Origin of the sequence: Ensifer sp. ENS02 (genome assembly GCF_014851885.1) — a bacterium.
GTDB lineage: Bacteria > Pseudomonadota > Alphaproteobacteria > Rhizobiales > Rhizobiaceae > Ensifer > Ensifer adhaerens.
Genome location: NZ_JACVAO010000003.1, coordinates 442,405 through 492,568 on the forward strand (window position 1 = coordinate 442,405; position 50,164 = coordinate 492,568).

The window sequence follows — 50,164 nt, forward strand, 5'->3', positions numbered from 1 at the left end:
GAAGCAGGCGCTGAACGCTCAGCAGTTTGCCGCCACGGATACCAACAGTGACGGCAAGATCAGCCGGAACGAGTTTCTTGATCGGGTGATGGCGGATTTCAAGACCGCGGATCGAAGCGGCGACGGCAGCCTGAAATGATGCTCGGAGCCGATGCCGACCGCCCTTGATCCGGGACGTTCGCGGCTGGCGGGCACGGGCTTCGGCCCGGCTCTCGCGCAAGCAAAGACGGCGTGCGCGCACGAACGTCCTCATTTTCCGGTTGCAATTGCCGGGCGTTCTGTTTCTCATGTCTAAAATTCACCGGCAGCTGGCCAGCTGGCTGCCGGTGCTCATGCCGCTCTTCCTGATTGTCCCATTCGGCTTTCTGACAAGCGACCAGGTTCTCCACGCAAGCGTCCGTCTTGCGGAAGGGGAAGTCGATGACAGCGAATGGGAATTCTCGCGATTGCCCCGCCGGCCGCGTATGGCCGGCGCCGTGACGTCCAAGCCGGGGGATCTCCCGGGCTCGTTTGTTGATCGTTGTGCCTGGATAGGAGAGACCATGTTCGACCGACCTCGTTCTTTGCGTGCGCCAACGGTGGCGTTGCTTGCCTTGCTGACGGGTTCGTTTGCGGTGGGCACTGCGCTGGCGCAGGAGCAGGCCGCCGCCCAGGCGGCGACCGAAGAGGCGCCGCAACCGCTCAGCGAAGATGAGCTCGAGGTCCTCGTCGCGCGCATTGCGCTCTATCCCGACGAACTCGTCGCACTCGTGACCTCTGCCTCGCTCTACCCGCTGCAGATCGTCGAGGCCGAGCGCTTCCTCGAGGTTTCGCAGACCAAGAAGGACATGAAGCCGAAGGACAGCTGGGACGGCAGCATCGTCTCGCTTCTGAACTATCCTCAGATCGTAAAGATGATGAGCGACGACCTCGACTGGACCCAGTCGCTCAGCGACGCGCTCGCCTATCAGCAGAAGGACGTGCTCGTCGCCATCCAGCAATTGCGCGACAAGGCCGTCGCCGACGGCGTCATCAAGTCGGACGACAAGGTGGTGGTGAAGCAGGAAAACGACAACGTCGTGATCCAGGCCGCCAATCCGGAGAAAATCTACGTCCCCCAATACGAGCCGCAGATGCTCTATGATCCAGGCTATCAGCCGGCCCCGATCGCCTATTATCCCGAGCCCTATCCGAACTACTACTATCCGACGGCGACCTTCTTTGCCGGCGTGGTCACGGGGGCTGCCTTTGCCGCGGTCGTCGACTGGGACGACTGGGGCGTCTGGGGCGGGCGCTGGAACGGCGGCGATGTCGATATCGACTGCGACAATTGCTTCAACAACATCAACGGCAAGGTGAAATTCAACGACGTCGACTGGAAAAATGTCGACCGCAGCAAGATCAGCTTCGACAAGAACCAGTTCGCCAAGATCGATCGCACCTCCATGGAGCGGGACTTCAAGTCCGCGAAAGGCAACAACATCGCCAACCGGGCGAAGGTGGCCCGCACCAACGAGATCGGCGCGGCGGCAAATAGATCCGGTAGCCGGATATCGGTCGACGATGTCCGCAAGAGCAAGGTCGAGGCGCGCCAGCGGGAAAATCTCGGGCGAACCAACGCAGCTCCTGGCGACCGCAAACCGGGCAACCAGGTCAAGCAGAGACCTCAGGGCGACAAGATCGGCAATGCCAAGCCGGCGGCCCGGGCCGATCGCCAGGTCGCCAAGCCGAAGCCGGGCGGCAAGATCGATCGTGGCGGTGGCGGAAAACCATCCGCCCTTGGTCAGGTCCAGAGCGGACGGGTGACCAAGATGCAGTCGGACCGCGGCCGCCAGGCGCTTGGTGGCGGCCAGCGCGGCGGTGGCCAGCCGCACCGTGAGATCAGGCGTGGTGGTGGCGGCGGCGGCGGACGGCACCGGTAACTCAAGGGAGGAGAACGAAAATGACCAAGCGCGTACATAATCTGCTCCTGTCTTCCTTTGCAGCCGCCGTGCTCGCCAGCGGCTCGGCGACGGTCGCTTCTGCGCAGGATCCCGCGGCGCACACGCCGCTCTCCGACTATGCGGCCGCAAGCGATCCGCCGGCGTTCGACACACCGGAACAGGCAATCGATGCGTTCAAGGCCGCCGTTGGTTCGGGCGATTTCGACAAGCTCGCGAACCTGGTGGGGCTGGATGCGGCCAAGGCCAAGACCAGCGACGGGGTGATGGACGCCTACGCCGATATCCAGGCGGGCGTAAAGAAGAAGGTGGCCGTACAGGACGTCGAAAACCGAAAGGTACTGGAGATCGGCGAGGTGCTCTGGCCCTTCCCGTTCCCGATTGCCAAGGGCGACGACGGAAAATGGGCCTTCGACACCTATACCGGTCTCGAGGAGATCGCCAATCGCCTGGTCGGCCGCAACGAACTCGACACGATCGCGACGGTCCGCGCCTATGTCGAGGCGCAGGAGGAATATGCGCAGGAAGATCATGACGGCGACGGCGTGCTCGAATACGCGCAGAAGCTGATCAGCAGCGAGGGCAAGACCGACGGGCTCTACTGGCCCGCGGGCGAGGGCCAGCCACAGAGCCCTGCGGGTGAAGCGCTCGCCGATGGCGCAGTGCTTGCCAGGGCCCAGGCCGGCAAGGGCTATTTCGGCTATCGCTACCGCGTGCTGACGAGCCAGGGCGACAACATCGCCGGCGGCAAGTTCGACTACATCATCAACGGCAACATGATTGCGGGCTTCGCTCTGGTCGCCTGGCCGGTGAAATATGGCGCAACGGGCGTCCACACCTTCGTCGTCAACCGCAACGGCACCGTCTACCAGGCCGATCTGGGCGACAAGACCGAGAGCGTTGCTGAAGGGATCCGGCAGTTCAATCCCAACGACAACTGGCAGGTCGTGGAGGATTGAGCGCCATGAGCGGAGCGGACCCAGGCGCCAAGGCATCCGGCGGCGACGCGGCGGATGCCGCGCCGGCAGCTCGGCAGGGAAGGATCGCCGAGTACCTCGCGTCCCATGGCGGCCCGTTCTTCGAGCTGCAGGCAAGGCTGAAGCTGTTGCGTGCGAACGCGCTGCAGTCGGGAAAGCGGGCTTTGCTTTTCGTCGCGCTTGCCTGGGGCGTTCCCTTTCTGCTTGGCCTGCCCGGCAGCCTGTCGCTCGACCATAGCCAGGGCGCCTATCTGACCGATCCGGGCGTGTGGGCAAAGTTCTTCGTCGCGATTGCCGCTTTTGTGCTGGCCGAACAGCAGGTCGAGCGGGGCCTTCGCATCAAGCTCGGACAGTTTTCGCGCGCGCCGCTCATCGCTCCGACCTCGATGCCATCAGCCGCGCGCGCGATTTCCAACGCGCTGAAACAACGCGATTCCGGGCTGGCGGAAACCGTCTGCCTGGCACTCGCCGCGGTCGCGGCGCTGCTTTCCTTCCTGAACTTCCATACGACAGACGTCTCGTTCTGGGCCGTCGAGCACTCGGCCGAGGGCAACAGGATTACCGCTGCCGGATGGTGGTCGATCTGCGTCAGCCTACCGCTCTTCGTCTTCCTGTTCCTGCGCGGCGTATGGCGGCACCTCGTCTGGGCGCGACTTTTGCGCAAGATCGCTCAACTGGAGCTTCGTCTCGTCGCCGCCCATCCCGATGGCAAGGGTGGCCTCGGCTTTCTGTCGCAATATCCGAACGCCTACATGTTCTTCGTCTTCGGCATGAGCGCGGCGATCGCGGCAGCGGTCATGAAGCACCTGCTGCAGGAGACGCTGTCGATGACGACGTTCAGCATGATCATGAGCGGGTGGCTGGCGATCGTGATCGCCTTCTTCGCCTATCCGTTGTCGGCCTTTTCCAAGCCGCTGGCACGGCTGAAGGAAACCGGGCTGCTGATGTTCGGCGTGCAGGCGACCCGCTTCCAGCGCGCAGCAGAGCGCAAGGTGCTCGGCCGCAACGTGGCAGCCGACGCGACCGAGGAACCCGACGACGACGTGGCCGACCCCGGCAAACTGTTCGACGCGACCAAGAAGCTTTCGACCATGCTCATCAGCCGCGACGCCGTCGTGCCGGTCGCCGCCGCCGCTCTCATTCCCTTCGCCGTCGCCGGCGCGACAAGGCTGCCTTACAAGGAAGTGTTTTCGGTGCTGAAGAAGCTGTTGCTGCTGTGACGAGCGTCGCTTCGTCGGGGAGGCCGTACCCCGATCAGGCTCGGCCTGTCTGTTTGGGCCCGTTGTGGTGAGGTTCGAAACAGAAAATCCGGCTTTCCGTGGTCCAGGATGGGGAAGCGTCTTGACCTCAACTTAAGTTGAGGTCTTATGAACTTGTCCGATAGAGCCAATTGCCATGTGACGGATCGGACTTCATGCACATCTCCAGATTAATTCTGCCGGCATCGGACGTCGCCAATAGTGCTGCCTTCTTTCGCGATGTCCTCGAACTGCCGACGGCCGGGAACTCCATCCAGGTGGGCTGGAGCGAAATCCAGCTGATCCCGGCCGCTGAGGGAGCGCCACACGGCGTGCACCTGGCCTTCAACGTCCCCTTTGCGCGTTTTGACATGGCCGTCGCTTGGCTGGAGGGGCGGACATTGCTCCAAAAGGAGCCGGGTGGAGACGCGTGCTTTGCCCTTGAAGGAGATTGGCAATCGAAGTCGATCTACTTCGACGGCCCCGACAATGCCGTGCTCGAATTGATCGGCCGCCGCAGGCTGATCCATCCTGCGGACAAGCGACCGTTCAGCGGCGCTGACCTGTCCTGCCTGAGCGAGGTCGGCGTTCCCTCCGATGATGTCGAGGGCATGGTGGCCGAGGCGGCTTGGACGTTCGGTGTCGGAACGGTGGGGCCAGCCTCGTCCAGCTTTGCCGCGATCGGCAATGATGAAGGCATGCTGATTGCCGTCGACCCGAACCGGCCGTGGTTTCCGCAAAAGCGTCAACGACCGGGTGCCAATGGACTGGAGATTTGGGTGACCGACGTGAAGTCACCTGGAACCGTGTCTGATGCCCAGCACGGCTGGAGCGTCCGAGCGAGATAGGGCAATCTCGGCAATCGATTGTCCGACGACAGAGTGGTACTTTCGCCGTTGGCGATCGTGCTTTTCTTTTCAAGGAGGAATGGTGCCGCTTACGTGACTCGAACACGTGACCCCATCATTACGAATGATGTGCTCTACCGACTGAGCTAAAGCGGCCCGGAGGCAGTTCCGCGGAAGCCCGCGGAACGAATGTGAGGCGCTGATAAACGCAAAGCGCCGAGATTTCAAGCCATCAGTTGCGAGAACTTGAAAATTCCTTGTTGGCTGTCGCTGCGGGTGCGGAGTGCAGGCCGAGGCGGGTGCGCGCTACATCGTATTCGCGCTCGAGCCGGTCGACCATGCGGGCGACGGATGTCACTTCCTTGACCGCGCCGATGCCCTGGCCGCATCCCCAGATGTCCTTCCAGGCCTTGGCGCCGTCGGTCGCCGCGCCGAAGTCCATTTTCGACGGGTCGGCTTCGGGCAGATTGTCCGGATCCATGCCAGCGGCCGAGATCGAGGGCTTCAGGTAGTTGCCGTGGATGCCGGTGAAGTAATTGGAGTAGACGATGTCTGCGGCGTTGCTGTCGACGATCATCTGCTTGTAGGCGTCGCTGGCGCGCGCTTCCTCCGTTGCGATGAAGGGCGAGCCGATATAGGCCATGTCAGCGCCCATCGCCTGGGCCGCCAGAATGGCGCCGCCGGTAGCGATCGCGCCCGAGAGAAGCAGCGGCCCGTCGAACCAGGAGCGGATTTCCTGGACAAGCGCAAACGGGGAAAGGGTGCCAGCATGGCCGCCGGCGCCGGCGGCCACCGCGATCAGGCCGTCGGCGCCCTTGCGGATCGCCGAATTGGCGTGACGGTTGTTGATGACGTCGTGAAGCACGATGCCGCCATAGGAATGGATGGCCGCATTAACCTCGGGCACGGCGCCGAGCGAGGAGATGACGACCGGCACTTTGTACTTGATGCAGAGCATCAGGTCCTGCTCGAGCCGCGCATTGGATTTGTGCACGATCTGGTTGACGGCAAAGGGGGCGGCCCGCCGGCCGGGATTCTTGGCGTCGTGGTCGGCAAGCGTCTCGGTGATCTCGGCCAGCCATTCGTCGAGCTGCGATTGCGGGCGGGCGTTCAGCGCCGGGAAGGCGCCGATCACGCCAGCCTTGCACTGCGCGATCGTCAGCTTCGGGTTGGAGATGATGAACAGGGGGGCGCCGACAACCGGCAGTCTCGTCGTTCCGGAAAGAATTGGCGGAAGCGGCATCGGTTTCTCCATCCCTCGGTAAGGCGCGCCAAATTTTTGACGTTTGCGTAAACGTCAAAATAGATAGCAGCAAGTTTGCCGCTTGCAAAGGGTGGTTTGGCCGCGATGTCGCCGCCTCTTTTTTCGCACAGGCGCCGTGAAGGAAAGCGTTTTCCCCGGCCTTGGCCGGTCGCGCCCGTCGCCGGACTTGCGGATTCTGGCAGCAGCGGTTACGCAATTGTTAACAAAACCAACGGCGTGCCTCCAGATTTAACCCTTATGCCCTTGCGGTTGGATCGAGAGCGGTGGTCAACCGCGGCGCGCCGGCAGGTCCAAAGCCCTGCCTACACAGAAGGACTTGATGTGAGCGGACTTGAGACTGCAATCAGAAATGCCCTTGAGCGCTCCGATCGCGCCAATGCGGAAACGCGGGCGCGCATCTATCAATCTGCCCGTCAGGCGCTCGAAACCGGGTTGCAGAAACAGGGGATCGAGGACGGCAACGTCATCGCCCAGCAGCGCCATCGGCTCGAAGCCGTCATCCATGCGATCGAAACGGAAGAGAGAGCGGCACTGAGGACGCGACAACCGGCACCTCCGGTGGTCAGTCTCGACGATGCCGCGCGGGCACGCGGGCCGGCACAGCCACGGGTCGAGCCGCAAGTCCGGTCACCGACGCAGGCCCAACCCCAACCTCAAGCCCAGACTCCGCCCCAGAGCCAGCCACAGGCCCCGGCGGCCGGTCGTCGGGAACCCGGTTTTGCCGGCGACGCGCCGCGCCAGGCGGCGAGCGATGGCGGTCTCGGTGGTCTGCGTGCCGATCGCGACGGTCCGGTGGTATCGACGCGTGCAGCCGCCGAGAGCGCGGCAGATGCTGGCGAAACTGCGAGCATCGCGCCCACGGTCCGCGGAGATACGCGCAAACGCCGGCGCAAGCGCAGCCGCTTTCTGTCCTTCACCATGGTCGTCGTCACGCTTGCCGCCGCAGCAGGGGCCGCGGCCTGGTGGGTGCAGACCAATGACCTGCTGAAATCTGCCGCCGAGCGCGACACGAATGTTGCCAATCCCCCGGCATCGGTTGCGTCGGAAGACTTCGATGGCGCGGCGGGATTGCGGACGCTCGGCGCGCAGCAGGGCTTTACCGGCGATTGGGTCGAGGTCTTCACGCCCAAGGAAACCGGCGCGATCGCACCCGGAGCGCAGGCAAAGGTCGAGCCGGTGGACGATGAAGGTGGGCGACGCGTGCAGCTGACATCGGCGGTCGCCGACGCGGAAGGGGATATCACCATCGAAATCCCGGCCTCGGTCCTGGCGGAACTCTCCGGCAAGACGTCGACGCTGGCGTTGACCGTGCAGGCCGAGCCCGGCAAGACCACGGAGTTCGCGGTCGAGTGCAATTTCTCCTCGCTCGGCGAATGCGGGCGCCATCGCTTCACCGTGCATGACGAGCGGCTCGACATGCTGTTCAAGATCACCTTCGACCGTAGCCTGGCGCCGAGCTCGCCAGGCCAGATCGTGATCAACAGCGATATCAGCGGTGAGGGCAAGAGCCTCAGCCTCTACGCCATCCGCGTCCTGCCGGGGCAATAAGACCGGTCGCCAAGGCTTTCCGGAGTGGGGCGGCGGGAAAACCTGCCGGCCCCATCGGCGTCATCGGTTTTGACAGGGCCGGCGACTATTTCAGGAAACCGGGGCCGGATCCGATGATCTTGTCATCGACCTCGCCGATCGCGCCCTTGTCCTTGCCCTCGTAATCGAGCGAGGAAAGGATGTGGCGGATCAGGTTGAGCCGGGCTCGCCGCTTGTCGTTGCCGCGTACCACCGTCCAGGGTGCATGATCCGTGTGGGTCTCCTTCAGCATCTCGTCGCGCTTGGCGGTATAATCGTCCCATTTGTTGAGCGCCGCGATGTCCATCGGCGACAGCTTCCAGATCTTCAGTGGGTCGTGGCGGCGATCGTGGAAGCGTTTCAGCTGCATCTCGCGGCCGATGTTGATCCAGAATTTGAAGAACTGGATGCCCTCATGCACGATCATCTTCTCGAAGCGGGGAGCCTGCTTCAGGAACTGCTTGTGCTCTTCGGGTGTGCAGAAGCCCATGACCGGTTCGACGCCGGCGCGGTTGTACCAGGAGCGGTCGAACAGCACGAATTCGCCGGCCGTCGGCATGGTCGCGACATAACGTTGGAAATACCATTGCCCGCGTTCGGTTTCGGTCGGTTTGGTCAGAGCGACGACACGCGCCCAGCGAGGGTTGAGGTTGTCCATAGTCGCATGGATCGCACCGCCCTTGCCGGCGGCGTCCCGGCCCTCGAACAACGCCATCATGCGCTTGCCGGTCTTCTGCTGCCAGAGCTGAACCTTGACCAGTTCGACCTGCAGCTTTTCCAGCGTTTCCAGATATTCGTCGTCGTCGAGCTTCTTCTTGTAGGGGTAGTCGTCGGAGGAAAATGCCGCGTCGTCGATCCACTTCGGCAACTCGGGATTGTCGATGTCGAAAACGCGACTCTTGCCGCCGATTTCGAGTTCCACCGCGCGGTTCTCCGCCTTGTCCGCCGTATCCGTCGCTGCCATCGGTTCGCCCTTTCGGCTTGGCGCACGGGCCCGAAAACCGGCTTCGATCATCGGAAGGATCATGCGCGTTTTCAAACTTTCGGGCCTGCGCCTGTCATCGGATAAACAAGGCGCTCGCGACCCGATTTCGTTGGAGGAGGCCATAATTGCGTTGCGGATTCAAGCCGGTCGTGAAAATCATGTCATGAAGGATCGCTATTCCTCGACCATTTTGGTCCGGGAGGAAAAGAAAGTGATTCATGAGGATGTCGAGGTGGACGGTTCGAAGGCGTTCTGGCGGAACCTGGTTCCGCGGCTGAAAGCAGAGCGCTGGCTGCTGGGGCTCACCGTGCTCCTGGCGATCCTTGCGACCGTCGCGGGTATTCATTTCCTCATTGTCCTGCCCTTCTGGATCGTTCTCGTCGCCGCGTTGCTCAACCGTAGCGCGCCAACCTCGGTTATTCTGAGCCCGGCCAAGGCGGTGGTCGCTGCCGGCCCGGCGAGCGACCCGCTGGTGCCCGCGCTGAACGCGCTCGACATGCCGGTTCTGGTGATTGCCGCCGACGAGACGGTGGTGTTCCAGAACATCGCTGCCGAGAAGGCCTTTGGCACCATCCCGCCAAACACCTATCTTGCAGCAAGGGTGCGTTCGCCCGGCATCCTCGACATGGTCCGCGAGACGATGGCGACCGGCAAGGCGAACCAGATCGAGCATAACGAGCAGTTGCCGTCCGACGCCGTTTATGTGGTGCGGGTCGCTCCGGCTGAAATTCCGGGCGACGGGCCGGTCAAGCGGATCTTCCTGTTGACCTATCGCGACATCTCTCAGGCGCGCCGCATCGACCGCATGCGCTCGGACTTCGTCGCCAATGCCAGCCACGAGCTGCGCACGCCGCTAGCCTCCTTGCGCGGCTTCATCGAGACGCTCCAGGGTCCGGCGCGCAACGATCTGAAGGCGCAGGAAAAGTTCTTCGGCATCATGCACGAGCAGGCGACGCGCATGAGCCGGCTTGTCGACGATCTGCTGTCGCTGTCGCGGCTGGAGTTGCGCTCGCATATCGCCCCCGATGACCCCGTCGATCTGGCGCCGCTGCTCGGGCATGTCCGCGACAGCCTGCTGCCGCTGGCGAAGGATCTGGATGTCACCGTCTCGCTCGTGGTGCCGGACAAGCCCGTGGTCGTCCGCGGCGAACGCGACGAACTCATCGAGGTCTTCGAGAACCTGATCGAGAATGCGTGCAAGTACGGCCAGGAAGGCAAGAAGGTGGACGTAATCCTGCATGGCGGCGAGGGAGGCGAGGCCGAAGTCGTCGTGAAGGACTATGGCCCGGGCATTCCGGCCGAGCATGTGCCGCGCATCACCGAGCGGTTTTACCGGGTCAATGTCGAGGCCAGCCGCTCGAAGAAGGGCACCGGCCTGGGCCTTGCCATCGCCAAGCACATTCTCACGCGGCATCGTGCCCGGCTCCTCATCCATTCAGAGGTCGGCAAAGGCACGACCTTTACGGTCCGCTTCTGACATATTGGCGCGGGAAAACCCGGGGGTGTTCATTTTTCATTAGCATTTTCAATGACATGAGCTGTCATAAATGTTTCGTCGAACTGACATAAAAGGTGTGGCCATCGGCAGCTAGTTAGGGGCAGCCGATAAGACGGCGAAGAGCGCTGCAACGCTTGGCGCACACCAACACAAGCCCATTCCGGGAGAACTTTTATGAAAGCTCTTAAACTCACTGTCGCGGCGCTGGTCGCTTCGGCCGCATTTGCCGGCGCAGCCGCCGCTCGCGATCAGGTTCAGGTCGCTGGCTCCTCGACCGTTCTTCCCTACGCCAAAATCGTCGCCGAGACGTTCGGCGAGACGTTCCCCGACTTCAAGACCCCGGTGGTCGAATCCGGCGGCTCCTCCGCTGGCCTGAAGGAATTCTGCAAGGGCGTCGGCCCTGATACCATCGACATCGCCAACTCCTCGCGCAAGATCAAGGACAGCGAAGTCGAGGCCTGCAAGGCCGCTGGCGTCACCGAAATCCAGGAAGTGAAGATCGGTTATGACGGCATCGTCTTTGCGACCGACGCCGGCAATGCCGACCTCGCCCTGAAGCCGGAAGACCTCTACAAGGCGCTCGCTGCTGAAGTCGTCGTCGACGGCAAGATCGTCGCCAACCCCTACAAGAAGTGGTCCGAAGTCAACGCCGCCCTGCCGGCCGTCGAAATCGCCGCTTACATCCCGGGCGAAAAGCACGGCACCCGCGAAGTCTTCGAAGAGAAGATCCTCGCTGCAGGCTGCAAGAACGCTGGCGCCGTTGACGTGATCAAGGCTGCCGTTGCCGATGAAAAGCAGCAGCACAGCAAGTGCGTCGCAGTCCGCAAGGACGGCCTGGCTGTCGACATCGACGGCGACTACACCGAAACGCTCGCCCGTATCGCTGCCAACAAGAACGGCATCGGCGTGTTCGGCCTGTCATTCTACGAAAACAACGCCGACAAGCTGAAGGTCGCGACCGTCAACGGCATCGTACCGTCGACCGAAACGATCGCTTCCGGCGAGTACCCGGTTTCCCGCCCGCTGTACTTCTACGTCAAGAAGGCACATCTCGGCGTTATCCCGGGCCTCAAGGAATATGTTGAGTTCTTCCTCGACGACCAGATGATCGGCCCGGAAAGCCCGCTCGCCGAATACGGCCTCGTTGCCGCTCCGGACGCTGAGCGCGAAGAAATCCGCAAGGCTTTCTCTGCCGGCAACATGCTCTGATAATGACAAGCCCCGGCGCGATGTCTTCGCGCCGGGGCATGCCTTCATTCGATTTGCCGGCACCCATGACGGGCGATGCCGGGGAGACGTGCGGATGAGTACTTCGCTCCTTCTTTTGCTCATTATTGTTATTGGTTTCATTGCTTATTTTGCAGGCCGCGCCCGTTCGCTGGCGCAGTCCGGCGGCAAGCTCTCCAACCTGCATTCACTGCCGGGCTATCACGGTAGCTACGTCGCCATCTGGGCGATGCTTCCGGCCGCACTCGTTCTCGGCACCTGGCTGTTCGCCGCTCCCGTCTATATCGACGGAAGCACGCGCGCGGCCCTGCCGGATACCGTCCAGAGCCAGGGCCCTGCCGCCGTGCAGCTCGCGCTCGGTCAGGTCAAATCCGTTGCCGGTGGCCTTCTGCGCCTGAGCGGCGAGGAACTCGCAGCCCTTGAGAGCGGCTCCGCCAATCTTCGCGCGACGCTCGCGTCCAAGGGCGTTGCCCTTGCTGGCGAAGGCGATCCCTACATGGTCACCGTCGCCAAGCACTTCAACGCGATGACCGCGACCAACCGCTGGCTGATGACGGTCGCCGTTCTGCTGATCGCGATTGCCGGCGGCGTCTACGCCATCCGCAACGTCGCGACCCGCTTCCGCGCCCGCAACCAGGTCGAGCGGGTCATTCTCGGCTCACTGATCGTCGCGTCCTCCATCGCCATCCTGACGACGGTCGGCATCGTCGCCTCGATGCTGTCGGAAGCCGGACGCTTCTTCACCATGGTCTCGCCGTTCGAGTTCTTCTTCGGCACGGTCTGGGATCCGCGGTTTGCCGCTGCCGGCAGCGGCGGCGCTTCGGGCCAGTTCGGCCTCATCCCGCTTCTTGCCGGCACGCTCTACATCGCCTTCGTCGCCATGCTGTTTGCGGTGCCGATCGGCCTCTTCGCGGCGATCTACATGGCGGAATATGCAAGCCCGCGCCTGCGTTCGACCGCAAAGCCGCTGCTCGAAGTGCTCGCCGGCATCCCGACCATCGTCTACGGTTTCTTTGCGCTGGTGACCGTTGGCCCGTTCCTGCGTGACATCTCCGCCCAGATGAACGGTCTCATGACCGGCAACTACCAGAACTTCATCCAGGCACAGAGCGTTCTGACGGCGGGCATCGTCATGGGCATCATGCTGATCCCATTCGTGTCGTCGCTGTCGGACGACATCATCACCCAGGTGCCGCGGGCACTGCGTGACGGCTCGCTCGGCCTTGGCGCCACCCGCTCGGAGACGGTCAAGAAGGTCATCCTCCCGGCAGCCCTCCCGGGCATCGTCGGCGCGCTGCTGCTCACCGCCTCGCGCGCCGTCGGCGAGACCATGATCGTGGTGCTGGCAGCCGGTGTGGCGGCCCGCATGCAGATCAATCCCTTCGAGCCGATGACGACGGTGACCGTTAAGATCGTCAACCAGCTGACAGGTGACCTCGAGTTCACCTCGCCGCAGACGCTGGTGGCCTTCGCACTGGGCATCACGCTCTTCGTCATCACGCTCGGCCTCAACATTTACGCGCTCTACATCGTGCGCAAATACCGGGAACAGTACGAATGACCGACATCGCTTCCCCGACCGTCCGGATCTCCGCCCGTCCCGCATCCGCCAAGCGCGATATCGGCATCAAGCGTCGCTATGCTGCCGAACGCCGGTTCCGCTTCTACGGCATGGCCGCGATCAGCACCGGTCTCTTCTTCCTGGCATTGCTGTTGTGGACCGTCTTTTCCAACGGCTACACCGCATTCCAGCAGACGACGATTACGCTGCCGATCGAATTCACCGAAAAGGTCATCGACCCCAAAGGCGAACGCGCGACCGACGGCAAGGTGCTGATGACCGCCAACTATCCGCTGTTGGTGCGCGACGCGCTCGTCAAGCAGCTCGGCATCGACGCCACCAAGCGGCCGCAGGTCAAGCAGGCGACCGACATGGTTTCCGCGAGCTCCCGCACGCTATTGCGCGACATGGTCGCCGCGGACCCGTCGATCATCGGCAAGACGGTTCCCGTCACGCTGCTGGCCGAGGCCAACATCGACTCCGCCTTCAAGGGCCAGATCGATCTCTCGGTCGATGAGGGCAAGCGCAAGGTCAAGGACCAGCAGGTCACCTGGATGAACGAGCTGGCGAGCGCCGGCATCCTGAAGAAGAGCTTCAACACCGGCATCTTCACCTTTGGCGCCTCCAGCCGTCCCGAAGCGGCAGGCGTCGGCGTCGCGGCCCTCGGTTCGCTCTACATGATGCTGATCGTGCTGGTGCTGTCGCTTCCGATCGGCGTCGCCGCCTCGATCTACCTCGAGGAGTTTGCGCCGAAGAACCGGCTGACCGACCTGATCGAGGTCAACATCAACAACCTCGCGGCCGTTCCGTCGATCGTCTACGGCCTCCTGGGTCTCGCCGTCTTCATCAACTTCGCCGGCATGCCGCGCTCGGCAGCCGTCGTCGGTGGCTTCGTGCTGACGTTGATGACCCTGCCGACGATCATCATCGCCACCCGTGCGGCGTTGAAGGCGGTCCCGCCGTCGATCCGCTCGGCGGCCCTCGGTCTCGGTGCGTCGAAGATGCAGACCATCTTCCACCACGTGCTGCCGCTGGCGATGCCGGGCATCCTGACCGGCACCATCATCGGTCTTGCCCACGCGCTTGGTGAAACCGCGCCGCTGCTCCTGATCGGCATGGTCGCCTTCGTCGTCGATTTTCCCGGTTCGCCGATGGAACCGTCGACGGCACTGCCGGTGCAGATCTACATGTGGGCCAACGAGGCGGAACGCGCCTTCGTCGAGCGCACCTCCGGCGCAATCATCATTCTTCTCATCTTCCTGGTCGTCATGAACCTTGGAGCCATTCTGTTGCGACGTCGCTTTGAGCGCCGCTGGTAGTGAGGTAATTACTATGAACATCATGTCAGAAGCAGCAGTCGAGAAGGCTCTGGATCAGAAAATGAACACCGTGCCCTACAAGATGATCGGCAAGGATGTGTCGGTCTATTACGGCGAGAAGCGTGCGCTTTTCGACGTCAACCTCAACATCCGCGAGAACACGGTCACGGCGCTGATCGGTCCTTCGGGTTGCGGCAAGTCGACCTTCCTGCGCACGCTGAACCGCATGAACGACACGATCGAGAACTGCCGCGTCACCGGCAAGATCACGCTCGACGAGGACGACATCTACGACCCGACGATCGACGTCGTCGAGCTTCGCGCCCGCGTCGGCATGGTCTTCCAGAAGCCGAACCCGTTCCCGAAGTCGATCTACGACAACGTCGCCTACGGTCCGCGGATTCACGGACTTGCGCGCACCAAGGCCGACTTTGACGAAGTGGTCGAGACCAGCCTGCAGAAGGCCGGTCTGTGGAACGAGGTAAAGGACCGTCTGCAGGAGCCCGGCACCGGCCTTTCCGGTGGTCAGCAGCAGCGCCTCTGCATCGCACGCGCCGTCGCCGTGAGCCCGGAAGTCATCCTCATGGACGAGCCGTGCTCGGCTCTCGATCCGATCGCGACGGCCAAGGTCGAAGAGCTCATCCACGAGCTGCGCACGAACTTCACGATCGTCATCGTGACCCACTCGATGCAGCAGGCCGCCCGCGTTTCGCAGCGCACCGCCATGTTCCACCTCGGCAATCTCGTCGAGGAGAACGACACCGACAAGATGTTCACCAATCCGGATGACCAGCGCACCCAGGATTACATCATGGGCCGCTTCGGCTGAGGCCGCATAAGGCTGCAACAGTAACTGCAAAGCGCCCGTAAGGATCGACGATCATGTCCATGCATATCATGTCCGCCTATGACGAAGAACTGAAGTACCTGACGCGCCGCATCTCGGAGATGGGCGGCCTCGCCGAACAGATGGTCGCCGAGTCCGTTCGCGCGCTGGTCAACTCCGACCTGGCTCTCGCACAGAAGGTGATCTCGGACGACACCGTCCTCGACGACGCCGAGCGCCAGATCGGTGAGAAGGCGATCGTCACGATCGCCAAGCGTCAGCCGGTCGCCGCCGACCTGCGTGAGATCATGGGGTCGATCCGCATCGCCTCCGATCTGGAGCGCGTCGGCGACCTCGGCAAGAACACCGCCAAGCGCGTGATCGCGGTCGCCGGCTCCGGCATTCCGCGCAAGCTCGCCCGTGGCCTCGAGCATCTGGCAGAGCTCGCTCTCGTCCAGCTCAAGGAAGTGCTCGACGTCTACGCCTCGCGCTCGCCGGAAAAGGCCAACAGCATCCGCGAGCGTGACGAGGAGATCGACGCGATCTACACCTCGCTGTTCCGCGAGCTCTTGACCTACATGATGGAAGATCCGCGCAACATCACGCCCTGCACGCATCTTCTGTTCTGCGCCAAGAACATCGAGCGCATCGGCGACCACGCGACCAATATCGCTGAGACGATCTATTACATGGCGACGGGTGCTCAGCCGGAAGGCGAGCGTCCGAAGGATGACACCACGTCGACGCTGGGCTCGGTCAACGACTGAGCGCCAAGCGCGCCGTAAGCATGCATGCCCCTTGAAATCTGATCCGGTCGCGGCTTCGGTCGCGGCCCCGAATTCCTGTATCTGAAGCATGCGGTTTTCGCCCCGCCTTTGAAAACGGCGGATGTGCTCCAGATTTAGAGTGTCTGAGCGCCGGCCGGGCCGATGAGCCCAAAGGCCGCCCGCGGTAAGGAGACGTTACCTGATGTTGCCAAAAATCGCCGTAGTCGAAGACGAAGAGGCGCTGAGCGTTCTGCTGCGTTACAATCTGGAAGCCGAGGGCTTCGACGTCGATACGATCCTGCGGGGCGACGAGGCGGAGATCCGGCTTCAGGAGCGGCTGCCCGACCTGCTTATCCTCGACTGGATGCTGCCCGGTGTTTCCGGCATTGAACTTTGCCGTCGGCTGCGCCAGCGTCCGGAGACCGAACGTCTGCCGATCATCATGCTGACGGCGCGAGGCGAGGAAAGCGAGCGCGTCCGGGGTCTGGCGACGGGTGCCGACGACTACGTGGTCAAGCCCTTCTCGACGCCGGAGCTGATGGCGCGCGTCAAGGCGATGCTGCGCCGGGCAAAGCCCGAGGTGCTCTCGACGCTGCTTCGCTGCGGCGACATCGAACTCGACCGCGAGACCCACCGCGTTCATCGCCGCAGCCGCGAAGTGCGCCTCGGCCCGACCGAGTTCCGTCTTCTGGAGTTCCTCATGTCCTCGCCGGGCCGCGTCTTCTCTCGCTCGCAGCTTCTGGATGGCGTCTGGGGGCATGACATCTATGTCGACGAGCGCACCGTCGACGTGCATGTCGGTCGTCTGCGCAAGGCTCTGAACTTCTCGAACATGCCCGACGTCATCCGCACCGTTCGCGGCGCCGGCTATTCGCTCGAAAGCTGAGCGGTCTGAAAGTCGCCAACAAAAAAAGGGGCCGATCGGCCCCTTCCTTTATCAATGCGGTCCAGCTTCTTAGCGAGCCCTGCGGCGCTCCCCCGACGGCTGGTAGGCCAGCCGAGCATGGAAGGTGCAGTAAGGCGAGGCTTCCGGGGAATCGTTGCCGCAGAAGTGAAACTCTTCCTTCAGCGGGTCGCCGATCGGCCACTTGCAGGTGCGCTCGGTGAGCTGGGTCAGCTCGAGGCGGCGCGACATCGGCACGACAACGTCGGTGCGGGTGCTGAAATCCTGCTCGGCAACGAGATCGACTTCGATTTCTTCCTTGAGAACGACAGCGCCGGCCGCGCGTGCAACCGGGCGGGTCGAAACGCGCGAAGCGTAGTTCGGTGCGCGCGGTGCCGAAGTCGGGCGCTTCGGACGGGCTGCCGTCGTGGTGCTGCCGCCGGCCTTGGCGCGACCTGGCAGGCTCAGGCGGTGAACCTTGCCGATGACAGCGTTACGGCTGACGCCGCCGAGCTGTGCCGCGATCTGGCTTGCGCTCAGGCCCTCGGACCAAAGCTTCTTCAGTTTCTCCACCCGCTCGTCAGTCCAGTTCATTTCTGCACTCTCCGTTCTCAGCGTTGGGGATGGCAGAATCCCTCACCGCACCCCGGCTAAACCCCGGGGTTGCAAACGCGATAACTCTTTTGGTGACTAGGTCCGCCGCATGCGTCTAGTAATTGAATGTTAACGTACTGACCGCTGGACTCTGTGGCAAGAGTCCCGGGAATCAGGCCGAATCGATTTCGTAGTTTTCCCCAACTTGCTTGGCCAGCGTTGCATTTTTGCAAGCCCTCCCGGACGATTTTTCTGCTGCCAGGAATCGACCCTTCATGTTGCGCTGCAAGGCTTGGTTTTGTTGACATTGCAGCGCGAAATGGGAATAGTGCCTGCGCCGCCGAAAGGCGGCATTTTTGATTTTTATCGGCCCGCGTGAGGCGCGGGATCGATGTCGATCTGGAGTGAAGGAGAGCCTCGCATGACTGCAACCACGCCGCTTTACGATACCTACATGCGCGCGCCGTTGCGTTTCGAGCGAGGAGAGGGCGCCTGGCTGATCGCTGAAGACGGCACGCGTTATCTCGATTTCGGTGCCGGCGTTGCCGTGAACTCGCTCGGCCACGCGCACCCGCACCTGGTCGAAGCGCTGAAGGCGCAGGCCGACAAGGTCTGGCACCTGTCCAACCTTTATGAAATTGCGGGCCAGGAAAGCCTCGGCCGCCGGCTGACGGCGGTGACCTTTGCCGACAAGGTCTTCTTCACCAATTCGGGCGCGGAAGCGCTGGAATGCGCCATCAAGACGGCACGGCGTTACCACTTCTCCAAGGGCCACCCGGAGAAGTTCCACGTCATCACCTTCGAAGGCGCCTTCCACGGCCGCACGATCGCGACGATCGCCGCCGGTGGTCAGCAGAAATACATCGAAGGTTTCGGGCCGAAGGCGCCGGGCTTCTACCAGGTTCCGTTCGGCGACATCGCCGCGGTCAAGAATGCGATTACCGAGGAAACCGCAGCGATCCTGATCGAGCCGATCCAGGGCGAGGGCGGCATCCGTCCGGCGACCAAGGAGTTCATGCAGGAACTGCGCGCGCTCTGCGACGAGTTCGGCCTGCTCTTGATCCTCGATGAGGTCCAGACCGGCGTCGGCCGCACCGGCAAGCTGTTTGCCCATGAATGGGCGGATATCCGTCCGGATATCATGGCGGTCGCCAAGGGTATCGGCGGTGGCTTCCCGTTCGGCGCCTGCCTCGCGACTGAGGAAGCCGCATCTGGTATGGTGGCGGGCACGCATGGCTCCACATATGGCGGCAACCCACTGGCCATGGCCGTCGGCAACGCCGTGCTCGACGTCGTTCTGGCCGACGGATTCCTGACGCATGTGCGCGATGTCGCGCTGGTCTTCCGCCAGGGCCTTGCGTCGCTCAAGGACCGTTTCCCTGATGTCATCGAGGACATCCGCGGCGACGGTTTGATGCTGGGCATCAAGGTGAAGGGCCCTTCGGCCGATCTGCTGAAGGAAATCCGCGCCGAAAAGCTCCTGGCCGTGCCGGCGGGCGAAAATGTCCTGCGTCTGCTGCCGCCGCTGACCGTGACGGCGGAAGAGGCGCGCGAGGGGCTCGCACGTATCGAACGCGCCGCCGAGGCGGTTCGCAAGGCAAGCGGCAACGCCGCGGCCTGAAGGTAGCGACCCAGGGCCGACTAAGGCGTTAGAATGACCTCCGTGCGGGCACGTCGATAGCGTGCCGCACCAGGGACCGATTTTTCAGACAGGAACCGAGTACGATGGCAGGCACCAGACATTTTCTCGATCTTTCGGCCATGACGGCCGCCGACCTCCGGACGATCATCGACGATGCGCGCGTCCGAAAGGCGGCGACCAAGGCCGGAACTGCCGAGAAGCCGCTCGCCGGCAAGATGCTGGCGATGATCTTCGAAAAGCCCTCCACCCGCACCCGCGTTTCCTTCGATGTCGGCATGCGCCAGCTCGGCGGCGAAACCCTGTTTCTGTCGGGCACCGAAATGCAGCTCGGCCGCGCCGAGACGATCGGCGACACGGCCAAGGTGCTCTCGCGTTACGTCGACGCCATCATGATCCGCACCACCGACCATCGCCGCCTTCTGGAACTGGCCGAGCATGCGACGGTCCCCGTCATCAACGGCCTGACCGACGATACGCACCCCTGCCAGATCATGGCCGATATCCTGACCTTCGAGGAGCATCGCGGTCCGGTAAAGGGCAAGACGATTGCCTGGACCGGCGACGGCAACAACGTGCTGCATTCGCTGATCGAAGGTTCTGCCCGCTTCGGATACCGCATGAACATGGCCGTGCCGCTCGGTTCCGAGCCGCAGGACAAGTTCCTGAACTGGGCGCGCAACAATGGCGGCGAGGTCCTTTTGTGTCATGACGCCGAACAGGCCGTCGCCGACGCCAATTGCGTCGTGACCGACACCTGGATCTCGATGAACCAGGAACATCGCGCCCGCGGGCACAACGTCTTCCAGCCCTACCAGGTCAATGAAGCGCTGATGAAGCGTGCGGCCTCCGATGCGCTGTTCATGCACTGCCTGCCGGCGCACCGCGGCGAAGAGGTCACCGACGAGGTCATCGACGGCCCGCAGTCGGTGGTCTTCGACGAGGCGGAAAACCGGCTGCACGCACAGAAGTCGGTCATTGCCTGGTGCATGGGGCTCGTCTGAGCCGGCTGCCCGGTCGCGCGCGACGGCGAAGAGGCTTCAGTGCGCTCCGCCGAGCGTGCGCCATATAGGGGCGTGTTCACCGCACTTGACATTGTCCACGTGCGACACGATTTAGGCGGCATACGGGCGCTCCTGAAAGTAGTGAGCGCGCAACCGTCGAGGTGGTGCGTTGCTATGGCGGCGGCACATACCTGGTGGACAATCCGTTTATCGCGGGATCAACTGAGACAGCGAGCACGTTGCGCGGGGATAGCAATATCTCTGGTGCAGCTTGGTGGCTGAAGGCAAGGAGCAAGACATGACTGACATGACGCCAGGGCTTGGTGAGTTCGACTTTGCCGGTGACGATCACGTCGTGCCTTTCCAGGTGGAAGGCCTCGACGTGCGCGGCCGCGCCGTGCAGCTCGGCCCCATGCTGGACGCAATCCTCGAGCGCCACAACTATCCGCTTCCGGTCGCGCGTCTGGTTGCTGAAACCGTTGTACTCACCGTGTTGCTCGGGACCTCGCTGAAGTTTGAAGGCAAGCTGATCGTCCAGACTCAGGGCGATGGCCCTGTCGATCTGGTGGTCGCTGATTTCTCGACGCCGGATCGCGTGCGCGCCTATGCCCGCTACGATCAGGAAGCGCTTGCCGCTGCCGAAAAGGACGGCCGGACCCTTTCGCACGAGCTGCTCGGAAAGGGCGTGCTCGCCTTCACCATCGACCAGGGCGCCCATACCCAGCGTTACCAGGGGATCGTTGCGCTCGACGGAGCGACGCTGGAAGAAATCGCCGGCGTCTATTTCCGACAGTCGGAGCAGATCCCGACCAAGGTGCGCCTTGGCGTGGCCGAGCTTCTCGATCGCGACGAAAACGGCAAGCCGCGCCATCGCTGGCGCGCCGGCGGCATGGTCGCCCAGTTCCTGCCGGAAGCGCCGGAACGCATGCGCCAGCCCGACCTTTCCGGCGGTGATGGTGATGATGGTGAAAGCGCGTTCGGTGACGACGATCTCTGGGCCGAAGCCAAGGTGATGGTCGAAACGATCGACATGGACGAGTTGACCGATCCGATGGTCGGAACCGAGCGGCTGCTCTATCGCCTGTTCCACGAGCGCGGCGTCCGCGTCTACGAACCGCAGGCGGTCTACGACCGCTGCAGCTGCTCGCGCGAGAAGCTTCAGTCGGTGTTGTCCAACCTGAGCACGGACGACCTCGAAAGCACCATCGACGATGGCGAAGTCAAGGTGACCTGCGAGTTCTGCTCGACGACCTATCGCTTCGAAGCAAGCGAGGTGCGCCCGCAGTAGCGGGCGCCTCCGGCCGACTGGCCGCGATTTAGAGCGACGCTAGTCCGAAGGACGCGCTTCAGTTCAGGGTGCGCACGAGCCCGGGTGAATCGAGCGAGAAGGCGGGGATGGCAACGTTGAAGGTCTCTCCGCCTTCCGATTCCATGCTGTAGTGGCCGAACATGACGCCTGAGGGCGTATCCAGAGGGCATCCGGACGAATACTCATAGGTATCGCCGGGATTGAGCAGCGGCTGCTCGCCGATGACGCCCGGACCGCTGACCTCGTCGACTTGCCCGTTCTCATCGGTAATGTGCCAGTAGCGCGTCATCAACCGCACCGACGCGTCCGAGTGGTTTGAGATGACGATGCGATAGCCCCAGACATAGCGGCCGTCATCGGGATCCGACTGCTCTTCGAGATAGTACGGCTCCACCGTAACTTCTATGTCGCGGGTCAAAGCGCGATACATGGGCATCACCTTGCTTCAGGTCTTTCAGGGTATTCTACAGCAAGATGGTTTCGTCAAGAATAACGGCAAGATTGTGCGATCCCATGATGGGACGGATGGCCGTGCTGACGCGATCGAGCGGGTGAAACGTGCGCCTTGGCGCCCCGCAGCCGGAAACCATCTCGTGACGGCCGGCAAGGGGCGTCGGCCGCCGTTGATCACGGCGGCCGTGTCTTCGTAAAATCAGGCCTTCACGGCCTTCAGCGCGCGGGCGAAATCTTCCACCACATCGTCGCTGTCCTCGATACCGGCCGAGAAGCGCACGGTTCCAGCGGAAATGCCGAGCTCTTCGCGGGCCTCGTCGGTCAGGTTCTTGTGCGTGGTCGTTCCCGGATGGGTGATCAGGCTCTTGCTGTCGCCGAGGTTGTTGGAGATGCGCACGATCTCCAGCGCATTCTGCAGCGCGAAGGCTGCATCCTTGCCGCCCTTCAGTTCGAAGGCGACGAGCGTCGATCCGCCGGTCATCTGCTTGGCGATGATGTCGGCCTGCGGATGATCCTTGCGGCCCGGATAGATCACCTTGGCGACCTGCGGCTGTTCTGCCAGGAAGTCGGCCACGCGGCGGGCCGTTTCCGTCTGCTGACGCACGCGCAACGGCAGCGTCTCGATACCTTTCAGCAGCGTCCAGGCGTTGAACGGCGACATCGCCGGGCCGGTGTGGCGGAAGTAGTCGTGCAGGTGCTCGTTGATCCATTCCTTGTCGGAAAGCACGACACCGCCGAGGCAACGGCCCTGACCGTCGATATGCTTGGTGGCGGAATAGACGACGATATGGGCGCCGAGTTCCAGCGGCTTCTGGAAGAGCGGCGTCGCAAAGACGTTATCGACGACGACCTTGGCGCCGATCTGGTTGGCGAGCTTGGCAACACCGGCAATGTCGATGACTTCGAGCGTCGGGTTGGTCGGGCTTTCGAGGAAGAAGACCTTGGTGTTCTTCTGGATCGCCTTTTCCCAGTTGGCGAGGTCGCGTCCGTCGACCAGCGTGCACTCGATGCCGTATTTCGGCGCCAGCGTCTCGACCACCCAGCGGCAGGAGCCGAAGAGGGCGCGGGCGGCGACGATGTGGTCGCCGGCCTTCAGCTGGCAGAGAATGGCGGCGGTGACGGCAGCCATGCCCGATGCCGTGGCGCGCGCATCCTCGGCGCCTTCCAGCATGCACATGCGCTTTTCAAACATGTCGTTGGTCGGGCTACCGTAGCGGGCGTAGATGAAGCCTTCGGTCTCGCCCTTGAAACGAGCTTCCGCAGCTTCCGACGTCTCGTAGACAAAGCCCTGGGTAAGGAAGATCGCCTCGGAGGTCTCTCCGTGCTGGGAACGGGTGGTCCCGCCATGGACCAGTTGCGTTGCGGGGCGCCAGTTTTTGCTCATGTGACGGTCACTTTCAAAAACAAAAAAACCGGCCGCGTGAAGGGCCGGTTTGACACCCGGCCTTTTTAGCTACTTGTTTAACGTGGCTGCAAGCCGACCGGCCAAATCACCACGGGATAAAGCTTCAATACTGCCAGGGTACGCTTGCGTCAATTCCCGGAGTTTGGTTTTGTCTCGCAACTGAAAAGAGGACTGCAATGGGCCGCGACACTGGGATTTTGGCCGATCGCGCGATCGCCGCGCTGTTAGAATCGGGACGCCTCAAAAGCGAGAAGCCGCTGGATGACGATCAGATCCAGCCGGCAAGCCTCGACCTGCGCCTAGGCTCGAAGGCTTTCCGCGTCCGCGCAAGCTTCATGCCAGGCCCGTCTCACCTCGTTGCCGACAAGCTCGACCGGCTGAAGCTGCACGTCGTCGATCTGACCGATGGCGCGGTGCTGGAAACGGGCTGCGTCTACATCGTGCCGCTGATGGAAAGCCTGGAACTGCCTGAGGGCATGTCGGCCTCGGCCAACCCGAAAAGCTCGACCGGTCGCCTCGACATCTTCACCCGCGTCATCACCGATCGCGCCCAGGAATTCGACAAGATCCCGACCGGCTACAGCGGTCCGCTCTATCTCGAAATCAGCCCGCGCACCTTCCCGATCGTCGTGCGCCGCGGCTCGCGCCTGTCGCAGATCCGCTTCCGCATGGGCCAGTCTATCCTGTCGGAGCAGGAACTGCAGGCGCTGCACGAGAGCGACGTGCTGGTGGCGAGCGACAAGCCGAACGTCAGCGGCGGCGGCATCGCGCTGTCGATCGATCTGAAGGGCACCGGGCCCGAAGGCCTGATCGGCTATCGCGGCAAGCATCACACCGCCGTCATCGACGTCGACAAGAAAGCGCAGCACGCGATCTTCGATTTCTGGGAGCCACTCTACAGCCGCGGCCGCGACGAACTGATCCTCGATCCGGATGAGTTCTACATTCTCGTCTCGCGCGAGGCGGTGCATGTTCCACCGCTTTATGCGGCCGAGATGACGCCGTTCGATCCGCTGGTCGGCGAGTTTCGCGTGCATTATGCCGGCTTCTTCGATCCGGGCTTCGGCCATGCCTCGGCCGGCGGCACGGGCAGCCGGGCCGTGCTCGAAGTGCGCAGCCACGAGGTGCCGTTCATCCTCGAACACGGCCAGATCGTCGGCCGCCTGATCTACGAACACATGCTGGAACGGCCGGATGGTCTCTATGGCCTCGGCGTCGGCTCCAACTACCAGGCGCAGGGCCTGAAGCTCTCGAAGCATTTCCGCGCCGAGTAGGGGATTTCGCAGCACCCTTACGCGATCCCGCGCAAGGGTGCTTGACAGATCGCCCCGGTTCGGGAAATTTCGCAGGCACCGCGGGTGTAGTTCAGCGGTAGAACGCCAGCTTCCCAAGCTGGATGTCGTCGGTTCGATCCCGATCACCCGCTCCATTCTTTCTCGTCCCGTTCCTTGTGTAACCGCGTTCTCGTGGCGGCCTATGGTCAGCTGCGCTGCGGCCGGTTACTTTACCGCTCGATGAATCACCGCGGTTCCAAGGGCCGCCCCTGCCACATGAGACGTGCCGGCCGCTGCCCATGAAAGTTCTTTCCCTTTTCGCCCTTTGCGCATGCTTGATCGCGACGCCGCTTGCGGCCGAGGCCAAGGATCTGCCGCTGCTGTTCGACGCGCGCGAACGCATCGCCAAGCCCGATCTCACGGGCCTGGCGCGCCTGCGTTTCTTGACGACGGTGGATTTTCCGCCGTTCAACTTCATCGACCAGTCCGGCAAGCTTTCGGGATTTCATGTCGATCTCGTGCGCGAGATCTGCCGCGAGCTCGACATCGAAGCCAAATGCCAGATCCAGGCCGTGACCTATGCGGAGCTGCTGCCGGCACTGGAAGAGGGGCAGGGCGAGGCGGTGGCCGCCGGTATCGCCGTCGGTCCGGAACTGCGCCAACGCTTCGGCTTTTCCCGCGCCTTCATGCGGCTTCCGGCGCGCTTCGCCGTCAACACCAAGGCGGCGGGCGCAGTCTCGGCACCGAGCGATCTCAAGGGGAAGCCGGTCGGTGTCGTCGCCGGAACCACGCATGAGGCGATGTTCAAGGCGTTTTTCCCGAAGATCGAGGCCAAGGTCTATCCCGACCGCGAGGCCATGCTGACGGCTCTGCAGAAGGGCGATCTGCCGGCGGTGTTTTCCGACGGCATGCAGCTGTCCTTCTGGATCTCGGGTAGCGCTGCTGGCGGCTGCTGCACGCTTGTCGATGGCGCCTACTTCTCGCAGCGCTTCCTCGGTGAAGGCCTGACGATCATGAACCGCAAGTCCGAGCCCGCCCTGACCCAGGCGATCGATCACGCGCTGCTGGCGCTGTCGCGCAGCGGCCGCTTGGAGGAAATCTACCTGCGCTACTTCCCGAACGGAATCTACTAGGCGCCAGGATTTCTCGGCGTGATCACCGGCCGGCCTATCGGCGGAAGCGGGCGAGCGCGCCGCGCTCGATAGCGGCGCAGGTCAGCTTGTCGAGGCCAAGCCGGTCGCGCAGCAACTGCAGCAGGCGGATTTCTTCGTTGCGGATGCGCTGGTCGGCGGCCGCGATCTCCACGGCGAGCGCATAGGCCGTCTCGTGGAACTTTTCCGGCAGCGCTTCGCGCACGATCTCGAGCATGATGTCGAGCCCCTCGGGCGCCGCCAGCTGCGCCGAGCATTCATGGCCGATATGGACGAGGCTGTCCTCGTCGAAGCCGTCGAACACGGGCAGGAACTGAACCAGCCGGCCGATGCGGGCAAACTCGTCGTCGCTCATCTCGCGGTCGACCGCCGACATCATCACCATGACATAGATGAGAGCTTCGTGGTGGCTGAGGCTTGGTTGCATGGGCTTTCCGGCGGTAGAGCGATTCCAGGGATGGGACGGTTCCTGATCCGGAATTGCGTCGTTTCAAAGAGTTGAGCCGTCTGCCGCTTTCGGCAGACGGTCGAGAGCTGGGAATTGTCGCGGCTATTTACAAGTCCGGCTGCGAGGCGTCCACTCCGATGCCGAGGGTCGGATCGTCGAATGTCATCGGCGTGTGGCTGAGGTCGCGCGGATCGTCACCGTAAAAACCGAGCTTCGCCTGGCGTGCTGCGTCGGCGCGTTTTTCGAGGGTCGAGCCGGGAACCGGCGTTGCCCAGCCATTGTCGACGAGCCAGGTGGCAAGATCCTGTCCGCCAAGCGTGCAGGAGGCGGTGGCCGAAGGGCCGGAATCTCCTTCGGGCAGATCGCAGCTGACCGCACGTGCGCGCAGGAAGTTTCTGAAGGCGGTTCGCGCGACGATGCCGCAGGGCCAGCTCTTGCCGGCGCTTTCGCAGGTCCGCTCCGCTTGTTCCGGCTCGATGCCGTCGATCTGCAGCGTCAGCTTGTCGAACTGGATCACACCGGCGGCGACCGCGACCGGGCGATAGAGTACGGTCGGCCCGGCGGCCTTCGCTTCCTTCTTCGGTTCCGACAACGGCGCGCGCGGTTCCACCCGTTCGAGCGGCGCACTGGTGACCGTATCGGGCAGGCCGAACTGCTGTGGCTCGATGGCGCGCGCCGCATTTTCCGTCGTGGGCGATTGTTCGCTGGTCGTCGCCGCGCCGCCGGGGTCGAGCGGGACCTCGTCGTCGGCCTGATCCGGCGTCGCCTCGAAATCTGTCATGTCGGGCGTTTCGAGAACGAGTTCCGGTGTGGCGGCGGTCTCACGGTCGCGGATGGCAACAGCGCCCGCATAGAGGATGCCGGTGAAAAGGGCGATTGCGGCGATGCCGCCGGCAAGGGTGTAGAAATGCTGCCGCATCAGGAAGGACGTCCTATTGGCTGGCCCAGATAATTCGGGCGATCCATTCGATCTGGCTGGTCTCGAAGCTCCGGTTCGGATGCTCGGGATTGAGCGACAGAAGTTCGATCACACGCGGCGTCTGGCGCGTGAGCACCTTTGCCATGACCTCGCCCTCCTGCGTCTTCACCACAACCCGATCGCCACGCCGGATCGGCGCGCCGGGGTCGACGATCAGGATGTCGCCGTCGCGGTAGAGCGGCAGCATGCTGTCTCCCTGGACCCCGAGCGCATAGGTGCCGCTGCGCTTTTCCGCATCCGTCGGAAAGTCGATGACGTCCCAGCCCTGACCGGCGGGAAAGCCGCCATCGTCGAAGTAGCCGCCGGCACCCGCCTGGGCAAAACCGATCAGCGGGATCGTGGCAGCGGCCACCGGCTCGGAAGGCGCTGGGACCCCCTCCGGCTGCAGTAGGCTGGTGAACTGGTCCATGGTGGCGCCCGTCGCCCCCAGCACCTTGGCGATCGATTCTGTCGAGGGCCAGCGCTCGCGCCCGTCGGCGGAGCGACGTTTGGATTTGTTGAAGGAGGTCGGGTCGAGGCCGGCACGGCGCGCGAGGCCGGACGGCGAGAGCTGGTGGCGCTCGGCCAGGGTGTCGATAGCGTGCCAGATCGTGCCGTGAGACAACATGACGAGAGATCCAGGCCGGGCAGGCGGCCACTTGCTGCTTTGGTTCCCGGCCACACTACCGAAACGCTGCAGGGCGGTAAAGAATCGGGAGGAAAATAGTCCTCTTTCCGTCATTTGCTTTGCGGGACGCGGCCCCTATAGTTCCGGTGATGGGCAGGACAGGCTTTCGGTGGAGGGCGTTTTGTTGATGCGCATGAAAGCGGAACGCCTGCTGATCGTCGCCATGCTTGCCGCGGTCGCCGGGCTTGCGCTCGAAGATCGCCTGCTTGAGATGGGGCGCCTCGCAACGCTTCTCGGTGCCGCCGGTCTGGTGGTTGCGATCGTGCTTGCTTCGCTGCGGGTGTCGCATCACGCCGAGGTTCTGGCATCCAAGGTCGGCGATCCCTATGGCACGATGATCCTCACGCTGTCGGCGGTGCTCGTCGAAGTCGTCGTGCTGGCGATCATGATGACCAGCGAGACCTCGCCGACGCTGGTGCGCGACACGATCTATGCGGCCGTCATGCTCGACATCAACGGCATCCTGGGCCTCGCAGCCCTTCTCGGAGGTCTGAAGCACGGCGAACAGCCCTATAATGACGATTCCGCCCGCACCTACAGCGTGATGATCCTGACGGCGATGGGGATTTCTATGATCGTGCCGGAATTCGTGCCGGCGGCGAAATGGCATCTCTACTCGGCCTTCACCATCGGCGCGATGATCACGCTCTACGCCCTGTTCCTGCGCATGCAGGTGGGCGTGCACAGCTACTTCTTCAGCTACAGCTATCCGAAGGCGAAGGGCGAGGGGAGCGCGAGAGAGGGCGGCCCCGACCAGCCGGTGTTGCCGTCGATCGTGATCCTGATCCTCGGCATCGTGCTGATTGGTGTGCTGGCGGAAGTGATGTCGTCGCTGCTGACATCGGGCTTGAAAGGGAGCGGTGCACCGCCAGCTGTCACGGCCATCGTCGTCGCGGCGATTTCCGCCTCTCCGGAGATCATGACCGCCATGCGCGCCGCTCTCGCAAATCGCATGCAGGCGGTCGTCAATATCGCGCTCGGCGCTTCGCTTTCGACCGTCATCCTGACGGTGCCGGTGATGGAGGCGATCGCGCTCTATACCGGCCAGCCGTTCCTGATGGCGATGTCGCCGGTGCAGACGGTGATGGTGACGATCACGCTGATCGTTGCCGCGATCAACCTCAATGACGGTCAGACCAACGCCATCGAGGGCATGACGCATTTCGTGCTGTTTGCCACCTTCGTCATGCTCTCGGCGATCGGGCTCTGAACCGGCCGCCGGGCGAAGGTCAGGCCGTCGCCTTTTCCTGCGCCTTCCTGGCGACCACCTCTTCATAGGCGGCCTGGAGCGTGGCGCGCACCCGCGGCGGGCCATCGAGCGGCATCCCCAGATGGTCGTGCCGCAGCTCGTCCATGAAGCGATCCCAGAGCGCCGGGCCGCCGTTCTCCATGAGTTCGGCGCGAATGCTGAGCTCTTCGCTGACCGGCAGGTAGCGCCGTCCCCAGGCACCGAGCTGGGCCATGATCGGCACAAGCGCAATCGTCATTTCCGTCAGGCTATAGATCGCCTTCTGCTTGTGCGTGGGGTCGTCACGCTTCGTCAGCATTCCCTGTTCGACCAGCATCTTCAGCCGGTCCGCCAGGATGTTCGAGGAGATGCCCTCCTGCGATCGCAGCAGCTCCCGGAAGTGCCGTTTGCCGCCGAAGATCATGTCGCGAATGATCAGCAGGCTCCATTTGTCGCCGAACACTTCGAGCGAAAGATTGATCGGGCAACCCGAGCGCATGTCGTCCTTCATTGGCACCTCTTTAAAACCGCTTGCATTATCGCATCACTGACACTAACGTTCAACTGATTTCGAAATTATAGCAGTTCATAATAGAAACCAGTTGCGTATAAGTTACCGGTTTCCGACCCAGAGGAGGCAGGACATGACCGACAGATCCGTGGAACATTCGAGCTTCACCATTGAACGCAGCTTCAAGGCGACACCGGTTGAGGTGTTCAGGGCGTTCTCGGAGCCAGCCGCAAAGGAGCGCTGGTTCGTCAACGTCGAAGCCGGGGCGCAGATCACCCACGACTTCCGCGTCGGCGGCCGCGAAAGCGGTCGCTTCAGCGTGGACGACGGGACGACCTATTACGACGATACCGTCTATCTCGATATCGTCGAGAACCGCAGGATCATCTTTGCCTATACGATGACGCAGAACGACAGGCGGATTTCTGCCTCCGTCGCCACGGTCGATATCCAGCCTGCGGGCACCGGCACGCGCCTCGTCTTTACCGAACAGGTGGCCTTCCTCGACGGGCTCGACAAGCTCGAGTACCGCCGCGGAGGCTGGGAAGAGTTGATGGGGGCGTTGGCCAAGGAACTCGGCGAGGCGGTTGCTGCCTGAGGCACAACGTTTGGCCGCGCATAGCGCGCATAGCGATCAATATCCCGGAGGACACGTGCTGGTCCTCCGGGATTTTTCTAGTGCATGGCGGCAATCGCGCTGCCGGCGATGCCGACGGAGAAGAGCGTGAGGCAGACGGCGGCGATCCGGCGCGGCAGGTGCGAAGCCGAAAGACCCTTGGACATCTGCACCAGCAGGGCGCCGGCCCCGATCCAGGCCGACCCGGCGGCGATGACCAGCAGGGAGAAGCCGGCGATCCAGGGCCAGACGGCTGCCAGTCCTGTCTGCGGCAACAGCACCAGGGCGACGATCAGGGCTTTCGGATTGAGCAGCGTCGTGACGAAGACTTGTCGGATGGAGATGACGACACCTTCGCTGCGCTCGGCATCGGTCGTCCAGAGCGCATAGGCGAGGTAGAGAACCCAGCAGGCGGCAATGAGCCTCAGCGCCAGGCCGAGGTTCGGATGGGCGGCAAGGAACGGTGCGAGCAACGCGACGGCGGGAATGATCACCGCGAGATAGCCGCCGAGCTCGCCGTTCAAAAGCGGCAGCGACCGGCGAAACCCGGCCGATGCGCCGGAGAGCCAAAGCAGCGTGTTCGTCGGACCGGGCGTCGCGAGCAGGACGAGGGCGGCAAGGGCAAAGGCGAGCGGCTGCATGTCGTTGGGACCCGAGTTTCATGGTCGTTATCGCTGCCTTCTAGCAGCGGCGCAAGCGCCGGTTCTTGATCTCCATCAAGCTTGCTGTCCGATCCGTGGTGCAAGCCACCCCAAGAAATCGCCACAGCGCCGCCCCGACATGCCCCTTCCGCGCCCGTTGCGGCCGCGCTATCAGACGGGCTCCGCCGCTTCTCCTCCCGCCGGCGTGATCGAGGCTCCCATGAACAAGACCGTCCTGTCAGGCATCGTCATGACGACGTTTTCCTATTTCCTGTTTTCGCTGCAGGATGCGTCGGTCAAATGGCTGGTCGTCGGCTACTCGGTCTGGCAGATCCTGTTTACCCGCAGCATCACCATTCTCCTGCTCTGCCTTGTGATCGGTCGCGGCAAGCTGGTGCGCAGCGCCATCTCGTCGCCGGTGATCAAACCGCTCTTCGTGCGCAATCTTTTGCTGCTCGCTGCCTGGCTTTCCTATTTCAACGCGGCGCGCGACCTCGGCCTGGCGGAGATGACCACCCTTTACTACGCCGCGCCGATCATCGTGACGCTGCTTGCTGTACCGATCCTGAAGGAGGACGTTCCGCCGATCCGCTGGTTCGCCGTGTTCATCGGTTTCGTCGGCGTGCTCATCGCCTGCGATCCGCTCGGCACCGGCATGAAACTGTCGCTGCCGGTGTTCCTGGCGCTTATCGCCGCCGTCTTCTGGGCGATCGGCACGGTCATGCTGCGCAAGACGGCACTTCAGGAAACGACCCTGGTGCAGATGACGATCTCCAACGTCTTTTTCATCGGCATGACCGGGCTTGCCGTCGGCTTTTTCTGGACGCCGCCTGCGCTCTTCGACGTCGCGCTGATGGCCGGAACCGGCGTCATCGCCGGCATCGCCCAGTACGCGTTGTTCGAGGGTATGCGCCGGGCACCGATCTCGGTGATCGCGCCGTTCGAATATACCTCGCTCGTCTGGGCCTTCGGACTCGGCTTCCTGATCTGGGGCGACGTTCCGGCCATGAACGTCTTTGCCGGCGCCGGGCTGATCTTTGCGGCTGGCCTGCTGATCATCGTCGGCGAACGACTGGCGCATCGGCGCGCCGGTGCCGCCGCTTAGAGATACGGGACGGATGGAAACCGTCGTCATGCTTTGATGACGAGCGCCTCGGGAACACGGCCGGTCAGCCGGAAGAACATGTGTGAGGTCACGAGCACGTTTGGGTCGGCAAGATGCTGGTCGAGTGCTTCCAGATCGGCATCGAGCTCGGCCTGGCCGATGAAGCCTTCGGCGACAAGCCCGCCGCGGACATTGTCGATGAAATCCCGAAGGATCGGCCGGCGGTCGTGACCCGGCGGATAGACATGCTCGACCGCGTCGACGGATATCGCCTCGATACCGGCGTTCCGGAACAGACGATGCAGCCGGCGACCGATATTGAGGTCGATGCCTCTGGCGGCGGAATAGGCGACATAGGCGGCAAGCAGCCGGTCCCAGGCGGCAAGCGGCGGATCGCAGATATGTCCGAGGAAATCGGCCTCGAAGCTCGCGATCCAGCCACCCGGCCGTACCAATGACACCATTTCGAGCACGATCAGCTCTGGCCGCGGCACGTTGACGAGCACCAGCCGCATATGAGCGCCGTCGAAGGAACGGCGCGGCAGGCCTGTCGCATAGGCATCGCCCTCGCGCACATCCACCTGGGGGAGCGCATGGCCGGCAACGAAACGGCGGGCGAGTTCGACAAAATTCGGATCGCGTTCGATGCCGAGCACCGATCCGTTCGGCCCGACGCGTTTGCCAAGTAGGTGCAGAACCCCACCGGGGCCGCAGCCAAGATCGACGACGCGTTCGCCCGGCCGGATTCCGACCCGTTCGAGCTGCTGGTCGGAATCAGGGGCGAGATTGGCAATCTGTCGTTTCAGGCGTTCTTCTTCGGGCCCGGCGCGCCCAAGAAGATAGAGATCAGGCTCGCTCATGGCGTGTCCCCCTCTGACCTCGCGGAGGATGCGCCTGCGCGCGAAGAGCGTCAATCAGAAGATGCTGATAAGCTTAACGCACGCCGGACGTCATGAAACGTCGCTCGGGAGTTTCTTCATAGATCACAAGACCTTCGCGGCGGTAGAACGCCACCGCCGGATTGGTCGTCAGCACGCTGAGCTGCACGGGCAGGCCGATCGCCCTTGCTTCACCGAGCACTTGGCGAAGCGCGATCGCACCGTAGCCGCACTTCTGGTGACCGGGCGCGACGTAAAGTTTGTTCACCCAGAAATGGTCCTCGCGCCGCGTGACCGATACGCAGCCGACATCCTCGTGCCCCACGGCGATGATGCGATACTCGCCGAGGATGAGTGCATCCGCCAGCCGAGGCCGCCAGCTGCCCCAAAGCGCGATCGCATAGTTGCGCATGCAGGCTTCTTCCAGCCAGTGCAGATAGGGTTCGTCGCCGGGGACGGCGGGGCGGAGGGCGGCTTTGGTCATGGCTTCGTCATGGAGTGTGGTTCAATCCGCGCAGGCCTAGCATCACAACCGTAACAGAGTGATGGCGGCCGGGTGGGCGCTAAGCCGGCAAGGGCCTCGAGCAGGCCGTGCTCAAACGAAAACAGGCCCTCGAGCGGGCCTGCTTCCAATGCTATTCAGCGAACCTTACGCCGCCTGCTTCTTCTCGCCATAGGGGTCGAAGCGGCCGTAGAAGGTCTCGCCGCGTTCGGCCATTTCCTTGAGGAGTGCCGTCGGCTTGAAGTGGTCGCCATAGTCCTTGGCGAGCGTCTCGCACATCGTGACGAAGGCCTTTACGCCCATGCCGTCGATGTAGGAGAGCGTGCCGCCGGTATAGGGCGCAAAGCCGAAGCCGAGGATCGAGCCGACGTCTGCTTCGCGCGGATCGGTGACGATGCCTTCTTCCATGGTGCGGGCCGCTTCGAGCGCGATCGTCGCCAGGAACCGTTGCTTCAGCACCTCGACGTCGACCGTGTCGGCATTCTTCTGCGGATAGAGCGTCTTCAGCTCCGGCCACAGATACTTCTTGGCGGGCTTTGCCGGGTACTCGTAGAAGCCCTTGCCGTTCTTGCGGCCGCGACGATCGAGCTCGTCGACCAGCTTGTTGATCAGCGCCAGGTGCTTGGGATCGACGGCCTTTTCGCCGAGATCGGCGACGGTGGCCTTGAGAATCTTCTGGCTGAGGTCAATCGCCACTTCGTCGTTGAGCGATAGCGGGCCGACCGGCATGCCGGCCATCTTGGCGGCATTCTCGATCATCGCCGGCGGCACGCCTTCGATCAGCATGTCATAGGCTTCGTGGATGTAGCGGAAGACGCAACGGTTGACGTAGAAGCCGCGGGTGTCGTTGACGACGATCGGCGTCTTCTTGATCGCCGCGACATAGTCGAGTGCCACGGCGAGCGCCCTGTCGCCGCTCTCCTTACCGAGGATCACTTCCGTCAGCATCATCTTCTCGACCGGTGAGAAGAAGTGGACGCCGATAAACTGGCCCGGGCGCTTGGAGTTCTTGGCAAGACCGGTGATCGGCAGCGTCGAGGTGTTGGAGGCAAAGATCGCGTCTTCGGCAATCACCGCTTCCACCTTCTCGATCACGTCCTTCTTGACCTGGCGATCCTCGAACACCGCTTCGACGACGAGGCCGGCGGTCTTCAGATCATTGTAATCGGCCGACGGGGTGATACGGGCAAGCAGCGCCTCGCCCTCTTCCTTGGTCAGGCGGCCCTTGCCGATCGAATCCTTGACCAGGCCTTCCGAATGCGCCTTGCCCTTTTCGGCCGCTTCCATGTCGCGGTCGATCAGCGTCACCGCAATGCCGGCAGCAGCCGTCACATAGGCGATCGAGGCGCCCATGAAGCCGGCGCCGACGACGCCGACATGCTTGAATTCCGACTTCGGCACGCCGGCCGGACGGCGGGCGCCCTTGCCGAGTTCCTGCATCGAGACGAACAGCGAGCGGATCATCGAGAAGGCTTCGGTCGTCTGAAGGATCTCGGTGAAGTAGCGCTGCTCGATCTTGAGCGCCGTGTCGAACGGTACCTGCAGGCCTTCATAAACGCACTTCAGGATCGCGACGGCGCCCGGATAGTTGCCGTAGGTCTCGCGGCGCAGGATGCCGGAAGCGGCCGGCCAGAGCTGGGCCGAAGCCGGCGTCCAGATGCCGCCGCCCGGAACCTTGTAGCCCTTTTCGTCCCACGGCTGGACCGGCTTGAGGCCGTTCTTGATCATCGCCTTGGCCGCGTCGACCAGCTTGTCGGCATCGACGACTTCATGCACAAGGCCAAGCGCCTTGGCGCGGGCTGCCGTCAGCGACGAGCCTGTCGTCATCATCTGCAGCGCATCCTGCGCATTGGTCAGGCGCGGCACGCGCTGGGTGCCGCCGGCGCCCGGGAAAATGCCGACCTTGACTTCCGGCAGCGCGATCTTGACCGATTTGGAATTCGACGCGACACGGCCGTGGCAGGCGAGCGAAAGCTCGAAGGCGCCGCCCATGCAGGTGCCGTTGATCGCCGATACCCATGGCTTGCCCGAGGTTTCGAGCTTGCGGAAGAGCCCGGTCATGCGGCCAACGAGGTCGAAGAGCTTCTGGGCGGCGTTATCCGGATCCTTCTTCTTTTCTTCCTGCTGGAAGGTGAACATCGACTTGATCATCGAAAGGTCGGCGCCACCGGAGAAGCTCGACTTGCCGGACGTAAAGACGACGCCCTTGACCGCTGCGTCGGCCGTGGTCTGGTCGACGATGGCGTTGAGCTCTTCCATCACCTCCTGAGTGAAGACGTTCATCGACTTCTCAGGCATGTCCCAGGTGACGAGCGCGATGCCGTCAGCGTCGGTCTCGATCTTGAAATTGGTGTAATTCGTCATGGTTCTCCCCCTCAGTAGAGAATGGGTTCGATCTGCAGCGAGACATTCGATCCGCCGCTGTAACGTTGTTTGCTGGTGTTGGTGGCGATCAACCGGCCGTCGCGCTCGACACGGATGCTGAAGCCCGCATCGACAGCCTTGTCGAGTTCGGGCTTCGGCACCTGCAGCACGAAGGGCACGCGGGTGGCCTTGCCGTCGCTGACAACCGAAGTCTCGGCGATCAGCTTGGCGGCGACGTCCATCACGCCCTGCTCTTCGAGCCGGATCGTGACGGTGCCGGCCGGGACCGGGCCGCTCGCGACATTGGAGATCGCACCGGTGAGCGTGAAGCTGTCGCCGCCTTCCTCCTCGTCGGAGACGCAGCCCGCGGCTGCAAGCAGCCCCAGGCCCATCACTCCGAGAAGGGTGCGGCGCATCACGTCCATCGTCAGACCCTTTCGATGATCGTGGCCGTGCCCATGCCGGCGCCGATGCAGAGCGTGACGAGCGCGGTGTTGAGATCGCGGCGCTCCAGTTCGTCGAGCACGGTGCCGAGGATCATCGCGCCGGTTGCGCCGAGCGGATGGCCCATGGCGATCGCGCCGCCGTTGACGTTGATCTTGTCGTGCGGGATGTCGAAGGCCTGCATGTAGCGCAGCACGACGGCCGCGAAGGCTTCGTTGAGCTCGAAGAGGTCGATGTCCGACAGCTTCATGTCGGCGCGCTTCAGAAGCTTTTCGGTGACGTCGACCGGGCCGGTCAGCATCAGTGCCGGGTCGGAGCCGATATTGGCGAAGGCGCGGATGCGGGCGCGGGGCTTCAGGCCCATGCTTTCGCCGCCGGCCTTGGAGCCGAGCAACACGGCAGCAGCGCCATCGACGATGCCCGAGGAGTTGCCGGCGTGGTGCACGTAGTTGATCTTCTCGATTTCAGGATGCGCCTGGATGCCGACGGCTTCGAAGCCGCCCATTTCGCCCGGCATCTGGAAGGACGGGTTGAGCGAGGCGAGCGCCTGCATGTCGGTGCCTGGACGCATGTGCTCGTCGCGGTCGAGGATCGTCAGGCCGTTCTGGTCCTTGAAGGGCACGACGGACTTCTTGAAGTAGCCCTGTTCCCAGGCGTGCGCCGCACGCTTCTGGCTTTCGACCGCATAGGCGTCGACGTCGTCGCGGCTAAAACCGTACTTGGTGGCGATCAGGTCGGCCGAAACGCCCTGCGGCATGAAGAAGGCCGGCAGGTTGACCGAGGGGTCCATGAACCAGGCGCCGCCCGACATGCCGAGGCCGACGCGCGACATCGATTCAACGCCGCCGGCAATCACGATGTCGTCGGCGCCTTGGGCGATCTTGGCTGCGCCAAAGTTGACGGCGTCGAGGCCGGAGGCGCAGAAGCGTGAAATCTGCATGCCAGGCGCACGGGTCGAATAACCGGCTTCGAAGGCGGCAGCCTTCGGGATCACCGCGCCTGCGTCCATCACAGGATCGACGCAACCCATGATGATGTCGTCCACGGTCGAGGTGTCGAGGTCGTTGCGGTCACGCACCGCTTCCAGCATCTTGGCTGCCAGGCGAACGGACGGCACTTCGTGCAGCGATCCGTCCTTCTTGCCACGGCCGCGCGGTGTGCGCACGTGGTCGTAAACGAAGACTTTCGTCATGTCTCATCTCCCTTTCGGCAGCACCGTCAGGTGCTGCCCGTCAAAACATTTTAGATTGAACCCGCGGCGGGATTAGAAAGCGGCCGCATCGAGCGCCATCAGCGTGTCGGCGCCGGTTTCTATGCGGGCCTTGCGCAGGGCCGTTTCCGGCAGGATCCTTTCCATGAAGAAGGTCGCGGTGATCAGCTTGTTCTTCAGATAGTCTGCGCGCGCCGTTTCGCCAGAGGCAAGCTTTTCATGCGCCGTCTTGGCGATCTTCGCCCACATGTAACCAAGGACGACGAGACCGAAGAGGTGCATGTAGTCGGTCGAGCCGGCGCCGGCATTGTCGGGCTTGGCCATCGCGTTCTGCATGAACCACATGGTGGCCGCCTGCAGGTCGTTGAGGCCTTTCTTCAGCGCCTTGGTATAGGCGGCGAGCTTTTCGTTGCTGCGGTTTTCCTCGCAGAAATCGCCGATCTCCTTGAACAGCGCCATGATGGCGCGGCCGCCGTTGAGGCCCAGCTTGCGGCCGACGAGGTCGAGCGCCTGGATGCCGTTAGCGCCTTCATAGATCATCGCTATGCGGGCATCGCGGACATACTGGCTCATGCCGTGTTCTTCGATGTAGCCGTGACCGCCGAACATCTGCTGCGCCATGACGGCATGGTCGAAGCCCTTGTCGGTGAGTACGCCCTTCAGGATCGGCGTCATCAGGCCGAGGACGTCGTCGGCCGTCTGGCGGTCGGCATCATTGTCGGAGCGGTGGGCGATGTCGGACTTGAGCGCGGTCCAGAGCGTGAAGGCGCGGCCGGCTTCGTTGAAGGCCTTGATCGTCATCAGGGTGCGGCGCACGTCCGGATGCACGATGATCGGGTCGGCCTTCTTGTCTGGCGCCTTCGGGCCGGAGAGCGAACGGCCCTGGATGCGGTCGCGCGCGTAGTTGGCCGCATTCTGGTAGGCGATTTCGGCAATCGAAAGGCCCTGCAGGCCGACGCCGAGGCGCGCCTCGTTCATCATAACGAACATGGCGTTGAGGCCCTTGTTCTCCGTGCCGATGAGATAGCCTTCGGCCTCGTCATAGTTCATGACGCAGGTCGAGTTGCCGTGGATGCCCATCTTGTGTTCGATCGCGCCGCAGGAAACGCCGTTGCGTTCGCCCGGCTCGCCGGCGGCATCAAGCTTGAACTTCGGTACGATGAACAGTGAAATGCCCTTCACACCCTCGGGCGCGCCCTCAATGCGGGCGAGCACCAGATGGATGATGTTGTCCGACATGTCGTGTTCGCCGGCAGAGATGAAGATCTTCTGGCCGGAGATCTTGTAAGCGCCGTTGCCGGTGGGCACTGCCTTCGTGCGCAGGAGGCCGAGGTCCGTGCCGCAATGCGGCTCGGTGAGATTCATCGTTCCGGTCCAGGTGCCGGCAACCATCTTCGGCAGGTAGGCCTGCTTCTGCTCGTCCGTGCCATGCACGAGGATCGCGGCGATCGCGCCCTGGGTGAGGCCCGGATACATGGTCAGTGCCATGTTGGCCGACGACATGTATTCGCCGACGGCGGTGTGCAGCGTATAGGGCAGGCCCTGGCCACCGAATTCTTCGGGCACGGCAAGGCCAAGCCAGCCGCCTTCGCGGTACAGGTCGAAGGCTTCCTTGAAGCCCTTCGGCACGCTGACCGAACCGTCGTCGCGACGCTTGCAGCCTTCCTGGTCGCCGGAAAGGTTGACCGGAAACAGGGCTTCTTCGGCAAGCTTGGCAGCTTCGCCGACGATCGCTTCGATCATGTCGGGCGTCGCATCGGCAAATCCGGGCAGGTTGTTGTAGCGCTCGATGCCGAGCACGTCGTTCAGGATGAAGAGGGTATCGTCGACCGGAGCCTTGTAGATGGGCATTCTTTCCTCGCCTTTGGTGCTTCGGGCTGCCGTCTCTCGTCGTCGACGCCCGGTTGCAGGATGCCGGATGCGCCGCCATCCTCATTGATTCCAGGGCATCGTCTCCCTCCCGTGCTTCCACGGGACAGCGGGATGCTCCGGGGCGGTCTCGCATCGTTGGCCGGATGCTACAAAATTTTGACGTTTGCGTAAACGTCAAAAATTGCGTGTCGTGCAGTTTGGTGGTGTGTGGGGGAGATGCAGGCACCGCGGCGCCTCAACTTCGCACGATCCTGCCAAATCGTTAAAAAATCATCCGCAGGTTAACCGCTTGTTTACCACGTTTCGTGAAAGGTGCGTGTTGAGATGGTCAAAGCTGCAACCTGTCCTGGCGTCGCATCGTTGTAGTTTTGCCCGCGTCGGAAGCGCCACAGGGGTGAAGAAAGCAGTTTTCTTCCGTGACGACTTTCGAGATGGCCGACGACAGGGGCGAAGAACAACATGAGCGGATTGCGATCAAATCCTCAGCGCGCAGGCAGCCAGTCCTATAGCGAGCGGCCGTCGCTCGACGCCTTGAACCGCACCATCGAAGGATTGGAGGCGCGGATCGAAGGCCTGATGAGCGGCACGGCCCGCGACCCGGCGCCAAGGCCGCCCGAGCGCCAGCCCGCCCGCGAACCCGTGCGGGAAACGGCCTCGCCCCGCGATGCCGTCGCCGAAATCATGCAGCGCCAGCGCAGCCTCAGCACCTCGCGCGAGCGCCCGACGCTTCGCGACCGGATGCCGCAGCGCGAGCCGGAACGTTATGCCCCCGAACGACCTGTTTCCGAGCGCCCGATCTCCGATCGTTACGTCGAAGAGTCGCGCCAGCAACCGCTTCACAGCCAACCTCCGCGGCCCGCCTCCGCGGTCAACGATATCGCCGAAGCGCTTGTCGGTTTGCGCCAGGACCTGAAGCGCGACATCACTGACGGCCTGACGCGCGAGATGAATTCGCTGCGCTCCGAAATTCGCGGCATCAAGGCGCAGGCGCAGGATCACAGCTTTGCCGAAGACGTGCGCGGCGACATGCAGCGCCTTGCCGACAGCATCCAGCATCTCGGCCGCCAGGCATCGCCCGCCCAGGCCGATGCGCTGCGCGGCGATTTTGACGACCTGCGCGCGATGATCGACGGTCTCGCGCGCGAAGACAGCATGCGCCGGATGGAAAACCGCTGGAGCGGTGTCGAAGACCGGTTGATCGCCTTTGATCAGAACCGCGACGACGAACTGGTCGCGCTCGCCTATCGCCTGGACGAAATCAAGTTGCAGATCGGCTCGCTCCAGGGAAGCTCCGCCGTCGACGCGCTGGAAGACAAGCTGATCGCCGTCGCCCAGGCGATCGAAATGCTCGGTCGCCAGATCCAGCCGGACGATCGCCGCCTCGTCTCGCAGTTTGCCGATCTCGACAGCCGTCTCGACGAAATCAGCCGCGCCATCGCGGCCAACACTCGCACGACGTCCGGGCTGGATTCCGGCTTTGTCAATCGCCTGGAAAGCCGGCTTGGCGATCTCTCCCGCCAGATCGACAGCCTGTCGCGCCCGAACGACGGTGGGCTCGGTGCGCGCCTCGAAGCCTTGACCGTCCGGGTCGAGGATCTCGCCGGTGAAAAGGCGGCTGCCCGCTTGGAAGAGCGGCTGGACCAGCTGTCGCTGATGATGGAGCGCAGCAGCAGGACCGCGCAGTCGGACCTCAACGATTACCTGTCGGACATTTCCCGCAAGATCGAAGCTCTCGACCAGGGCAGCGTCAACGACGCGCTCGCCGAACGGCTGGACTATCTCGCCCGCCGGATCGACGAGCTTGACGCCCATGGCGCCCAGCCCGCGTCCGATCCGCGTTTCGACCGGCTGGAAGATCGCCTGGTCGGTATCGCGCAGCGTCTGGAAGAGACCTACGCCGCGCCGTTCGACGACCGCGCGGCACTTCAGAACCTTGAAGCCCAGATTGCCAACCTGTCGACGCTGGTCAGCCAGCCGCGGGCGGACGTCGCCCAAAGCGCCATGCCCGTCGACTACGAAAGCCGCATGACCGCGCTCGAGGACTATTTCTCGACCAGCGACGAGTACATCGTGGAAGCCGCGCGCCAGGCCGCCGAAGCTGTGATGGAAGCCTATTCCAAGAACGGCCCTTCGCACGCCTCCGCCGGTGGCGATCTGGCCGCGATCTCGGCGCTTGCCGAAGACTTGAGGACGCTTGAGGACTTGAGCCGTTCCAGCGAGGAGCGGACCGCGCGCACCTTCGAGGCGCTGCACGAAACGCTCGTCCACATTGCCGACAAGCTGGAGCGCATCGAAAACCGCGAGCCGGCAATGGCGGCGCAGCCTGCCATGGCGGTGGTGCGCGAAGCGGCTCAGATGCCGCGCGCCGCGCAGCCGGAGTTCCACGACCCCTTCGGTGGCGGCGATCTTGATGATCGCTACGACGACCTGCAGCGCAATGTCCGTGCCCTCCAGGCAGAGGACCAGGCCGTCGCGGTTCAACCCGCCGAACCGGCAACAGCCCTTGCCGACGATGCGCAGATTTCGACCGTCGCGCTCGAAGAAGAGCGCGAGCCGGCTGCCGCCGCCCGCACCGGCCTGCTCGCCGGCCTCACCCGGCGCTTTTCCGGCAAGCGCTCGGAACCGGAACCGGAACAGGCACGCAAGCTCGTCGAGCCGACCCCGTCGATCGATCCCTCCGAAATGCTCGCTCCGGAAGAAGCAAACCAGCTGCTCGAGCCGGGCTCCGGCGTTCCCGACGTGAAGAAGATCCTGGAACGCGTGCGCGCCGGGCAGATGAACAAGGCAGGCATCCAGCCGGCCGATGGCGACAAATCGGATTTCATCGCCGCCGCTCGCCGCGCCGCGCAGCTTGCCGTCGAAGAGACCGACACCCTCAACAAGACCGGCGACAAGGCCGCGACGTCCGGCATCGGCGGCGCCTTCGCCCGCCATCGCCGGCCGATCCTCATGGCCGTCGGCGCCGTCCTTTTGGCGATCATGTCTTACCCGCTGGTCAGCTCGATGCTGAACAAGGACGAGATGCCGGTCGAACCGGTCGCGGTCATCGAGCAGACGGTCACTCCGCAGGCAGCCGAGTTCAAGGCCGCCGACGACCATCTGGTGCAGGGCACGACCGTCGCGGCGCAGGAAGCACCGGTTACCGCGTCTGAGACGGCCGTTGCGACGCCGCTCGATTCCGTCGAAACGCCCGTGAAGCCTCCCGAGGCCTCGATCGCGGTGACGGCAACGACCGTGCCGACGACCACCTTTGCAACGCCCGAAGACAAGGCGCCGATGCTTGCGCCGGTCGCCGAAACGAAGACGCCGGTCACCGAGTTCCAGCCGGCTCCGGCCGCAGCGACGCCGGTGGCGAACGCTTCGCTTGCCAGCGCGCCGGCCGATGGCGCCGCGATGACGCCGGCGACGACAGCTGCTGCCGCTGTGCCCACCGACGTCGTGTTGCCGGAAGGTTTCGGTCCGGTCGCGCTGGTGACCGCGGCCAAGGGCGGCGACCCGCTCGCCTTCTACGAAATCGCCGTGCGATTCACCGAGGGCCGTGGTGTTCAGGAAAACATGGCTGAAGCCGCCAAATGGTATCAGCGCGCCGCCGATGCTGGTGTCGTGCCGGCACAGTACCGCCTCGCGACCCTTTACGAGAAGGGCACCGGCGTGACGCGCGACGCGGCGAAGGCGAAGGCGCTCTATATCGCTTCCGCTGGCCAGGGCAACGCCAGCGCCATGCACAACCTCGCGGTGATGCTGGCAAGCGGCCGCGATGGCGCGCCTGACTTCAACGAGGCAACGAAGTGGTTTGCGAAGGCGGCCGAGCTCGGCATCCGCGACAGCCAGTTCAACCTTGCGGTTCTCTATGCCCGTGGCAACGGCGTGCCGCAGGACCTGACGGAATCCTACAAGTGGTTCTCGGCGGCTGCCCGCGAAGGCGACCTCGATGCCGGCGCCAAGCGCGACGAAGTTGCCAAGGCGATGAAGCCGGAGCAGCTCGAAAGCGCCAAGGCCAAGGCGGAAGCCTGGAAGGCTGAACCGGTCGACGCCAAGGCAAACAGCGTCGACGTTCCGGATGCCTGGGTTGGCCCGGCCAACAAGACCGCCAGCGTCGACATGAGCAAGGCGGTCCGCAACATCCAGGCGATCCTCAACAACAACGGCTTTGACGCTGGCAAACCGGATGGCCAGATGGGCAAGAAGACCGTCGCCGCCATCAAGGCCTTCCAGAAGTCGGTCGGCCAGGAGCCGACGGGCGAAATCACCGAGCAGCTGGTCAAGGAATTGCTGAAGCGCAATTCCTGACCCTTGGGCCTTGCGCCGTAATAAAGCCGCAGAGCCGGGCGACACGGGTTGCGGGTGGCGCAGCCATCCGCCATGTGGCTGAAAAGGTTGAAATCTCGGGCTGCTGCATAATTCCTTAATCGGAATCGGGCTAAGGAAGAGCCGATGCAGCAATCAAGGTCCGATTCGTGGCCTTGGCACGTCCTGGCGGAAGCGCAACGCTGCAGGAGTGCATGACGGAGGCCGCCTCGCCCTCGGGAGAGGTGCCGGCCCTTCGAATATTCCCTCAATCGTGGTGATTTGATTGCCACACTGACTGGTTCGCCCGCATCGCGGGCCGTTGGCATATCGAGGTCCCGGCGTGTCGATTTATCTGCCCATCGCAGAGTTGTCGGTGAACATACTCATCATTCTCGGTATGGGCGCCGCAGTCGGCTTTCTGTCCGGCATGTTCGGCGTCGGTGGCGGGTTCCTGATCACCCCGCTCCTGATCTTCTACAATATTCCTCCCGTCGTAGCGGTGGCGACCGGTGCCAACCAGGTGGTGGCCTCGTCGATTTCGGGGGCGATCACGCATTTCCGGCGTGGCACGATCGACATCAAGCTCGGCACGGTGCTCTTATGCGGTGGTCTTGCCGGCGCGACCGTCGGCGTCTGGCTGTTCTCGCTGCTGCGTCGCCTCGGCCAGCTCGACCTGGTGATCTCGCTGCTTTACGTCGTGCTGCTCGGCACCGTTGGCGGCCTGATGCTTTGGGAGAGCGTCGTCGCCATGCGCAAGGCGGCCAAGAACCAGCAGACGACCTTGCGTCGCCCTGGCCAGCACAACTGGGTGCATGGCCTGCCCTTGAAGATGCGCTTCAAGAAATCGAAGATCTACCTGAGCGTCATCCCGGTTGTCGCCCTCGGCTTCTGCATCGGCATCCTGACCTCGGTCATGGGTGTCGGCGGCGGCTTCATCATGGTGCCGGCGATGATCTATCTCCTGCGCATCCCGACCAACGTCGTCGTCGGCACGTCGCTGTTCCAGATTATCTTCGTTTCGGCCTACACGGTCATCGTCCAGGCTTCGACCAACTACACCGTCGATATCGTGCTCGCCTTCGTACTGATGATCGCCGGTGTCATCGGTGCCCAATACGGCGTACGCGTCGGCCAGAAGCTGCGCGGCGAACAGCTGCGCGCATTGCTGGCCTTGCTTGTTCTTGCCGTCGGCATCCGTCTGGCAATCGAGCTCATCATTCCGCCGAAGGACGTCTATTCGGTCGTATCCGCGGGGTTCGGTTTCTGATGATCCGCCTCGCCCGCACAGCTCTCGCTCTCCTTGTTCTCGCTTTCGCCGCCCCGGCGCAGGCAGCCATCCAGGACGAGAATGCCGATTTCACCGAGAAGCTGGAGATCGGCATCTCGACCGACGAGATCGCCATCACTTCCGATTTCCGCGGCGCCGACCTGACGATCTTCGGCGCCGTCGACGGCTTCGATCAGGGCCTGCTGGCTCAGGGTCGCTACAACATCGTCGTCAGCCTCGAAGGGCCCAAGGACAACGCGACGGTGCGTAAGAAGGAGCGCGTCTTCGGCATCTGGGTGAACACCAGCTCCATGACCTTCGAGCTGGTGCCTGAATCCTATTCGCTGTCGTCGACGCGCGATATCGAGACGATCGCGCCGCCCGGCGAGATGGGCAACATGGGCATCGGCGTCGACCACATGCGGCTGGTGCCGCTCGGCTTCGTCGGTGACGGCAGCAATCTCGGCGAATTCCGCAATGCCTTCCGCCGCATCCGCGAGACCAGCGGCGTCTACGAGCGCGATCCCGGCGGCGTGCAGTTCATCAGCTCCAGCCTCTTCAAGGCCTCGGTGCGCTTGCCGGCCAACGTGCCGAACGGCGTGCATGTGGTTCGCGCCTATCTCTTCCGCGATGGCGTCTTCGTCGCCGCCAAGGCTCTGCCGCTGCGTGTCGTCAAAACCGGCCTGGAACAGTTCATCACCCAGGCGGCACACCAGCAGCCGCTGCTCTATGGCCTCATGGCCGTGCTGCTCGCCGTCATCACCGGCTGGGGCGCCAGCGTGATCTTCCGCAAGGAATAGTGACCGGCGATCTTCGCCGACGTTTCCTTTTGCGCGCCGGAGCGCTATGGAAAGGCATGCCGCATGCGTTTCATCAGCGCATGCCGTGGCAAATAAAAAACAGAGGAAGCTCGATGAAACCGATTTTTGTCCAGTTGCAGTGCGCTCCCGGCAAGACCTACGAGGTTGCCGACGAGATCTACCGCAAGGAGATCGTTTCGGAGATGTATTCGACGAGCGGCGATTACGACCTGATCATCAAGGTCTATATCGAAGAAGGCCAGGACATCGGCAAGTTCATCAACGACAACATTGCCACGGTGCCGGGCATCTCGCGCTCGCTGACGACGCTGACCTTCAACGCCTTCTGATTACCGGCGGATCCCCGGCGCGGGAGAGCCGCGCCGTTTTCCCCGCCCTCTTCAGGCGATGAGATTGGCAAAGCGAACCGAATAGATCCGGTCGCGCCCGAGCATATGGGCGACAAGCTTGCTGCGGTCGAAGAGGCCGGTCATCGCCCGGTGCCTGAGATCGAGCCCGCCAGTGGTGACCCCGAAAGCCGGCATCAGCATGCGCGTGCCATCGGTCGCAAAACAGGCGCGGCGCACCGCTCTTTCCCGTCTTACCACCGTTGCAGCCGGATGCAGGTGCCCGGCGATCTCGCCGACGGCATCGCCGCGCTTCGGCTCGTGCCGGAAGGTCAGGCCCGCATGGCCAAGTTCGTCCATCGAGGCGCCCGGCAGGCCGAAAGCGCCGTCCGGGTCGTGGTTGCCGTTGATCCAGAGCCATTCGCGCCCATGCGCCATGGCGGCAATCATGTGCCGGAAATCATCGGGCATTGCCGCCGAACCGACGCGGTCATGGAAGTTGTCGCCGAGGCTGATGACGAACTTCGGGTCGTGCCGCGCGATCGCCGCTTCAAGCACGCGCAGCGTCGCCAGCGTATCGTAAGGCGGCAAAAGCATGCCGCGGCGGGCAAAGGCGGAGCCTTTCTCCAGATGCAGGTCGGAGACGACCAGCGTGCCCGTCTCCGGCAGGTAGAGGCTACCGAGCGGATCGCAGATCGCGATGACGCCGTTGACGATTGTCTGGGCATGGAGGAGGGGGGCAGTCGTCTGAGCCGAGAGGGCGTGGGCGAGGCGGTGCATGGTCACGGTCTCGCACGTTGTGTTGCGAGGATAATACCCCCCTCTGGCCTGCCGGCCAGAGGGGGGTAACCCGCCGATATCGACAGACTGCTCATTCTCGAAACCATTTTCCTATCAATCCACATCCAGACCGCCCATCGCCTCGTGGATCAGGTCGTCGGCGGCTTCCGACAGCAGGAAGTCCTGCGCTTCGCCCTGGACCATTTCCTTGCCGATCTCCAGCATGACGGGCACCGCCAGCGGCGAGATCCGGTCGAGCCGTCGATGCGTGATGTGGCCCTTGATTCGCTTCAGCATATCCCCGAGGCGGGCGATGTCCAAAAGCCCCGTCGCCGCATCGTTGCGGGTCGCTTCGAGCAGGAGGTGATCCGGCTCGTGCGCGTGCAATACGTCGTAAATGAGGTCGGCCGAGACCGTCACCTGCCGGCCGGTCTTTTCCTTGCCTGGATGGCGCTGGTCGATGAGGCCGGCGATGACGGCGCAGTTGCGGAAGGTCCGTTTGAGCAGGAAGGATTCGTTGAGCCACGCTTCGAGGTCGTCGCCGAGCATGTCCTCGTCGAAGAGATCGGCAAGTGCGCCGCGCCTGAGCTCGAAGGTGGCCCCGAGGTCGTCGAGCGCCCAGACCGCCAGCGAGTAATCGGTGGCGACGAAACCGAGCGGTTTCAGCCCGGCGCGATCGAGCCGGCGGGTAAGCAGCATGCCGAGCGTCTGGTGCGCCAACCGCCCTTCGAAGGCATAGATGACCATGTAATGGCGGCTGCCGCGCGGAAAGGTCTCGATCAGAAGCTCGTCCTCGCGCGGCAGCATCGAGACGTCCTTCTGCAAGGACAGCCAGTCGCGCACCTGTTCCGGCAGCGCTGCCCGGCGCGCCGGATCGGCAAGCATCCTGCGGACCTGCTCGGCGAGGTAAGTCGAGAGTGGGAACTTGCCGCCGGCATAGCTCGGCACCTTGGGATCGAACGTGAAGGCCTGGCTGACCAGGCACTCGTTTTCGCGGATGCCCTCGAAACGCAGCACCTTGCCGGAGAACATGAAGGTGTCGCCCTGGGACAGCATTTCGAGAAAATACTCTTCGACCTTGCCGAGCGGCATGCCGCCGCGGCCAAGCGAGCCGCGCGCGTTGCGCTTGACCAAACGCACGTTGAGCATCGGCGATTCGACGATGGTGCCGACATTCAGCCGGTACTGTTGCGCCACCAGCGGATTGGAGACGCGATAGAGCCCGTCCTTGGTCTTGCGGATGCGGGCATAGCGCTCGTAGGTCTTCAGCGCATAGCCGCCGGTGGCAACGAAATCGATGACGCGCTCGAAGGTCTCCCAGGCGAGCGTCGCATAAGGCGAGGCGGTGGTGATTTCATCGAACAATGCGAGCGGATCGAAAGGCGCGGCGCAAGCCATGCCGAGCACGTGCTGGGCGAGCACGTCGAGAGCGCCCTTGCCGACGGGTGGCGTGTCCTGCGCGCCGATATAGTTGGCGTCGAGTGCGGCCTGGCATTCCATCACCTCGAAGCGGTTGGCCGGCACCAGGATCGCCTTCGACGGTTCGTCCATGCGGTGGTTGGCGCGGCCGATGCGCTGGGCAAGGCGACTCGCGCCCTTCGGTGCGCCCACATGCACGACGAGATCGACATCGCCCCAGTCGATGCCGAGGTCGAGCGTCGAGGTCGCAACGACCGCCCGAAGGCGGTTCTCCGCCATCGCCGCCTCGACTTTGCGGCGCTGGGCGACGTCGAGCGAACCGTGATGCAGCGCGATCGGCAGGTTGTCGTCGTTGATCGTCCAGAGCTCCTGGAAGAGCAGCTCCGCCTGGCTGCGGGTGTTGACGAAGAGCAGGGTGGTGCCGTGCTCCTTGATCGCTTCGTAGACATCGGCGATGGCGTAGCGTGCCGAGTGCCCGGCCCAGGGCACATGCTCCTCGGTCTTCAGAATGGAGATCTGCGGCTTGGCCCCGCCCTGGACCTGGACGAGACCGGCATGGTTGTGCGCGTCCGGCTCTTGCGGCGCCAGCCAACGCCGCAGATCCATCGGGTCGGCGACCGTTGCCGAAAGGCCGATCGTCTGCAGGCCGGGCGCCAGCCGGCGCAGCCGCGCCAGACCGAGGGAGAGAAGATGGCCGCGTTTGGAGGTGACGAGCGAATGCAGCTCGTCAAAGACGACGTAGCGCAGGTCCTTGAAGAAGCGTTGCGCCTCGCCGTTGGCGAGCAGCAGCGCGAGTTGCTCCGGCGTCGTCAGCAGAATGTCGGGCGGATTGAGTTTTTGTCGCTGACGCTTGGCGGTCGGCGTATCGCCGGTACGGTTTTCGACGCGCGCAGGCAGTCCCATTTCGCCGACCGGTTTCATCAGGTTGCGCTCGATATCGACGGCGAGCGCCTTCAGAGGCGAAATGTAGAGCGTGTGGATGCCGACGAAGGCTGCGCCCGGCGGGATCTTGCCGCGCCGGGTGAGATCGACCAGCGAAGGCAGGAAGCCGGCGAGCGTCTTGCCGGCGCCGGTCGGAGCGATCAGCAGCGTGCTTTCCCCGGCCTCGGCGCGGGCGAGCAGCTCCAGCTGGTGCGCACGCGGCCGCCAGCCCTTCTCGCCGAACCAGCGCAGAAAGGGAGCGGGCAGGGTCAGGGCATCGCCCTGCGGCTCTCTGGAATCGATCCTGTTCACGGAGAACAAAGGTAGATCAAATCCGCCAAAAGAGAAGCCTGTCCGATGGGTGCAATCACAGGCATTGACTCGCGGTCTAATCATAGATAAAAATTATCCACGATTAAGGAGCCGCCCATGAAACTCGGTGACGGGGTCGAGCAGGCCATTCACAGCGTGACGATGCTGAGCTGTCTTCAGCCCGGCAGCACCCTGTCGGCGGCCGCTCTTGCCGAGTTCCATGGCGTCTCTACGAGCTATCTCTTGAAGCACCTGCAGGCGATGTCCGGTGCCGGACTGCTGGAGGCAGTTCCGGGTCCTAAGGGCGGTTACCGGCTCGCGAAGACGCCGGAAAAGATTACCTTGCTCGATATCGTGCTTGCGGTCGAAGGCCCGGAGCCGGCGTTTCGCTGCAACGAGATCCGGCTGCGCGGTCCCAATCCCTATGCCTGCAAGCCGACCGCGCCCTGCACCATCAATGTCGCGATGCTGAGAGCCGAGCAGGCCTACCGCACCGAACTCAGGCGCGTGACCATCGCCAGCATCCTGGATGACCTCAACGCCAAGGATGACGGCAGCGTATGGGCGCGAACCGAAGCCTTTCTGGCGATCAACGAGCGCAAATCGTCCGCCAGCGCCTGACCCCCATCAACCCGTTAAGCCCAAGGAGGTGGCATGAAAGAGACCGCGTCCGCTGAGAGAACGGATCACTGAGATGCAGGTGATGATTGAGGGACAGCCACGCTTCCGGCCTTTCGGCTTATCCTGTTGGGGTTTTGGAGATCTCAACACGGGAGTTGGAAGCATGACTGCGTCCTATGATTACCATATCGGCGTTGATTACCACAAATCCTATAGCCATCTGGTGGTGCAGGAC

General features: G+C 63.3%; 45 protein-coding genes, 2 tRNA genes, 1 pseudogene and 1 riboswitch (1 of these 49 cut by a window edge). Of the genes and pseudogenes, 29 read left to right on the forward strand and 19 right to left on the reverse strand.

Translation table 11 applies throughout. The features are described 5' to 3' along the window. The 5 genes from IB262_RS09445 to IB262_RS09465 form a co-directional block, all read left to right on the forward strand. Positions 1 to 139, forward strand: partial view of an EF-hand domain-containing protein gene (locus IB262_RS09445; protein WP_060581847.1) — the 3' portion only. The gene continues 212 nt to the left of window position 1, outside the view; only the last 139 of its 351 coding nucleotides appear in the window; its start codon lies off the left edge, out of view; its stop codon occupies positions 137 to 139. Positions 140 to 542: 403 nt separating this feature from the next. Further along, on the forward strand, positions 543 to 1,901 hold the full coding sequence (locus IB262_RS09450; protein WP_112974869.1) for a DUF3300 domain-containing protein: 1,359 nt from the start codon (positions 543 to 545) through the stop codon (positions 1,899 to 1,901). Positions 1,902 to 1,921: 20 nt separating this feature from the next. After that, positions 1,922 to 2,878 (forward strand): DUF2950 domain-containing protein, encoded by a 957-nt coding sequence (locus IB262_RS09455; protein ID WP_034797196.1) that lies wholly within the window; start codon positions 1,922 to 1,924, stop codon positions 2,876 to 2,878. A 5-nt stretch (positions 2,879 to 2,883) separates the two neighbouring features. Then, positions 2,884 to 4,116 carry a hypothetical protein gene (locus tag IB262_RS09460; protein ID WP_112974843.1) on the forward strand — a complete coding sequence of 411 codons (1,233 nt, stop codon included), beginning with the start codon at positions 2,884 to 2,886 and terminating at the stop codon, positions 4,114 to 4,116. 194 nt (positions 4,117 to 4,310) lie between these two features. Next, positions 4,311 to 4,982: a hypothetical protein gene (locus IB262_RS09465; protein ID WP_089043227.1), complete on the forward strand. Its 672-nt coding sequence runs from the start codon at positions 4,311 to 4,313 to the stop codon at positions 4,980 to 4,982. An 80-nt stretch (positions 4,983 to 5,062) separates the two neighbouring features. On the opposite strand, the gene IB262_RS09470 is transcribed toward IB262_RS09465, so the two are convergent. Beyond that, positions 5,063 to 5,138 (reverse strand) — tRNA-Thr (locus IB262_RS09470). Between the two features lie 76 nt (positions 5,139 to 5,214). Continuing rightward, positions 5,215 to 6,225: a nitronate monooxygenase family protein gene (locus tag IB262_RS09475; RefSeq protein ID WP_060607147.1), complete on the reverse strand. Its 1,011-nt coding sequence runs from the start codon at positions 6,223 to 6,225 to the stop codon at positions 5,215 to 5,217. Between the two features lie 342 nt (positions 6,226 to 6,567). On the opposite strand from IB262_RS09475, the gene IB262_RS09480 reads away from it, so the two are divergent. Continuing rightward, a complete protein-coding gene (locus tag IB262_RS09480; protein WP_090295031.1) occupies positions 6,568 to 7,794 on the forward strand; it encodes a biotin transporter BioY in 1,227 nt (408 codons plus the stop codon). 85 nt (positions 7,795 to 7,879) lie between these two features. Here IB262_RS09480 and ppk2 read toward each other — a convergent pair whose 3' ends face one another. Further along, entirely contained in the window at positions 7,880 to 8,776 is an 897-nt protein-coding gene (gene ppk2 / locus IB262_RS09485) for a polyphosphate kinase 2 (RefSeq protein WP_034797604.1), read from the reverse strand. A gap of 232 nt (positions 8,777 to 9,008) precedes the next feature. On the opposite strand from ppk2, the gene phoR reads away from it, so the two are divergent. The 7 genes from phoR to phoB all read left to right on the forward strand — a co-directional run bounded on the left by phoR (position 9,009) and on the right by phoB (position 16,881). Then, positions 9,009 to 10,274 carry a phosphate regulon sensor histidine kinase PhoR gene (gene phoR / locus IB262_RS09490; RefSeq protein ID WP_034797603.1) on the forward strand — a complete coding sequence of 422 codons (1,266 nt, stop codon included), beginning with the start codon at positions 9,009 to 9,011 and terminating at the stop codon, positions 10,272 to 10,274. 195 nt (positions 10,275 to 10,469) lie between these two features. Then, positions 10,470 to 11,504 carry a substrate-binding domain-containing protein gene (locus IB262_RS09495; protein WP_034797176.1) on the forward strand — a complete coding sequence of 345 codons (1,035 nt, stop codon included), beginning with the start codon at positions 10,470 to 10,472 and terminating at the stop codon, positions 11,502 to 11,504. Between the two features lie 94 nt (positions 11,505 to 11,598). After that, positions 11,599 to 13,083 carry a phosphate ABC transporter permease subunit PstC gene (gene pstC, locus IB262_RS09500; RefSeq protein WP_034797175.1) on the forward strand — a complete coding sequence of 495 codons (1,485 nt, stop codon included), beginning with the start codon at positions 11,599 to 11,601 and terminating at the stop codon, positions 13,081 to 13,083. Further along, positions 13,080 to 14,402 (forward strand): phosphate ABC transporter permease PstA, encoded by a 1,323-nt coding sequence (gene pstA, locus IB262_RS09505; protein ID WP_034797174.1) that lies wholly within the window; start codon positions 13,080 to 13,082, stop codon positions 14,400 to 14,402. Before pstC ends, pstA begins: the two co-directional genes overlap by 4 nt. A 13-nt stretch (positions 14,403 to 14,415) precedes the next feature. Further along, entirely contained in the window at positions 14,416 to 15,231 is an 816-nt protein-coding gene (pstB, locus tag IB262_RS09510; RefSeq protein WP_034797173.1) for a phosphate ABC transporter ATP-binding protein PstB, read from the forward strand. Between the two features lie 50 nt (positions 15,232 to 15,281). Then, positions 15,282 to 15,995, forward strand: coding sequence for a phosphate signaling complex protein PhoU (gene phoU, locus IB262_RS09515; protein ID WP_089043230.1), 714 nt, complete (start codon positions 15,282 to 15,284; stop codon positions 15,993 to 15,995). Positions 15,996 to 16,197: 202 nt separating this feature from the next. Further along, positions 16,198 to 16,881 (forward strand): phosphate regulon transcriptional regulator PhoB, encoded by a 684-nt coding sequence (phoB, locus tag IB262_RS09520; protein WP_034797168.1) that lies wholly within the window; start codon positions 16,198 to 16,200, stop codon positions 16,879 to 16,881. Positions 16,882 to 16,950: 69 nt separating this feature from the next. Here phoB and IB262_RS09525 read toward each other — a convergent pair whose 3' ends face one another. After that, a complete protein-coding gene (locus tag IB262_RS09525; protein WP_034797167.1) occupies positions 16,951 to 17,472 on the reverse strand; it encodes a GcrA family cell cycle regulator in 522 nt (173 codons plus the stop codon). Positions 17,473 to 17,893: 421 nt separating this feature from the next. Between IB262_RS09525 and IB262_RS09530 the strand changes: the two genes are divergently transcribed. From IB262_RS09530 to IB262_RS09540, 3 genes are all read left to right on the forward strand, one after another. Further along, complete coding sequence (locus IB262_RS09530) at positions 17,894 to 19,093, forward strand: aspartate aminotransferase family protein (protein WP_034797165.1); 1,200 nt, start codon at positions 17,894 to 17,896, stop codon at positions 19,091 to 19,093. A gap of 104 nt (positions 19,094 to 19,197) precedes the next feature. Next, positions 19,198 to 20,115 carry an ornithine carbamoyltransferase gene (argF, locus tag IB262_RS09535; protein ID WP_034797163.1) on the forward strand — a complete coding sequence of 306 codons (918 nt, stop codon included), beginning with the start codon at positions 19,198 to 19,200 and terminating at the stop codon, positions 20,113 to 20,115. A gap of 298 nt (positions 20,116 to 20,413) precedes the next feature. Then, positions 20,414 to 21,403, forward strand: coding sequence for an Hsp33 family molecular chaperone (locus IB262_RS09540; RefSeq protein WP_034797161.1), 990 nt, complete (start codon positions 20,414 to 20,416; stop codon positions 21,401 to 21,403). Positions 21,404 to 21,461: 58 nt separating this feature from the next. Here the strand turns inward: IB262_RS09540 and apaG are convergent, their stop codons facing one another. Beyond that, the gene (gene apaG / locus IB262_RS09545; protein ID WP_034797159.1) at positions 21,462 to 21,854 is read right to left on the reverse strand and encodes a Co2+/Mg2+ efflux protein ApaG; all 393 of its coding nucleotides are present in this window, start codon (positions 21,852 to 21,854) and stop codon (positions 21,462 to 21,464) included. Between apaG and IB262_RS09550 the strand changes: the two genes are divergently transcribed. Then, positions 21,853 to 22,074 carry a hypothetical protein gene (locus IB262_RS09550; protein ID WP_112770587.1) on the forward strand — a complete coding sequence of 74 codons (222 nt, stop codon included), beginning with the start codon at positions 21,853 to 21,855 and terminating at the stop codon, positions 22,072 to 22,074. The genes apaG and IB262_RS09550 overlap by 2 nt on opposite strands. Positions 22,075 to 22,076: 2 nt before the next feature. On the opposite strand, the gene IB262_RS09555 is transcribed toward IB262_RS09550, so the two are convergent. Continuing rightward, a complete protein-coding gene (locus IB262_RS09555; protein WP_034797156.1) occupies positions 22,077 to 23,261 on the reverse strand; it encodes an O-succinylhomoserine sulfhydrylase in 1,185 nt (394 codons plus the stop codon). 44 nt (positions 23,262 to 23,305) lie between these two features. Then, positions 23,306 to 23,384, reverse strand: a riboswitch (SAM riboswitch). A 74-nt stretch (positions 23,385 to 23,458) separates the two neighbouring features. Between IB262_RS09555 and IB262_RS09560 the strand changes: the two genes are divergently transcribed. The 3 genes from IB262_RS09560 (at position 23,459) to IB262_RS09570 (ending at position 25,689) form a co-directional block, all read left to right on the forward strand. Next, entirely contained in the window at positions 23,459 to 24,556 is a 1,098-nt protein-coding gene (locus IB262_RS09560) for a 2'-deoxycytidine 5'-triphosphate deaminase (protein WP_034797155.1), read from the forward strand. A gap of 80 nt (positions 24,557 to 24,636) precedes the next feature. Further along, positions 24,637 to 24,711: transfer RNA gene (locus tag IB262_RS09565), tRNA-Gly, on the forward strand. Positions 24,712 to 24,855: 144 nt separating this feature from the next. Beyond that, on the forward strand, positions 24,856 to 25,689 hold the full coding sequence (locus tag IB262_RS09570) for a transporter substrate-binding domain-containing protein (protein ID WP_112974844.1): 834 nt from the start codon (positions 24,856 to 24,858) through the stop codon (positions 25,687 to 25,689). A gap of 34 nt (positions 25,690 to 25,723) precedes the next feature. Here the strand turns inward: IB262_RS09570 and IB262_RS09575 are convergent, their stop codons facing one another. The 3 genes from IB262_RS09575 to IB262_RS09585 all read right to left on the reverse strand — a co-directional run bounded on the left by IB262_RS09575 (position 25,724) and on the right by IB262_RS09585 (position 27,741). Further along, the gene (locus IB262_RS09575) at positions 25,724 to 26,134 is read right to left on the reverse strand and encodes a tellurite resistance TerB family protein (protein ID WP_034797150.1); all 411 of its coding nucleotides are present in this window, start codon (positions 26,132 to 26,134) and stop codon (positions 25,724 to 25,726) included. 127 nt (positions 26,135 to 26,261) lie between these two features. Further along, complete coding sequence (locus tag IB262_RS09580) at positions 26,262 to 27,074, reverse strand: thermonuclease family protein (protein ID WP_034797148.1); 813 nt, start codon at positions 27,072 to 27,074, stop codon at positions 26,262 to 26,264. 13 nt (positions 27,075 to 27,087) lie between these two features. Next, positions 27,088 to 27,741 carry a helix-turn-helix transcriptional regulator gene (locus IB262_RS09585; protein WP_060581859.1) on the reverse strand — a complete coding sequence of 218 codons (654 nt, stop codon included), beginning with the start codon at positions 27,739 to 27,741 and terminating at the stop codon, positions 27,088 to 27,090. A gap of 187 nt (positions 27,742 to 27,928) precedes the next feature. Between IB262_RS09585 and IB262_RS09590 the strand changes: the two genes are divergently transcribed. Then, entirely contained in the window at positions 27,929 to 29,011 is a 1,083-nt protein-coding gene (locus tag IB262_RS09590; protein ID WP_034797145.1) for a calcium:proton antiporter, read from the forward strand. A gap of 19 nt (positions 29,012 to 29,030) precedes the next feature. Here the strand turns inward: IB262_RS09590 and IB262_RS09595 are convergent, their stop codons facing one another. Continuing rightward, positions 29,031 to 29,540, reverse strand: a complete 510-nt coding sequence (locus IB262_RS09595) for a helix-turn-helix domain-containing protein (protein ID WP_060581860.1) — start codon at positions 29,538 to 29,540, stop codon at positions 29,031 to 29,033. 133 nt (positions 29,541 to 29,673) lie between these two features. Between IB262_RS09595 and IB262_RS09600 the strand changes: the two genes are divergently transcribed. Next, a complete protein-coding gene (locus IB262_RS09600) occupies positions 29,674 to 30,138 on the forward strand; it encodes an SRPBCC family protein (protein ID WP_034797141.1) in 465 nt (154 codons plus the stop codon). Between the two features lie 77 nt (positions 30,139 to 30,215). Here the strand turns inward: IB262_RS09600 and IB262_RS09605 are convergent, their stop codons facing one another. Then, a complete protein-coding gene (locus tag IB262_RS09605) occupies positions 30,216 to 30,797 on the reverse strand; it encodes a threonine transporter RhtB (RefSeq protein WP_112974845.1) in 582 nt (193 codons plus the stop codon). A 220-nt stretch (positions 30,798 to 31,017) separates the two neighbouring features. Here IB262_RS09605 and IB262_RS09610 point away from each other — a divergent pair, with 220 nt between their 5' ends. Next, positions 31,018 to 31,902: a DMT family transporter gene (locus IB262_RS09610; protein WP_034797139.1), complete on the forward strand. Its 885-nt coding sequence runs from the start codon at positions 31,018 to 31,020 to the stop codon at positions 31,900 to 31,902. A gap of 26 nt (positions 31,903 to 31,928) precedes the next feature. Here the strand turns inward: IB262_RS09610 and IB262_RS09615 are convergent, their stop codons facing one another. From IB262_RS09615 to IB262_RS09640, 6 genes are all read right to left on the reverse strand, one after another. After that, positions 31,929 to 32,762 carry a methyltransferase domain-containing protein gene (locus IB262_RS09615; protein ID WP_034797138.1) on the reverse strand — a complete coding sequence of 278 codons (834 nt, stop codon included), beginning with the start codon at positions 32,760 to 32,762 and terminating at the stop codon, positions 31,929 to 31,931. A 73-nt stretch (positions 32,763 to 32,835) separates the two neighbouring features. Further along, complete coding sequence (locus IB262_RS09620; protein ID WP_112974846.1) at positions 32,836 to 33,264, reverse strand: GNAT family N-acetyltransferase; 429 nt, start codon at positions 33,262 to 33,264, stop codon at positions 32,836 to 32,838. Between the two features lie 165 nt (positions 33,265 to 33,429). Then, positions 33,430 to 35,646 (reverse strand): FAD-dependent oxidoreductase, encoded by a 2,217-nt coding sequence (locus IB262_RS09625; protein ID WP_112974847.1) that lies wholly within the window; start codon positions 35,644 to 35,646, stop codon positions 33,430 to 33,432. Between the two features lie 11 nt (positions 35,647 to 35,657). Further along, complete coding sequence (locus IB262_RS09630) at positions 35,658 to 36,062, reverse strand: YbaY family lipoprotein (protein WP_168711196.1); 405 nt, start codon at positions 36,060 to 36,062, stop codon at positions 35,658 to 35,660. Between the two features lie 11 nt (positions 36,063 to 36,073). Continuing rightward, entirely contained in the window at positions 36,074 to 37,282 is a 1,209-nt protein-coding gene (locus tag IB262_RS09635) for an acetyl-CoA C-acetyltransferase (RefSeq protein WP_034797134.1), read from the reverse strand. A 72-nt stretch (positions 37,283 to 37,354) separates the two neighbouring features. Continuing rightward, positions 37,355 to 39,151: an acyl-CoA dehydrogenase C-terminal domain-containing protein gene (locus tag IB262_RS09640; protein WP_112974849.1), complete on the reverse strand. Its 1,797-nt coding sequence runs from the start codon at positions 39,149 to 39,151 to the stop codon at positions 37,355 to 37,357. Positions 39,152 to 39,631: 480 nt separating this feature from the next. On the opposite strand from IB262_RS09640, the gene IB262_RS09645 reads away from it, so the two are divergent. The 4 genes from IB262_RS09645 (at position 39,632) to IB262_RS09660 (ending at position 45,879) form a co-directional block, all read left to right on the forward strand. Further along, positions 39,632 to 43,462 (forward strand): peptidoglycan-binding protein, encoded by a 3,831-nt coding sequence (locus IB262_RS09645; RefSeq protein ID WP_112974850.1) that lies wholly within the window; start codon positions 39,632 to 39,634, stop codon positions 43,460 to 43,462. A 340-nt stretch (positions 43,463 to 43,802) separates the two neighbouring features. Beyond that, complete coding sequence (locus IB262_RS09650; RefSeq protein WP_034797131.1) at positions 43,803 to 44,729, forward strand: sulfite exporter TauE/SafE family protein; 927 nt, start codon at positions 43,803 to 43,805, stop codon at positions 44,727 to 44,729. Continuing rightward, positions 44,729 to 45,529 (forward strand): TIGR02186 family protein, encoded by an 801-nt coding sequence (locus tag IB262_RS09655; protein WP_060522335.1) that lies wholly within the window; start codon positions 44,729 to 44,731, stop codon positions 45,527 to 45,529. Before IB262_RS09650 ends, IB262_RS09655 begins: the two co-directional genes overlap by 1 nt. 113 nt (positions 45,530 to 45,642) lie before the next feature. Beyond that, positions 45,643 to 45,879 carry an Lrp/AsnC ligand binding domain-containing protein gene (locus IB262_RS09660; protein ID WP_034797129.1) on the forward strand — a complete coding sequence of 79 codons (237 nt, stop codon included), beginning with the start codon at positions 45,643 to 45,645 and terminating at the stop codon, positions 45,877 to 45,879. 51 nt (positions 45,880 to 45,930) lie between these two features. Here IB262_RS09660 and pdeM read toward each other — a convergent pair whose 3' ends face one another. Both pdeM and IB262_RS09670 read right to left on the reverse strand, forming a co-directional pair. Continuing rightward, entirely contained in the window at positions 45,931 to 46,656 is a 726-nt protein-coding gene (gene pdeM, locus IB262_RS09665) for a ligase-associated DNA damage response endonuclease PdeM (protein ID WP_192493524.1), read from the reverse strand. 114 nt (positions 46,657 to 46,770) lie between these two features. Then, on the reverse strand, positions 46,771 to 49,317 hold the full coding sequence (locus tag IB262_RS09670; protein WP_162728664.1) for a ligase-associated DNA damage response DEXH box helicase: 2,547 nt from the start codon (positions 49,315 to 49,317) through the stop codon (positions 46,771 to 46,773). Positions 49,318 to 49,425: 108 nt separating this feature from the next. On the opposite strand from IB262_RS09670, the gene IB262_RS09675 reads away from it, so the two are divergent. Further along, positions 49,426 to 49,929, forward strand: a complete 504-nt coding sequence (locus tag IB262_RS09675; RefSeq protein ID WP_060522333.1) for an Rrf2 family transcriptional regulator — start codon at positions 49,426 to 49,428, stop codon at positions 49,927 to 49,929. Between the two features lie 73 nt (positions 49,930 to 50,002). Next, positions 50,003 to 50,164: pseudogene (locus IB262_RS35895) on the forward strand (IS110 family transposase); the annotation flags it as partial.

Coding starts and splice junctions, on each gene's coding strand:
- IB262_RS09450 (WP_112974869.1), top strand. CDS start 543: ATGTTCGACCGACCTCGTTCTTTGCGTGCGCCAACGGTGGCGTTGCTT.
- IB262_RS09455 (WP_034797196.1), top strand. CDS start 1,922: ATGACCAAGCGCGTACATAATCTGCTCCTGTCTTCCTTTGCAGCCGCC.
- IB262_RS09460 (WP_112974843.1), top strand. CDS start 2,884: ATGAGCGGAGCGGACCCAGGCGCCAAGGCATCCGGCGGCGACGCGGCG.
- IB262_RS09465 (WP_089043227.1), top strand. CDS start 4,311: ATGCACATCTCCAGATTAATTCTGCCGGCATCGGACGTCGCCAATAGT.
- IB262_RS09475 (WP_060607147.1), bottom strand. CDS start 6,225: ATGCCGCTTCCGCCAATTCTTTCCGGAACGACGAGACTGCCGGTTGTC.
- ppk2 (WP_034797604.1), bottom strand. CDS start 8,776: ATGGCAGCGACGGATACGGCGGACAAGGCGGAGAACCGCGCGGTGGAA.
- IB262_RS09495 (WP_034797176.1), top strand. CDS start 10,470: ATGAAAGCTCTTAAACTCACTGTCGCGGCGCTGGTCGCTTCGGCCGCA.
- pstC (WP_034797175.1), top strand. CDS start 11,599: ATGAGTACTTCGCTCCTTCTTTTGCTCATTATTGTTATTGGTTTCATT.
- pstA (WP_034797174.1), top strand. CDS start 13,080: ATGACCGACATCGCTTCCCCGACCGTCCGGATCTCCGCCCGTCCCGCA.
- pstB (WP_034797173.1), top strand. CDS start 14,416: ATGAACATCATGTCAGAAGCAGCAGTCGAGAAGGCTCTGGATCAGAAA.
- phoB (WP_034797168.1), top strand. CDS start 16,198: ATGTTGCCAAAAATCGCCGTAGTCGAAGACGAAGAGGCGCTGAGCGTT.
- IB262_RS09525 (WP_034797167.1), bottom strand. CDS start 17,472: ATGAACTGGACTGACGAGCGGGTGGAGAAACTGAAGAAGCTTTGGTCC.
- IB262_RS09530 (WP_034797165.1), top strand. CDS start 17,894: ATGACTGCAACCACGCCGCTTTACGATACCTACATGCGCGCGCCGTTG.
- argF (WP_034797163.1), top strand. CDS start 19,198: ATGGCAGGCACCAGACATTTTCTCGATCTTTCGGCCATGACGGCCGCC.
- IB262_RS09540 (WP_034797161.1), top strand. CDS start 20,414: ATGACTGACATGACGCCAGGGCTTGGTGAGTTCGACTTTGCCGGTGAC.
- IB262_RS09550 (WP_112770587.1), top strand. CDS start 21,853: ATGGGCATCACCTTGCTTCAGGTCTTTCAGGGTATTCTACAGCAAGAT.
- apaG (WP_034797159.1), bottom strand. CDS start 21,854: ATGTATCGCGCTTTGACCCGCGACATAGAAGTTACGGTGGAGCCGTAC.
- IB262_RS09555 (WP_034797156.1), bottom strand. CDS start 23,261: ATGAGCAAAAACTGGCGCCCCGCAACGCAACTGGTCCATGGCGGGACC.
- IB262_RS09560 (WP_034797155.1), top strand. CDS start 23,459: ATGGGCCGCGACACTGGGATTTTGGCCGATCGCGCGATCGCCGCGCTG.
- IB262_RS09570 (WP_112974844.1), top strand. CDS start 24,856: ATGAAAGTTCTTTCCCTTTTCGCCCTTTGCGCATGCTTGATCGCGACG.
- IB262_RS09575 (WP_034797150.1), bottom strand. CDS start 26,134: ATGCAACCAAGCCTCAGCCACCACGAAGCTCTCATCTATGTCATGGTG.
- IB262_RS09580 (WP_034797148.1), bottom strand. CDS start 27,074: ATGCGGCAGCATTTCTACACCCTTGCCGGCGGCATCGCCGCAATCGCC.
- IB262_RS09585 (WP_060581859.1), bottom strand. CDS start 27,741: ATGTTGTCTCACGGCACGATCTGGCACGCTATCGACACCCTGGCCGAG.
- IB262_RS09590 (WP_034797145.1), top strand. CDS start 27,929: ATGCGCATGAAAGCGGAACGCCTGCTGATCGTCGCCATGCTTGCCGCG.
- IB262_RS09595 (WP_060581860.1), bottom strand. CDS start 29,540: ATGAAGGACGACATGCGCTCGGGTTGCCCGATCAATCTTTCGCTCGAA.
- IB262_RS09600 (WP_034797141.1), top strand. CDS start 29,674: ATGACCGACAGATCCGTGGAACATTCGAGCTTCACCATTGAACGCAGC.
- IB262_RS09605 (WP_112974845.1), bottom strand. CDS start 30,797: ATGCAGCCGCTCGCCTTTGCCCTTGCCGCCCTCGTCCTGCTCGCGACG.
- IB262_RS09610 (WP_034797139.1), top strand. CDS start 31,018: ATGAACAAGACCGTCCTGTCAGGCATCGTCATGACGACGTTTTCCTAT.
- IB262_RS09615 (WP_034797138.1), bottom strand. CDS start 32,762: ATGAGCGAGCCTGATCTCTATCTTCTTGGGCGCGCCGGGCCCGAAGAA.
- IB262_RS09620 (WP_112974846.1), bottom strand. CDS start 33,264: ATGACCAAAGCCGCCCTCCGCCCCGCCGTCCCCGGCGACGAACCCTAT.
- IB262_RS09625 (WP_112974847.1), bottom strand. CDS start 35,646: ATGACGAATTACACCAATTTCAAGATCGAGACCGACGCTGACGGCATC.
- IB262_RS09630 (WP_168711196.1), bottom strand. CDS start 36,062: ATGCGCCGCACCCTTCTCGGAGTGATGGGCCTGGGGCTGCTTGCAGCC.
- IB262_RS09635 (WP_034797134.1), bottom strand. CDS start 37,282: ATGACGAAAGTCTTCGTTTACGACCACGTGCGCACACCGCGCGGCCGT.
- IB262_RS09640 (WP_112974849.1), bottom strand. CDS start 39,151: ATGCCCATCTACAAGGCTCCGGTCGACGATACCCTCTTCATCCTGAAC.
- IB262_RS09645 (WP_112974850.1), top strand. CDS start 39,632: ATGAGCGGATTGCGATCAAATCCTCAGCGCGCAGGCAGCCAGTCCTAT.
- IB262_RS09655 (WP_060522335.1), top strand. CDS start 44,729: ATGATCCGCCTCGCCCGCACAGCTCTCGCTCTCCTTGTTCTCGCTTTC.
- IB262_RS09660 (WP_034797129.1), top strand. CDS start 45,643: ATGAAACCGATTTTTGTCCAGTTGCAGTGCGCTCCCGGCAAGACCTAC.
- pdeM (WP_192493524.1), bottom strand. CDS start 46,656: ATGCACCGCCTCGCCCACGCCCTCTCGGCTCAGACGACTGCCCCCCTC.
- IB262_RS09675 (WP_060522333.1), top strand. CDS start 49,426: ATGAAACTCGGTGACGGGGTCGAGCAGGCCATTCACAGCGTGACGATG.